The sequence below is a fragment of the Mucilaginibacter sp. P2_A4 genome, from assembly GCF_056405015.1.
Genome location: NZ_JBFUCX010000018.1, coordinates 57,672 through 115,342 on the forward strand (window position 1 = coordinate 57,672; position 57,671 = coordinate 115,342).

The window sequence follows — 57,671 nt, forward strand, 5'->3', positions numbered from 1 at the left end:
GCAGAACAGTTTGACCATAAGTAGTGAAATAGCTGTGCTCAATTAAAAAGTCGATATTAAGTAATTTCCAGTCTTTATCTGAAAGTGTTTTATGGAGATAAAACGCCCATTCGTCACGGAGCCTTTGTTCATATCTCTTATAATCGGGTTTGGCAAGGTGGAAAAGATCCGCATCACATATTATACATTCTGCCAGGTTTTGTGGATTTTGAGGTGCCCGGGTTGCAGCGATCAAAGCACATATCTGCACAATATATTCTTGGGGGCAATGTAGCGGTTGAAGAAAGTTTTCGGCAATAATAATGCTCTCAGCCTCATGATCGTGGTAGCTGATGGTATAACCGCTATCGTGAAACCACGCGGCTATCTGTAATAGTTTTATGTTTTCTTCGGCCAATCCTGACTGTTCTCCTATCAAGGTTACCGCTTTAACAACATCCAGGGTATGAGCTTTGTCATGAAAACAGAGTTCTTTAGGAAGCCTGGCACTAAAAAGTTCAGTTATATATTCCCCTGCTTTCTGTTCGATCAATGATAGCATAAAAATAAATTGCAAGTATTATACTGTTTAATTCTGTAGAAATGTTGGATATTTTACTTTAAAACCGATATAGTGTGACTCATTTTACACCGCCTGCACATAACTTCCTGATCCTATCTAAAAACGGGGTCTGATGATCCTTTGTGCTTTTGGGGGCAATTTGAAATCAAGACCAGTTGTTGATTTTATTAAGATAAATACGGTTAGTAGTTTAGGCCCATGGCAATTTGTATATTATTGGATTAACGTGATCCAGGCCGATATTCATCAGATTTAAGTCATATCTTGTTGATTAAGAAATTCTACAGAAAATATTCAGGATTACGGGGTAAAATTGGTATTCACCCACTGATATTGGTTACCATGTTTCTAAGAAAGATACTTTTTATTATCATTTTAACGGTTCCTACAGCTTTACTTGCGCAAGAATTGCCAGCCATCGACTCCCTGGTATCTGCACGCCCTAAAACCCTGGTAACCCGGTTTAACGAATCTTTTATTTCATATATCCCTCCGGTCGCCTTTATCACCTATGGTGTACTTTCTTTCCATGTTAATGGAATTAGGCAAATTGATTATGATATACATAATGACAGACAAGCTGATCATCCTGGATTTAAAACAAACCTGGATAATATCAGCCAGTTTTTACCCGCAGTTATGGTTTATGGTCTAAATATAGCAGGAGTAAAAGGGAAGCATAATTTTGCCGATAGGACTGCGCTGTACGTACTCTCAGAGGGAATTTTTGCAGGGTCCACATTTATTACTAAGAAAACGAGCAACCGTTTAAGACCAAACGCTGCCGACCGATATTCCTTTCCATCAGGACACACAGGCAACGCTTTTGCATCAGCAGAATTTCTTAACCAGGAGTACGGGGATATTTCGCCATGGTATAGCATTGCAGGTTATACCATTGCAGCTACAACGGGTGTTTTAAGAATATATAATAATGAACACTGGTTTAGCGATGTTGTAGCAGGAGCGGGGGTAGGTGTTTTATCTACCAAACTGGCTTATTTGATATATCCGGTTATCAAAAGGCAATTTACCCATGGCAAACAAAATCCAGCAGTGGGGACAATAATTATCCCTACGTACCAGGATCATGTTATTGGTTTAGCATTTGTTAAAACCCTGTAACACCTATCACTATATTTTATCATTGTTTTGTGGTTCATAATGTAGCAATCTGAATTTTCATTTATTGCCTGATTGAGCAATTAGCGCTTTCTCCAAATCATCTTTAAAGTTTCGCCCGATGGGGATTTGATGCCCATTTAAAACAATGCGGTTACTCTCCAGGCGTTTGATCTGATGAATGGATACAATGAAAGATTTGTGTACCCGCACAAAACGCTTTTTTGGGAAAATATCCAGCATCGCTTTAATTGAACCTTTCAATAAGATTTTTTCTGATTGCGTATAAATAATGGCATAATCTTTCAGTCCCTGGATGTGTGTAACCTCATTAAAGTGAAGTTTTATGCGCTGAACATCGCTTTTGACAAAAATAAAATCCATGTCTTCACCAGCAGGGATACCCTCTATATTGACATGCTGCGCTTTCAAAGCCTGGAATTCCCTTATTTTTGTGATGGCTTGTTCAAAACGTTTAAAGAATATAGGTTTTAATAAAAAATCAATCACACCCAATTCATAACCTTCAAAGGCGTAGTTACGATAGGCAGTGGTAAATACAGTTAGGGGTGGGTCTGAAAGTGCTTTCAGAAATTGAATACCTGTCATTTCCGGCATCTCAATGTCCAATAACAATACGTCGGTCTGGTGATTTTCCATATAATGCAAAGCTTCTCCCGCATGTCGAAACAGCGACACGGATTGTACATAGTCCATTCTTTTTAAGTAACCGTCTAATATTTCAAGCGCAAGCGGCTCATCGTCTACCACTACAAATTTCAACATCGTTTTCAAATTAAGTCCGTCTTTACAGTTCAATTACCAGTTTGGCAAAAAAGGTATTTTTTTTGTCTTCAAGCTCAAGAGAATGTCGGGCCGGATAGAGCAGATCCAGTCGCTTTTGTAAATTATCGATCCCAATTCCTCCCTTACTATTACGAACAAATAAAGGTGATTTTGCGTTTTCTATAGTTACCGTCAATATTGACTGATCCAACCCGATGTTTACCTTCAACCAGCCATTTTCAGTCTGTTTGCTCAATCCGTGTTTAAAAGCATTTTCTACCAGTGGCAATAAGAGCAGCGGAGCAATTTCCTGCCCATTCATTTCACCCGGGGTAGTTAGTTCAATAGCTGAGTCAGCACTAAACCTAAGCCGTTCTAATTCAATGTAATTGTGGAGGTAGGTGATCTCTTTTTCCAGTAACACCTTTTCAGCTGTACTATCATACAACATGTATTCCATCATTTCTGACAGTTTGAGCACTACATCCGGTGCGAGTTCTGATTTTTTAAGTGTTAGCGCGTACAGGTTGTTTAATATATTGAATAAAAAATGCGGGTTTACCTGGGCACGAAGAAAATTAACCTCAGCATTGAGTTTTTCGACCGTAATTTTCTGAATGATGAGTTGCTGCCCATACCAATCGATGCTTAATTTGAGTGCCAATATTAATCCAAGATACCATAAGGTGCTAAAAAAGTTATAGGATAATGCTTCCATTAAATGGCTGCTACGCATTGGGCCCACCACATAGCCATAGAGGTAAAAATCAAACAGGCTTTGAGCTGTTAAATACCCCATCACAGAAATGATAATTGCCGTAAAATAGGCAAGGTACCGCTTCTTTAACAGGTACCTGGGTAAAAAGTATTGCAGGTTAAGATAAGCGATCACGATGAGCAGCACAATCCGGCCGGTAACACAGGCTACAAAATAAGGCATGCTTGCTTTATAAATGAGATATTTTTTCTCATAAATGAAGAACCCGGTAATTAGCACCCAATAGGCGCCATGCATCAGGGCATGCTTTAATGTGATGCTGCGTTTTGAAAACGGCAACTTAAGCGATTTATCCAGAACATCCATTTTGATATGTCATTATCATTCATCATAAAAGAAACTAAAAGCGTTCGATCCACAAAATTATATCGACAAACGGCACAAATAGTAGAGGAATATAAGGATAAAAAGGCTGATGTCTATTATTCCAGTTGTTGGTCAGGAGCATGCCTTTCAATCTCTGCCTGTGGTATTGGCCGAAAATCACAGTTATCTTTATAAATGGTTTTGGCAGTCGGTAAACTATAGTAGCTTTATAAATAATTAACTTTTTTTTCAACCGATGAGTAGATTAAGTAAGGCATTTGAGCTTTTTGACGCTTACAATAAACAAGATCCCCGCAGTTTTACATGGGAAAGTGAAAACCAACTACAGGAATATTTTTTCGCTGTTAAATTATATGAATGGGTTTTAAAACTAAACCCCAATGCTACTGACGAATTACTATTAGCATCCAGAAGTCAGCATATCGGGAGATGGGAAATCCCGCGTGAAGATTATCCGGACGGACGTCAGCACTATCTTAAATGGCGCAAGAATCTTGCCCAGCTCCATGCTGCTATTGCCGGTCGTTTAATGAAAGAAGCCGGATATGAGGAAGAAACATTGGATCGGGTTAAACAAATCATCCTTAAGCAAAGAATTAAAGTTGATCCCGATGTTCAAACAATGGAGAATGCACTTTGCCTGGTGTTCCTGCAATTACAATATGAAGACTTTAGTAAAAAGTACGAGCATGAACCAGAGAAAATAATAAACATTCTCCGGAAATCATTATTAAAAATGGATGAGAATGGGCATCGGCTTGCACTGAAATTACCTTATTCAGAAAACGGACTTTACCTGATCAATAAAGCGTTAAGCAGTCTGTAGTTATTCTATGTAAGTAAAACCTGAATTTGCAATGCGGAATATTGGTCTATTATGGGCCGCGATCATATTTCCTTCATGTTGAAGGCAATTAATAATGGCATAAAACTGATCCCCAATGGTAGACTGATATAATTAAATTGAAATCATTAAAAGTTCGTTGGTTTTTATGTTTGCTGCTTGTGGTAGTGTCACCAAAATAGTTGTGCCCGTTTGGATAAAATCAGCGGAGACTTTTTGTCCATTCATCATCACCAAAATATGGTTTACTTTTTGTTCGTCCATTTTTTCCAGGCTAATTTTCTGTAATTGCAACGAACCGTATTTTACTTCAAAAAGATGCTCCTGTTTACCACCTGTCTTCGTTTGGGAGTAAGTGCCCCAGCTTTGAGCCGCAGTAAAGGGAGATTTGAAATTTTCCTTATCCCATTTTGGCGCAAAACGAATAAAACCTTTAGGGCCATGGTATTCAAAACCACAAGCAGTAATAAAAGTTCCGTAGCTGGCCATGGCCCGGCCATAATGGTCACTACATTCAATTTCATTAAAGGGATTGCGCTTAAAAGCATGGTATCGGTCATGAACCGCCCTTGTTAAAACCAGAGCTTCGTCTGTCATTCCTTCGGCCATCAGGTGACTTGAAACCTGATGTTCAAATCCGGTCATGCATTCATAAAAATAGCCCATTTGCCAGGTTGCTGATTCCCCATAGGGATGGGGTTCATCTTTGGGGTTCGTATTCATCACCATGCCACTTTCGCCGGGCAAAGCATAGGGGCGCCAACCCGAATGTTGTTTCTCAAACGGACCTACATCTTGCATAAAGTTATATTTCCAGAGTGCCTTTAAAGCGCTGAGCGTTTTTTCTCTATCGTTAATTCGGCCCAGCCCCACCTGCCATGCCCAACTTTGCCCCAGCACCTGATCGATATGGCAGGTATTGTACGACCCGATCCCTGCCCGTCCTTTCACCGCATCAGGTCTGTGAATGTAATACTCACCGTTAAATAAAAGATCATCCATATTTTTTATTCCCTTTGCTGCATATTCTTTGCATCGGGCAGCAAAAACCGCGTCGTTCATTTCTTCCGCCATCACGCCGCCTGCCTTTACAGCAGCAATGCACAACCCCACGATCCAGGCAATTTCGCCGTCCCAAATTGCATCCAGGGTATTTTCCATTGGGGTATCCGTCATGCCGTCACCATTCTTATCCGCGTTAATGATAAACTGCGTCGCCTTTTTAATATTTACCCAATTGTTTTTTAAAAATGTGCTGTCGGCACTCATCTGGTGTTCGCGCAGGCAGCCCAAAACCCTGCCGGCCTGCCCATCAATAGCGGGTCGCTTATTATATTCCCCCCTAAACCATATACCACCATCTTCCTGAAGGGAGATGCCCAGATCTACCAGCTGGCGGTTGTCCCGTTCAATGCCGGGAAATATCCTGCCGATGGCCTGTGCATATTGCCATACGTGCGTGCAATTACCCTCACAGGCCCCAACGCCTTCCCATGCCCATGAACGCCCGGTTTTGAACCGATGGGAGGTAGTAGTGGCTAATGCAGAGATATTCAAAAATGTTCGTTCCAGGAACCAATGTGGCAAACTTGAATTGTGCCAGGTATCATTCCATAGTTTTGTTTGAGATGTTAGATACGAGAAGCTATTAGCCACATAATCCGCAACGGCCAGGGCATCAGAAAACTTATTCAGGTAATAATGCCCTGTTCTTGCATCTGGAACATTTATACGGTTGCCTACATTAGGAAAATGCCAGCTAATGACAAACTCTTTTTTTATACTTTCCCCTGGTGATAGCTGTTGTGATGAAACTATACCTGCAATTAATTTTTCATCGGCATTAACAACCGCCTTATTTGTTGTTTTTGAGTTTAAAGATGCAGCAGAAAAAGGAAGTGAAAAAGAAGAAATACCCAGAGCATTTTTTCCGATGAATGATAAACACATCGAACCAGTATCGCCGGCATCACTATACTTTGCTTTATCCACGGGTTTGAAGGTAGAAAACACCGCCACCTGGTCTGTTTTGTTAATTACTGTATTTACCCTTTTCCCATCACCATTTGCAGTTGCTGAAAATTTATTGACTGCGTTTTCAAGCCAGCCTACTATTTCTATCTCAATAATTTCTGTTCCTGTATTTCTTATTTCAAAAGACTGAACAGTTACCGGAATATTAGAGTTGTCCTCATCCAGCGGAATAAATGGAGAAAACGCCGTCAGTTTAATATCTAACGGCAATTTATCATCTATGTAATGAACAACGGCCAGGGGGTAGGTGGCTTCAAATTTTATTTCATCCCAATCGCCCTGATGAATGCGTTTTGTTATCGTATTTCCCTGGTATTTAACTTTGATAGCAAAACCCTGCTCCAACGGGCGGATGTCCTTTGATGGCTGTATATAGCAGGCTCCATCACGTGACCGTACTTTTTCGCCCATCCCCTGAACATCATGATCCCATTTAACCACCTTAGGTTCAATACCTTCCTGGTTTTTATTGAAGATATCCCATAGCCACAACCGGCCGTCGCCGCCTAAATACAAGGTACCGCAGTTGATACCTCCTACAGGCATACCGATGTATTGCAGTTCGTTTTTAGTTTTCAGATAGGTTGTTGTCGTTCCTCTGTTATATAAGGATTTTACCCGTTCCTGATCCAGATTTTTATCTAATTGTAAGGGGCCATTTTTTGTTGCCCACCTTACCTTAGGACTTGCCATTACCGGTACACGAGCCACCAGCAAACCTGCAGTAATAATACCTGTATTCTTTAAAAAATCACGGCGCTTGATATTTTTCATTACCAGATTATATTTTTACTATACATAAAATCTCTTTTAGGCGCCAATATCCCCAGATCTGGAGATTTTGTCCAACCTTATTGCATTCCAAAAATCAGGTCAAAACCACGCAACAAAAATTGACCATTTCAATGTACCATCCGTCAGTAGGCAATGAAATTATCATTACATTTTTTTTAATCAAAAAAACACGCAATATGATGGTCTATTAACGCGGAATGCGCAAAAGCTAACATACTAAAATAATCAGTTGCGAATGAGAAAAATATATTTATTGAAATGGAGAATACTAATAGGTCCATTAATCCTCCTCAGCACTGGAGGCAAGACTTCAAGCAAAAAAATTCAGGATTAAAAATGACCATTTCGCGGTCAATTCGGTCCGGTTGAACTATTTGAAGATTGAATAATGCACAAAATGGGGATATTTTTGAATAATCAAATCAAACAACTAAATAAAAATATCATGTCAAATCCACTCAATTACAGCCGCCGGTTCTTTTTAAGCTTCACAGCTGTTATCATGGCCGCTGCATCGTTCGTACTGATCGGTTCAGCAAATGCACAACCCGCCAACCAAAAGCTTGCTGATGCGAAAAAAGCCGGGCAGGAAGCCAATGACCCATTTAATAATATAAAGCAGATTAATGCAGGAGTTTTAAATGTTGGGTACGCTGAAGTTGGCCCAAGCGATGGAAAGCCGGTAATTCTGTTACACGGCTGGCCCTATGATATTCATAGCTATGCCGAAGTTGCACCTTTATTGGCCGCAAAGGGCTACAGGGTAATTATCCCATATTTGCGCGGCTTCGGAACAACCCGTTTCCTTTCAGACAAAACCTTCCGGAACGGCCAACAATCAGTTATCGCCTTAGACATTATTGCTTTAATGGATGCGTTGAAGATAAAAAAGGCAATTATAGCAGGCTTTGATTGGGGAGCGCGTACTGCCGACATCATGGCCGCCCTTTGGCCTGAACGCTGCAAAGCCCTTGTTGCTGTAAGTGGTTATTTAATCGTTAATCGCCAAACAAACCTACAGCCTTTACCTCCAAAGGCAGAGCTGGGATGGTGGTACCAATATTATTTTGCTACAGAACGCGGTCGCACCGGCTACGATATCAACAGGCACGATTTTAATAAACTCATCTGGAAAATTGCCTCACCGAAATGGAACTTTGATGATGCCACCTTTGATCGTTCTGCAGCTTCCTTCAGCAATCCTGATCACGTTAGTATTGTGATTCATAATTATCGCTGGAGGCTAAGCCTGGCCAAAGGAGACCCTAAGTATGACTACCTGGAAAAAAGGCTTGCCACTGGCCCGGTCATCACCGTACCTACCATCACCATCAGCAGCGATTTTGACGGTGCGGCCGCGGACGGAGCAGCCTATGCTAAAAAATTCACAGGTAAATATGCCCATAAAATCCTTAATGGTATCGGCCACAATGTGCCCCAGGAAGCGCCACAGGCTTTTGCCGACGCGATAGTTGAAGCAGACGGCTATACTAATTAATATTGCTATGCTATATTTGTGAGGATTAAAATTAAAACGGTTATTTAAGCAAAATTTCAAACAGCGATATTTAGCTGTTTACACAATCGCCTACAACGATATATCGCTGTAGGCGATTGTGTGTTTGGAGTAACTATAATTAATGAAATCATAGTATAAACTTTCTGAATACAATAATGCGGGTTGTTTGAAAAAATCAGCTTGTTCTGCCTTTTTTCGTTTTAATGGCAGAGTTTATGATTTAATGCCACGAGATTTAAATATGAATTACATATTGTGACAACCTTTGAATTAAAAACAGAAAGATTTATCCAGCTTGAGCACCCGATCTTTATTAATAGTAAATTAGCAAGAGATGAACAGAAAAAATATTCTGATAGTTGAAGATGAATTCATCATAGCCGATGTTTTGCGTGAGATACTGCAGAATGGAGGTTATGATGTTTGCGGAATAGCCGACACTTTTGCTGAGGCCCTGGAGCTTGTAGAGCAACAAAAGCCAGGATTAGTGGTGCTTGATATTTATTTAAAGGGAAAAAAAACGGGAATAGACCTGGCTCATGTTTTGTCGGAAAAGAATATTCCATTTATATACATATCTGCCAACTCTAATCAAAAGGTATTAGAGGCAGCCAAAAAGACAAATCCATATGGATTTGTTGTAAAGCCATTTAGAGAGAAGGATGTACTGATAGCTTTGGATATCGCCTTATACCGTTATGAGAATAATCTGGAGAACGGTTTACGCCAAAATGCTGTATTTCAGAAAAGGATATCCCAAATACTGGAAATGGTATTGGGTTGGGAAGATAAAGTAATGTTGCTTGGCCAGGCCGTACAGCCATATATCCCTTTTGAATATATGTCGGTTGGGTTAACACCGGCCGGAATTCACGACTTTAATCAGCTTGGCTTTTTACGGGTGGGATTTGAAGAATATCAGGTGATTGGCCCCAGGGAATTAATGGTGATCACCCGGTTGAAGATGGGCGACCTGACTGCTATGCAAGCCAGGCAGGCACCTATAAAGATTGCTACCTGGTATAACGAACCCGAACTGAATGAGCTCCGCAGCGATGCCCCATTCATAAATTTCATTGCCAATACTTATGATTTAAAATCGTGTTTGGTATTACCGATTAGCATTAGGCATGACATTCAATTTGAGTTTCATTTTTTTAGCCGGCGCCCGGATGCTTATAATGCAGATCACTTGATGATGATTAATCGTTTTCAATCCTTATTGGGGAGTTTTATAAAGGCGATGATGGCTGATGGAAGCAATCCTTTTGGCACAAGTTTCATAGATAATACTGTGGTAAAGCCGGCTATACAGGCTCCCGGCCCCAATTTTTTTGAGGGGATTATAGGCAGCAGCCATTTGTTGCTAAATGTGTTTGATCAAATTATCCAGGTAGCGCCGCACAATTCATCGGTGCTGATATTGGGCGAAAGTGGCACGGGCAAGGAGAAGATAGCTGATCGTATCCATCAGCTTTCCCCACGTAAATTGAAGCCTTTTGTCAAAGTAAATTGTGCCGCCCTGCCAGCCAGCCTTATTGATTCTGAATTGTTTGGGCATGAAAAAGGATCATTTACCGGGGCCTATGAACGAAAAATAGGAAGATTTGAAATGGCCCACTCCGGAACTATTTTTTTAGATGAGATTGGCGAAATTCCGCTCGAACTCCAGGTAAAACTTCTCAGGGTATTACAGGAAAAAGAGATTGAGCGCATTGGCGGTAGGGTAACAATTAAAACTGATGTACGGGTAATTGCGGCCACTAATCGCAACCTAGAAAAGGAGGTGGCCGAAGGCCGTTTCAGGCTCGATCTGTATTACCGTTTGAATGTTATTTTGATAACTATGCCACCATTACGGGAACGAAAAGAAGATATCCTCGCGCTTGCCGCCCATTTTTTGGGTATATACAATAGGAAAGCAGGGAAGGCAATTAAAGGAATCTCAGACCTTGTAATGGAGAAGATGAAAAGCTACCACTGGCCAGGCAATATCAGGGAACTTGAAAATCTGATTGAACGGGAGGTACTACTCACCAGGGATGATACCATAAATACTATGGCTTTGCCTACTATGCCGGTTCAAACGGTTTTCCATGTTGCTGAAAACGGGGTTATCCAGACCATGAGCGAAAATGAAAGGGCCCATATTCTGTCGGCACTAAAAAAATGTAATGGTAAAATATGGGGTGAAGGCGGAGCTGCTGACCTGCTGAACCTACCGCCTACAACCCTCAACTCAAAAATGAAAAAACTGGGTATCAGAAAAGATTATACCGGATGATTATTTAAACAATATCGCCTTTGCCTGTCACCGCGCGGTAACAGTATTAAAATTTAAGCGTGATTGTACTCCCCAGCATTAAAATATCCTTACCCGGCCCAACTTCTTTTAAATAATCGCCTGCGCTAAACCAGGTTAGCTCCTCTCTAAAATACAGGAATTTGTTGGGCGTATATTCAAGGGCCGTGCCTAACTGGCGGCCTACCTTTTTTGAGGTTGTATTTTTACCCGAATAAAGTAACTTGCCATTTACGGCATACAAGCCATCATTCCTGCTCATTCGCCAAAAAAGGTCATAATCCTGTGCAATCACCAGTTTTTTTGATATCGATACCTGGAAATAGGGGTGTGCATCAAATAAATTCGATGGGCCAATAAGCGCAGCCAATCCAAAATAAGATCCCCTTGGGAAAAGCGGGTTAAAAGTATTTAGTTTACCATCCCTGTAATTTCTGTCACCGCTGATTGCTTCCGTTTTTAATCCTAACTGAGGCTTTAACCCCGCCTTGTTAAATGTATAGGAGATGTTGGACGACAAGGTCCAGGCGTTAATGTTACTGGTGCTCAATTTTCCAAACTGGTAAACGCCTTCAAAATCATATTGCCAGGTTGGCGAGTTCATAAATATTCTTGTTCCTACAGAGTGCCTGGTTTCCTGGCCGGCAATATCATCAAATACAGATGATTTCTTCCATAATCCAAGGTAATAAATATCTACATTTTGTATAAACGGCACATTGCTTATTGTTGCATATCCACCCCAAAATTTTGTATTGTGATTAAAGCCATCATCAAAAATACCTGGCTTTGCCTGCACATAGTGGGCATAAAACGCATCCAGTTTAAGTTGCCCGTAGGTATACATCATTTTTGCGGCATCAAATGATTGGCGGTTATTTGGTGCTTCTCTGACGGCTACCAATCTTTGCGATCCGTAGGACAATTCTTGTCGACCGAGCCGTAAAGTTAGTTTTTGATGTTTACCAAATGGGGTAGAAACGTCAATAAAAGCCTGGTGCAGATCAAGTGGGTTATTGTCAACCGGCGACGGGGTTTCCAATTGCCCGTTAGCTAAACTGCTTTGTAACTGCACAAATGTGCGAAAGTGTTTACCTGCATGAAAATCTACGTGGCCTAAATACCGGGTAAGTACAAAGCCGTCTTTATCATAAGGAACCGCGCCCCAATCTTCATTTTTAAAATAAAAATATTGGTAGCGCACCTCGCCGCCGAGGCTAAAATACGTGGTTTTATTGCTATTGATTGGAGTAAATTTCATTTCATGATACCAGTTTGTGCTGGTGTCCTTTGCCAGGTAGGTATAGTTTTCATCGTACCTAAGTGATTTAAATGAAGCATCCTGCGCAAAGCAAATACAGGATGAAAAAATGATGAATAGGCTTAGTATATTTCTTTTCATGATAAATAGATTTCTAAATAATAACATGATAGTAAATAGCCAAATGAAGTGCCTTTTATTTAAATTATTGATTATTAGTATTTTAATTTATTTGATTGCGAAATATTTACTTCATGTCGTGATTTGATGGCTGTACAACGAAATAAAGAAAATAGTAAAACGGGTGTATTCGAAGCTCACTTTCCCTTATAGCATTACAGACAATATCATTGACCGGATAGGCAGATTGGGCATCAATCAGCTTTTCTTCTCCATAATGATCAAGTTCATTTTCTAAACTATCTATAACCTTTACTTTATTTCGCTGCTTTTGAGCGTGTGATTACGACATGAAGTAAGTTTTCTTTTAAGAATAATCATATCTATTTAATATACAACACATTATATTATTGGTATTGCGGTTGTGTTCAGTGGTCAGGTCAAATAATGATTAACGAACACATTCATCTCATGAAAACCACATCCAAAACCATTGTTTTTATCACCGGGGCCTTTGTAGGTGCATCCTGCTGGGATCAGTGGAGCATATTTTTCGAAGCCAAGGGCTATAAAACATATGCTCCTGCATGGCCTCATAAGGATGCGCCGGCATGTACCCTTCGGCAAAGGCACCCCGATACTGCGATCGCGAGGCAGCGGCTGGCCGATTTAACAAATTATTACGACGGGATTGTTCGGCAACTGCTGGAAAAACCAATTCTTATTGGTCATTCTATGGGCGGACTAATTACCCAGCTTTTGGTGCAGCGCGGACTCGCTGAAGCGGGAATTGCCATTCATTCTCTGCAGCCCCAGGGTGTCATGACCTTTAAATTTTCCTTTTACAAAGCAGGCTGGGGGCCGTTAGGCTTTTTTACATCTACTGAAAAATCATACCTGATGTCATTTACCGAATGGCAGTATGCTTTTACCAATGGTATGAACTACGAGGATCAGAAAACGGCTTATTATGACCTGCTGACGCCTGAATCAAAATTGGTTGTGCGGGACGCCATCACCAATGCCGCCAAGGTAAATTTTACCACTCCTCATGCACCGCTACTATTCCTGGCCGGCGGTAAGGACAACTTCATCCCGGCCTCTCTCAATTTTTCAAATTTTAAGAAATACCAGGACGCAGGTTCTGTTGCCGATTACAAAGAATTTGAAAATGCCAACCATTTTGTATTGGGCCAGCCCGGGTGGGAGGAAAAAGCCGATTACATTTTAAACTGGATAAAAGCTTAAAACCACAAAAATTATGGAAAATAGTTATAACTCAAAAAAAGGTGCATGGCGGTTTTCGGTCATGCTGGCGGTGCTATGGACATTAGCAGCCCATCTATCACATGCACAGCAAAAAGCCGACCTCATCATTTATAACGCTAAAGTGGCCACCATGAGCCAGCCCGGAGAATTTAAACAGGCTATAGCGGTAAAAAATGGGATCATCCTGGCAACTGGCACCACCAGTCAATTAATGGCCGGCTACAAGTCGTCATCTACAAAATTGATTAATGCAGATGGCAAAACGGTGATCCCCGGATTAAATGACAGCCACATGCATGCCATAAGGGAGGGCCTTAATTTTAATATGGAACTACGTTGGGATGGCGTTAAAACGCTTAAACGGGCGATGGAAATGCTCAAAGAACAGGCTGCCAGGACACCACAAGGTGCATGGGTAAAAGTTGTAGGCGGCTGGAACGAGTTTCAATTTGAAGAAAAAAGACAACCTACCATTGATGAAATTAATGCGGCAGTGCCGGATAAGCCGGTGTTTATTACCTACCTGTACGGCAAAGCGTTTTTGAATAAAAAGGGAATACAAGTGTTGGGGTACGATAAAAATACAAGTTATCCGGGTAGTGTTGTTGAACTGGACAAAAACGGAAACCCTACCGGTTTGCTTTATGCTAAAGAAACCCCCATGGCCATTTACAAAACCCTGGCGCTTACCGGTACGCTTACCCCGGAAGAACGCATTAACAGCTCAGCGAATTTTTATCGGGAACTAAACAGTTTCGGTTTAACCAGCGTGGTTGATGCCGCCGGTGGCTCCCAAAATTATGACGCTGATTACCAGGCGTCGCTGGCATTGGCCAAAGCGGGAAAACTTACCGTGCGTACCGCTTATTATCTATTCGCGCAAAAAAAAGGAAAGGAATTTACGGACTATGAAAAATGGATTGCCCAGACCTATCCCAACAAAAATGATCATATTCTGATGGCTAACGGTTATGCAATGGAAGGCGCCGGAGAGAATTTAATCGCTTCGGGAGCGGATTTTGAAAATTTCCTGGAGCCAAGAATCGTCTTGTCAGACAGTATGGAAACCGATCTGGAGCCCATTATCCGCTTGCTGGTAAAAAACAGGTGGCCATTCCGCCTGCACGCAACTTACGGCGAATCGATCAATCGAATGCTGAATGTATTTGAAAAAGTGAACAAGGATATGCCATTTAACGGTTTAAGATGGTTTTTTGACCACGCCGAAACAATAACAGACCCTGAACTGGCACGTGTTAAAGCTTTGGGCGGTGGCGTGGCTGTACAATTTCGCATGTATTTCCAGGGTGAACTGTACACCAAAATGTATGGCCAGCCAGCAACGCAGCTGCCCCCTATAAAAAAGATGCTTAGCATGGGGATTCCTGTTGGCATGGGTACAGATGCACCCAGGATCTCTACTTATAACCCCTGGATGGCATTGCATTGGCTGCTAACCGGGAAAACTATTGGAGGGATGCAGTTTTGGCCAAAAGACCAGGTACTGGATAAATTCACGGCTTTAAAGCTATATACATCCGGCAGCGCCTGGTTCTCCGGTGAACAAAAATTGAAGGGAAAACTGGTAAAAGGCATGTATGCAGATATGGTGATCTTATCCGATGACTATTTCACAGCCAGTACTGAAAAAGTGAAGGCAATCAACGCTTTGGTAACCGTGGTAAATGGCAAAATAGTTTATGCTTCAGGTAAATATTCAGCTCAAAATCCATCCATCCCAGAAGTAATCCCGGCCTGGTCGCCGGTTAGATATTTCGGTGGCTATCAAAAGTAATTTATCAGTATCATCAATTAACAAAATCATGAAAAATCAAAATATAATCATTGTAGCAACTTTTATAATGCAATTAGTGGCGGCGTCTGTATCTGCCCAAATGGCGCTACCGCCCCAGGTGCCTATTTGGGACGCCAATAAAGTAGAACTAAAGCTGCAAAAGCTTAGCGACGACATTTACGCCATAATTCCTGCAACAGCCGAAAAAGAAACCTCAATGGGCGTTCCACAGGCAACAACCGGAGGCTTTATTATTGGTGCTAAGGGCGTATTGCTTATAGAAGTAATGCTAAGCAAACGGCTTTATAACCAGGAAGTAGCACTGATTAGATCTGTTACAGACAAGCCCATCATCTATGCGGTTAATACCAGTGATCATGGTGATCATTGCTTTAGCAATTACCTGTTGCCGGCTTCAACAACTATCATCCAGAACGAGTTTGCCAAAGAAAATCTTGCTAAAAATTACGATAATATCAAACAGTTTATGACTGCACTATTTGGGGCCAACCGAGGTATCGAAAACTCGGTTTACCGGCCTGCGGATATCGTGATACCTAAAAATAGTAACTTAAAACTCGATTTAGGTAACGGTAAGATAGTTGAACTTTTAAATGTAGGTACGGCGCAATCACCGGCAGATCTTTTTGTGTGGATGCCCGCACAAAAAATATTCTGGGCCGGCAATCCCTTTATCGCCGAAAGTCCGGCTATTCCCTGGTTGTTTGATGGCTATTTTCTGGAACCGGCCAACAACCTCAAAAAAGTGTATGATTTTTTACCTGAGGATGCAATAATCATTCCTGGCCACGGCAGGGTGACCAATAAAGCAGGCATCAAATATACTATTGATTATGTGGAAGCACTAAAGCAACAGGTAGAAGTGGCCGTTGACAAAGGCCTTACGCTGGAACAAACCAAAGAGACTGTAAAAATGAACGAATTTAACAAAGGCTATGCGCTGTTTAACTGGTTGCATTTCAACTTCAATTTGCCTAATGCCTATAAAGATATCAGCGACAACAAGAAACAATAATAAAAATTTAACCCCAACACAAATAAAACGATCATGAAAGTAACAAAACAAATTACATGTATGGCATTCGCTTGTTTGCTAACCATTTTTGCAACCGTAACATTTGCCGTAGGCGTAAAACCAGCTTTGCCACCTGCAGGTTTCAAAAATGAATACGCCACCGTTAACGGCGTAAAACTTCATTACGTTATTGGCGGCAAAGGCCAGCCATTGTTATTGGTGCACGGTTTTGGCCAAAACTGGTATATGTGGAACCGATTGCTACCCGAACTTTCCAAACACTTTACCGTGATTGCCCCGGATTTGCGCGGTGTTGGCGAATCTGGCAAACCGGCAGGTGGTTATGATAAGAAAAACATGGCCGTAGATATGCACGAGCTGATGAAAAAGCTTGGCTATCAGCATATCAATTTGGCCGGGCATGATATTGGCTTAATGGTAGCCTATGCTTATGCAGCACAATTCCCTGCCGAAGTTAAAAAGATAGCCCTGATGGATGCATTGTTGCCAGGTATTGAGCCAGTTTGGAGCCAGGTTAAGGCACAGGCCTGGTGGTTTGGCTTCTTTGGGCAACCACATTCGGGCGAAATTGTATCGGGCAAAGTTGGTTTGTTCTTTACAGATTTTTGGCCTGTAGTTGGTTTTCAAAAAAATGCTTTTACCCAGGCCGAAAAAAATGAATTTATCCGAGCTTATTCAGTGCCGGGGGCTACAACCGGGGCCTTTCATTGGTTTGGCCAATTTTCGCAGGACGCCAAAGATAATGTAGAATTTGCCAGGAAGAAACTACCGATGCCATTACTGGCCATGGGATCTGATCATTTTGCAGGTTCGTTTTTAGCAGCGCATTGTAAATTGGTTGCAACTGATGTACATGAGGCAATCATTAAAGATTCTGGCCACTGGGTGGTTCAGGAACAAACTGCACAGGTGCAAAAAGATCTTTTGGATTTCTTTTTAAACTAATAAGCAACCCTACTGGAGATGCCGGTTTAATTTAAAACTGGCATCTCATTTTAACGAATGCCCCAACCTACATTTTAAAAGCATAAATATTTTACGCAGAGCTTTTATTGTATCTTAAAGCGGCGGTAGGAAAAATTGAGATTACAATTGTTTTTTCAGCAGCAAGCTGCGATCTGGCAACATACTTTGGGCCATATTTGATTATCGCTTATTTTATTATTAACTATTTTTACAAAAGGTATATCTCCCGGCGCAAATGTATAAAGCTATATTTTTATTATTGATACTATACCTTTTCGCGATTCCGTGCCGGGGGCAGATCCTCAATGAGCATGACCTTCGAAACAATATCCGCTTAGCGAAAAAAAGTGTGGCGGATACTAATCAGTTAAAAAAACTCGGTGAAATTGGATTCTACTTTTTTAACCAGGCAGGAAACAATAAAAAAAAGATGGATACTGCATTGACTTATTTTAAGAACGCGCTTAATTTAAGCCAGCAGTTACATAAAACTGACGGCAAATACAGTATTGATAAAACTACTACCTATCTGGGCATGGTCTATATCGCCTTAAAAAACAGGGATAGGGGAAAGCAGCTTTATATGAAAGCGATTAGTAATTTTCATATGAAGCGACAAGTGGCATTCGAAGCGCGGACCTGGTATAAGCTGGGTTTATCTGCCATACAATACAGAATCGGTTATGATTCGTCTGCGCGTAATAGTTTAGCACTTGGCATTGCGAGTTATAAAAATGCCATAAAAATATACCATAAACTAAACGAAACCTCCGCCGAAATTAATGTTCGATACTCCCTTGCCGACGCATATTTTTTGTCTGATCATTCCGATTCATCTGAAAATGAATGTCTCGATATAATAAAAAACTACCAGTTTTCTGGCCGGAAAGAAATTTCGGGTGCCTTTATGTTGTTATCAACCCGAAACAGATATGAAGGTAACTACAATATAGCTCTACCTTATATTTTAAAGGGTATTGAATATTTGAAAAAAACGAATGACACCCTGAGCCGGGAAAGTTTTTACGGCGAATTAGCCTTAGTTTACCAGGAGCTTGGTCAAACCGAAAATAGTATCATTTGGTATCGTAAAACCATACAATTGAGGGAAAGAGTTCCAGGTTATTCCCAAACTTCCATCTTCCGGACTGTAGGATTCGTGGTACAGGGGCTTATAAAACAAAAAAAAATAAATGAAGCTTTAAATGAAATTCTTGCCGCAGAAAAACGACACCCACCCGAAAGTGATTTTATAAAAGGCACCATTGCCGAAATTAAAGGGTATTGTTACGAAGCGCAAAAAAACTTTCCCCTTGCCGAAAAGAACTATCTGGATATGATCAGGTTAATTACACCGGGACAAGACGAAAGTGTTTTTCTTTATATAGCCAGACTGGATATCGCTAAGTTTTATGTTCAGCAAAAAAAATATAAAAAGGCAAATCTTTACCTGGATGGACTGGCAGGTAAACGTTTTTTTGCATCCTACGAAAGAGATCTTCAATTCCTTTGGTATAAAATAGATTCGGCCAAAGGAGACTATCTTTCTTCTTTAAATCATCTTAGAAATTACAAAGCTACAAGCGACTCACTTTTTAGCATCATAAAAAACAAGCAAATAGCCGAAATTCAGATCAAGTACGAAACAGACCAAAAGGAGAGGGACATTAAGCTGTTAAAAAAAGATGGTTTATTGCAGCGCGAAAAGGTAATAAGGTCTGAAAATATGCGGAACATTACTCTTGGGGGACTTGTGTTGCTGATATTATTTATTGGGTTATTATATAACGGTTACAGGCTTAAACAGCGCAATAATGTATCGCTTAACCAACTGCTAAATGAAAAAGACAGGTTATTGCGAGATAAGGAATGGCTCATTAAAGAGATCCATCACCGGGTGAAAAATAATCTACAGATTGTTATGGGGCTGCTGCAGCGCCAGTCGGCTTATATCAATAATAATGAAGCATTAGAGGTTATCAAAAACAGTGAGAACCGTATGCATTCCATAGCATTGATCCATCAAAAGCTCTATCAGTCTGAAAGCTTGGACCTTATCAGCATGCCTGAGTACATTGACGAGTTGATCAGCTATTTGAAAGATAGTTATGATCTAGGCAATCGGATACATTTTGAAAAGCAAATTGATGTAATTAAACTCGATGTAGCGCAGGCAGTGCCTCTGGGGTTGATTTTGAACGAAGCAATTACAAATGCCATTAAATATGCCTATGCAAGCGATGAAACGGGAATAGTAAAAATTGCTTTAAAACGGATGAGCGATGGTTTTAATTATCTAACGATAATTGATCATGGCAAGGGCTTACCGGCGGGTTTGGATTCAGAAAATATTGGCACCCTCGGACTAAACTTGATGAAAGGCTTAAGCAAGCAATTAGGTGGCAAACTTAAAATTGAAAATTTCAACGGTGTGATAGTGAAAGTTTCCTTTAAAACGGAAAGCGCCGCCAGCTACAATATGTGATATAAATTTACAAGTGCATAACTTACAATGATTTATATAACATTATGGGCTTGGAGAATTTGCTACGGTTAATTGTAACTTTTGTTCCTTTAAAAAATAATGCTTCATAATGGGCCCTGAGATAATCATGGTAACTACCGTCATCACAACCAGGCCCTCAAACACAGGTTCGCTTATTATTTTTGCCTGCAGGGCCAATAAACCCAGCACAATTTCCTGCGATCCCCTTGCATTCATACCAAATGCTACTGCTATGGATTCATTTTTGCTCATGCCGCTCATCGCGCTGCCAATACCTGCACCTATGAGTTTGGCCAGGCAGGCAATAACCAGGATAATAAGTACTACTTCCAGGTTAAAATTGGCTATAAAATTTAATCTTAATCCTACGGAGGCGAAAAAGAGCGGAGCCAATACGTTAATGGTAAATTGATGTAGCACATGTTTATGTTTTTCCGTAAAATATTCAGAATCGTTGATGCCAACACCAACCAGGAAGGCGCCAAATATACCACGCACTCCAAGTCCTTCGGTAATGCATGCGCTGATGAGGCAAAGACAAACGGCCATAGTAAGTACCCGGCCTGGCTTTTCGCCCTTGCCGGCAATTGCCAATAGTTTATGTATAAGCCAACGGCCGCCTGTTAACATGAAAATTGCATAAAGTATAACTATGCTTACCGACCAAAATGAGGCTTCGCCTTTGCCAACGTTCATGAGTTGGATAATAATGGAGAATAGTATCCAGCCCAGAAAATCATCAACCATAGCAGCAGTTAATACAATGTTGCCTATGCGCGTGTTAAGAATATCCAGGTCGAGCAGTATTTTAGTAATCACCGAAAGCGCAGTAATGGAAAGCGCTGTTCCGAAAAATAACGAGGTGACTAATTGGTTATTAAAGCCATTGGCAAAATGACTTTGGTACAGGAACCATACTGCTGCAAAACCAATAGCAAAAGGGAATATAATACCCGTAAGACTTATGCTGATAGCTTGTTTGCCGTTCTGCCTTATCTGTTTCAGATCTACTTCAAAGCCGGCAATAAACATGAGCAAAATAATGCCAATATTGGCAATACCATCAAACGCTTCAAAAGCATGAGGGGTAGACAGGAAGATATCTTTAAAAACAGATGGGAATAATAATCCCAGCAAGGTGGGGCCAACAATGATACCCGCGAAAATTTCGCCAATAATAGCTGGTAGCTTATACCTGCGGCATAACTCGCCTAACAACCTCGCCGGGATCAGTATAATCAAAAGAATGAGCAGGAAATGAATTATCTCCGATGAGTTAAGTTTCGAAACCATGTTTAAAGAAATTATTGCAGGTTTTCTTTTACCTCAATTCGTAATTGATGAGTATTAAAAACATGCGAAAAGGGCTGTACGCTTTTTGTTAAAAACACACTGCCTCCAATTACACTGTGGTGGCCAATTACCGTACGGCCACCTAAAATGGTACTGCGGGCGTAAATAACTACATTATCCTCAACAGTAGGGTGCCGTTTGGTTTCGGATAATTCCTTACTCACCTGCGCGGCACCTAAGGTTACACCCTGGTATATGGTTACATGCTTGCCAATAATGCTGGTTGCGCCAATAACAATTCCGGTACCGTGGTCAATACAAAAAGGTACGTCGATTGTAGCTTTTGGATGAATATCTACCCCGGTTTTGCCATGCGCGTGCTCCGATAATATCCGGGGTAAAATAGGTATAGCCAACCGGGTAAGCTGGTGTGCTATACGATAAACCGCTATGGCGTAAAAGCCCGGATAAGATACAATTACCTCATGTACGCTGGTGGCGGCAGGGTCTTTTTCATATATCATGGAAGCATCCTGCCGCAGATCCTGGTAAATTTCATTCAATGAATCATAAAATAAAATAACCGCTTCCTCAATATCAATATCATTGGGATCGAGATAACTTAACAATATATTTTCAAGATCTATCTGGTTCTTTTTAAGATGACCGCCATAGATTGATAGTTTATTGGCATGGTTATTTGGAAACAGGAATTCAAAAAGATCAGATAACCAACCAACACATTGCCTGATCTTCGGTGTCGCTTCCCATTCAGCTTTATGGGTTTGATATAGCGATTGTATAAAGCTGTCAAATTTATCGTCTTTCATACCGGTATATTATCGTTTAAGGCTATGAAGGGTGTTCACCAGCAAATCAATTTCGGCACAGGTATTATAAAATGCCAGCGAAGGCCTAACTGTGCTTTCAACGCCAAACCTCCTAAGAATAGGCTGTGCACAGTGATGACCAGACCGTACGGCTATACCCTGTTGGTTTAAAGCTGCGCCTATCTCTTCGGTTTTGTAGCCATCTAATACAAATGATAAAACACTAGCTTTATCCGGGGCAGTACCTATCAGGCGTATTCCCTTTACTTCTCTTAACAATTGGGTTGCATAAACCAGTAAATAATGTTCGTATTGCGCTATAAGCGGCATCCCTAAACGACTTACATAATCAATTGCCGCACCCAGGCCAACTGCATCAGCAATATTACCGGTGCCAGCCTCAAAGCGGCCGGGGGCATCATGGTATTGGGTATGCTCAAAAGTTACATCTTTGATCATGTTGCCACCTCCCTGCCAGGGTTGGGTTTCATTTAATAAATCTTCTTTACCATAAAGTACGCCGATACCCGTAGGCCCAAAAACCTTATGGCCCGAGAATACAAACCAATCGGCATTTAAGGCCTGTACATCAACAGGCATGTGCGATACGGATTGAGCGCCATCTACCAGTACTTTAGCCCCGGCCAGGTGAGCAAGGTGCACAATTTGCGCGGCCGGCGTTACTGTGCCCAAAGCGTTTGATACCTGGGTAAATGACACCAATTTGGTTTTGGGCCCGAGGAGTTTTACATATTCATCTATCAATACCTGCCCGTCGTCATCCACAGGAATTACTTTTATTTTTAGGCCCTTTTTAGCAGCTAACTGCTGCCATGGAACAATATTGGCATGATGTTCCAGGTGGCTCACAATAATCTCATCGCCCGCATGCAGGTTTTGCTCGCCCCAGCTTTTGGCCACCAGGTTAATGGCTTCGGTTGCGCCACGAACAAATATGATCTCGTTTATGGAACCGGCATTTAAAAAAGTTTGTACCTTTTTGCGTGCGCCTTCATAAGCATCGGTAGCCCTTGCTGCCAGTTCATGTGCAGCACGGTGGATGTTGGAGTTTTCGTGTTTATAAAAGTAGCTGATGCGGTCAATTACCTGCTTAGGTTTTTGAGTAGTTGCCGCATTGTCAAGCCATATCAGCTGTTTTCCGTTCACCTGTTCCTGTAATATGGGAAAATCGCGCCTAACCAGGTTTACATCAAACGGCGGACTGATGATATTGCTGACGCCTGCCTGTTTAACTTTTCCCTGGTCTGATTTTACCGCAGGTAAGCCATGTTTATCAGATAAAAAGTAAAACGGTATTTCGGTAGCAGCAGGTGCACCGGTAAATGGCAAAGCGTTTGAAGGCCCCGATGTATTAATGTTGCTCAATATTTTCTTTAGCTCGATATCAAAGGCCTGGTCCTGCTGGTAAGGTAGCTGAAACAAGCCGTCGGGGGCAAAAGAAAGTTGCTCAACCGGGAACCTTTGCTTTAAGAGAAAATCTGGTATAAGATCTGTTTTTACCAAATAAGAGTCATAACTAAAACCAGGTCGCACCGGCAATTGATCGCCAAAAGCGGTGGGGGTACTACCAGAAACAGGTGCCGACGAATTAGGATGATTACTTAAATTAGGATCTGCAAAACTGGTTTGCGGATCCTTTAGGTTAACAGCATTATTCTGGTTAATGGCAGATGGCGCAATACCACCACCTCCAATTGTACTTGAAGGAATGGAGTGTATAGGCGTATTTACCTGTTGGGGCGGACTAAACAAGCCTTCATCACCTATATTGCCGGGTAATAAAAAAGGCTCAGGAGCTTGTTGCACAGGTAATTGGTTTACTAAGCCACCAAGTCCTGATTTAAAAAACTGATTAGCCAGTTGCTCCAGTTCCTGCAGGTTAAGTAAGTTATCCGGATTAATATTTGTACTCATGGTAATTGCTTAAATCAACATCTTCTAAAACGGCAATAGCATCATCAACCAAAACGGCTAAAGAGCAATAAAGCGAAACCAGGTATGAGGCAATCGCTTTGTTATTGATACCCATAAAACGGACAGATAAACCTGGTGACTGCTCGCCCGGAAGACCAGGTTGAAACAAGCCTACAACGCCCTGGCGGCTTTCGCCTGTCCTTAACAGGATGATCTTTGATTTATTATTTACGATAGGCAGTTTATCTGAAGGAATAAGCGGGATTCCTCTCCAGGTAATAAATTGCGATCCGAATAGTGAAACCGTTGGCGGTGGTACACCCCGGCGGGTACATTCACGGCCAAAGGCGGCAATAGCTAATGGGTGCAAAAGGAAAAAGCCGGGCTCTTTCCACACTTTGGTTATCAGTTCGTCCAGATCATCGGGGGTGGGAGGGCCCAGCCTGGTTTTAATTTTTTGTGATGGCGAAATACTGCTCAGTAGCCCGTATTCGGGGTTATTGATAAGTTCGCTTTCCTGCCTTTCTTTAACTATCTCAATAGTAAGGCGCAATTGCTCGCTGATCTGGTTATAAGGCTTACTATACAGGTCAGATACACGGGTGTGTACATCCAGTACCGTATTTACAGCACTCAGGTTGTATTCCCTGGGATTTTCCTCATAATCCACAAAGGTTGATGGCAGTTCACGTTCATCGCGCGAAGAGCAATCCACTTCTACATTGTTTGCATGTACCACCTTATTTAACCGATAAACGCCCGATTCAACCGGGATCCAATTGAGTAAATGGGTTAACCACCGTGGCGTAATAGTTGATAATTGTGGAACGGTACGGGTTGCTACCGCTAACTGCCTGGCGGCTACATCACCAAGGGCCGTTTGTTTTGCTTTTTGCTCTGCCATTTTTTAGATAATAGGAGTGTGCTTTAAATAATGATTTTAATGTGCCGTAAAAACAGAATTACATGACATACAATTATAGTATATAAATTCTATAGATTTTATATACTATTGAATTTTATTACAAAAAATAATTTTTAAAGGAGTGCTGATACTATAGTTCAGCTATTTTAAGGTTGAAGAGATAGGGGACACAGCGTTAACTTCATGGTAATTAAATGGGGCTATTTAATTGTTAATGGATTTGGTAATCCGGTATTATTGCCTAAAAATGAATGCTTCAACACCTGCAATTTATTTGAAAAATAACAAAATGAAATAAATTATATAAAGTCTATAGGAATTATAGTTTTTAATATATATTTGCAACATCACGTTCTTTTATACTTATCCAGAAAAGACAGAGGGAAAGGCCCCATGACGTCTTGGCAACCTGTACCATGAATCTCAGATTTAGTAAAAGGTGCTAATTCCTGCTCCCGTTGGGAGGAAGATAAGTTGGTATAGAATTCTACAGGTATTCTCTCCGGCTCTCTTTTAGATAAGTGTAAAGAACATAAATAAACAACTAAATACATGAATACTTTTTCCCAATTACCTGCCAATATTTACAGATCGCTTCGTAATGATGTAACAATGTGTTGTTGATTTAATGTTCCTTTAAAGAACCGGCCTCAATTGCAAACTACCCACTATACATCACATTATTACAAATAGAATTTACCAAATGAATAAAGTAATACTTACCGCTTTAACAATTGTTATCAGCACCACTGCTTTTTCACAGATCCTTACACCGGTAAAATGGTCATATGCAGCCAAAAAGATTGATAATGAACAAGCCGTAGTATTTATAAAAGCTACCATTGATAAAGGCTGGCACATTTATTCGCAGCATCTTGCCGATGGCGGACCTATAAAGACTTCACTAAAGTTTGAAAAAAACGACAACTACATTTTAGTGGGTAATACAACCGAGCCCAAGCCAGTAAGCAAGTATGAAAAATCGTTTAGCATGAACGTGCAGTATTTTGAACAGGCAGTTATATTTCAGCAAAAAGTAAAACTTAAATCGGGCCAGGCATCGGTTAGCGGCACGGTAAATTTTATGGCATGTAACGACAAGCAATGTTTACCGCCAGATGATGTGGAGTTTAATATACCCGTAAAATAGTATCGTATATAATCAAAATACTTAATTAGTAAGCAGTGCAATAGCCACCAATTGATCTGCAGAATTACAAACTAATACCATGAAACCAAGATCAAATTTATTCACTAAAGCCCGCAAACAGAATGGTGGCACCCTTTTCTGTTGTTATTGCCATTGTTAAAAACGTAGTTACGTTTCCGGTTTTTAAATCTTAATCAAGATATACATCCTGGCTGTACTAAGTGCGTTGCTTTGCTATGGTGGTAAATCAGGCGTGTGCTGTGCAGTCCAGGATGTATATCATTTTACAAGATAAATAATTACTAAAAACATAAAGAATTAAAAAATATTCTATTAAGTCTATAGATTTTATTGTATTTATCATATTTATTGCTACCTTTACACCATTCTAATTAACCCCACCATTAATTAGTTGATTTATAAAGAATAAGGGAGAGGAAGTCTCGATGATCTTATAGCAACTTTTCAGAAACCTGAAATAAGTGCTAAACTTTTTTCGGTAGCAATTATGCGCCGGAATATAAATTAACTAAAAGTCATGAACACATTTAACAGTCATTACCCACAGCCACAACCCGCAGCCATCAAACGATGTTGTTGTATGGTTCAGTATGTTTTCTGGTTTTAAAAACCAGGCACCTTAAAAATTTATAGCGTTTTTTCAAAGGCTTGTTAAGCCCAATGGAATACTTATGTCCAAATTTTCAGGCATCGCATCAATCAACAATAATTAAAACTTATACAAATGAACACTACAAACTACTTAACCAAAACAAGGCTGCTATCGGCCGCTTTACTGCTTAGTGGGGTTACGATATTATCGGCCCATGAAACCCCAAAGCCTAAGTTTATAAAAGAAGGTAAATGGCGCGGTGAATTCACCGTAAGCGAATCAAAAGTACCTTTTAATTTCGAGCTGAAAGGCAAGGATGCCGAGCACGCTGTGTTTACGCTTATTAATGGTTCACGGAGGGATAATTTCCACGTAAAATCTGTAGGTACCGATTCAGTTTATATTAAAATGAACACCTATGATGCTGCGCTGGTAGCCAAAATTGAAGACGATGGTTCGCTAAGCGGCGAATACCGTAGCCTGGTACCGGGTTTCAGGGGCAATTCTTTACCATTTACTGCAGAATATGGTAAAACCTACCGCTTTGTAGAACCCGGCAAAGATGTAGCCCCTAAAGCGGATTTGACCGGTAAATGGGAAATCAAAACCTACAGTAAAGAGGCTGTTCCTGCATCTATAGCCTTATTGAAACAAAAAGGAAACAAGCTTACCGGCGTAGTGATGACTGTAGTTGGTGATACCCGCGAACTGGAAGGTACTGTTCAGGGCGATGAATTTGCACTGAGTGGTTTTACCGGCCCAAGTCCGTTCATCATAAAAGGCAAGATCAACGCCGACGGCTCTATCAGCGGTGAAGAAGGCTTCGGCATCTATAAAAATCTGAAGTTCGATGCTGCTAAAAAAACAGAGGTGGAATTGCCTGATCCTTATAAGCTTACATTTTTGAAAGAAGGCTATAAAAAACTTGATTTTTCTTTCCCGGGGATAGATGGTAAACAGGTGTCTCTCAGCGATAACAAATACAAAGGTAAAGTAGTGATCGTAGAGATTATTGGTACCTGGTGCCCTAACTGTACCGATCAAACCGTGTTCCTATCTCCATGGTTCAATAAAAACCATCAACGTGGTGTAGAAGCCATTGCATTGGGTTTTGAGCAGAAAGACAGCCTGGAATATGCCAAATACACATTAGGTAAGCTGAAAGAAAAATACGAGATCAATTATGATATCGCTTTTGGCGGCCTGGCCGATAAAAAGCTGGTATCGCAGAAGCTACCTGCATTGAATAAATTTATCGCTTTCCCAACCACCATCATCATTGATAGAAAAGGTGATGTAAGGGAGATCTACACCGGCTATACAGGTACGGTAACGGGTAAATACCACGAAGATTACGAAAAGAAATTTAATAAACTGTTGGACGAACTTATCGCTGAACCGGCCCCGGAAACAGCGGCTATTGCAGATCCATCAACCCATCCAGGAAACTAACATTAACTGATCCTATAATTTATCAAATGAAAACTATCAATTTAATTACCTCATTCAAATGCCTGTCTGTAGGTTTATTGTTTAGCGGTGCAGCAGCATTAGCCGCGGATAAAAATCCGCCTGTGAAATTTATTAAGCAAGGTGTATGGCGCGGTGTATTTACCGTTGCCGAAACCAAGGTTCCTTTCAACTTTGAATTAAAGGGTAAAGACGCGGAGCACGCGGTATTTACGCTGATTAATGGCAGCCGCCGGGACAACTTTCATGTAAAGCAGATTGGCAGGGACTCTGTGTTTATCAAAATGAATACCTATGACGCCGCCCTGGTTGCTAAAGTGGAAGATGACGGAACGTTAAGCGGTGAATACCGCAGCCTGGTACCGGGCTTCCGTGGTAATTCTCTGCCTTTCACTGCTGAATATGGAAAAACTTACCGTTTTGTTGAACCCGGAAAGGATATTGCCCCGACGGCGAACCTAACCGGAAAATGGGAACTGAAAGTTTATTCAAAAGACCAGGTGCCTAACAAAATAGCTGTTTTGAAACAAACAGGCAATAAACTTACCGGCGTAATTATGCAGGTAACCGGCGATAGCCGCGAATTGGAGGGTACCGTTCAGGGGAATGAGTTCGAATTATCCGGCTTTACAGGTCCGAGTCCAAAGATATACAAGGGCAAGATCAATGCTGACGGTACATTAAGCGGCGAAATTGGTTCCGGTATTTATGATAACACAAAGTTTGATGCTGTGAAGGACGATAAAGCAGAATTGCCAGATCCGTATAAACTAACCTACCTTAAAGAAGGTTACAAAAAGCTGGACTTTACTTTTCCCGACCTAAATGGAAAACCAGTATCGCTTAGCGATGATAAGTATAAAGGCAAAGTAACCATTATTGAAATTGTAGGTACCTGGTGCCCCAACTGTACAGATCAAACGGTATTCCTTTCGCCATGGTTTAATAAAAACCACAGCCGTGGGGTAGAAGCCATTGCTATTGGTTTTGAGCAGAAAGATAGCCTGGACTATGCCAAATATACTTTAGGCAAGCTGAGAGATAAATACAATATCCAGTATGATATCGTTTTCGGCGGCTTAGCTGATAAAAAGCTAGTATCGCAAAAACTGCCTGCACTAAACAAATTTGTGGCATTCCCTACCACCATCATTATTGACAGGAAGGGCGATGTGCGTGAAATATACACAGGCTACACAGGCACTGTTACCGGTAAATATTACCAGGATTACGAAAAGAAATTCAACAAATTGTTGGATGAATTGATTGCCGAACCGGCACCTGCCAGCGCAGGTAATGTTACAGGTACCGATCAAAAAGAACTCAAAGGAAAATAAACTAAATTAAATCCCGGTAAGGGGTAACAGCTTTACCGGGTTCACTAAAACAAGTAAACAAACCACCATGACTAAATTATCAGGCGCTGTATTATTTACAGCATTCGTATCGCTAACCGCGTTTACACCATCAACTATTAAAAGTGTTAAATTAACTAAAGGCAGGGCTGCCACCATCAAAACCGTTACATCAAATAGAAAATTAAAGATATCAACCTTTAAAGTCGATAATGAAAGCAGCAAACTTACCTGGGCCGCAAAAAAAGCTACAGGCGATCATAACGGCGAAGTAAAAGTAAGCAACGGCAACTTTGCCATTGAAAATAATGCGCTTAAAGGTGGCAGCTTCGATATCGACCTTAATACCATCACCGATGCTGACCTTACCGACCAGGCATCAAACGATAAATTGGTTAGTACTTTAAAAAGTGAAACTTTTTTCAATACAGAAAAATTCCCTAAGGCCAATTTTGTGATCTCATCAGCCACAAAAACTACAGGAAACCAATACGAAGTAAAAGGTAAGCTTACTATAAAAGGGATCACCAATGATGTGAGCTTCCCGGCAACGGTAACAGTTAGCGGCAAGAAGCTGGCTGCTACTGCAAAGATCACTATCGATCGTACCAAGTACGATATCAAATTCCGCTCAAAAAACTTTTTTGAAAACCTGGGTGATAAGGTGATCTACGATAATTTTGATTTAAACGTAAACCTTAACGCCAGCGCGCAATAAGCTTTTACTGAGCTAACAAATTTTAAAGATCTGATAAAATTATAGTCACCATTTTAGGTGGATGGCCATTGTTTTGACTAAAAATAGCATTTAAAAACTCGCGTAAAGTTTAGAAACGGATCAGCAGCCGGGGTGCATTGGGTACCCCGGCAAAGATCCGGACAGACTTATCGGCAGCAATATGAATGCATAAGGATATGAAAAAAGGAAATATACTTCTGGTTATTATAGCTATCAGTACATTGATAAGCTTTATGAGTTTTGTGGGCACTAAAGATGATGTGCAAACCAAAGAGCAATTGGGCGAAAAATTATTTTTTGACCCGATACTATCTGGTGATAATACCATCAGCTGCTCCTCATGCCATAAACCGGAGTTTGCATTTGCCGATACCGCTACGTTTAGCATTGGCATAAAAGGTAACCTTACTTCAAGAAACTCACCCGGATTAACTAATCTTTCGGGCCGGCCACACCTTTTTTGGGATGGACGCGCTTCTTCGCTGGAAGAACAGGCTCTAGGGCCTATCACATCGGCTACAGAAATGGGGCTTCCAATTGAAGATGCCGTAAAGAAATTAAATGAAAACAAATACTACGCTGATGCATTTCAAAAGATATTTAAATCAACACCCACCAAAGATAATCTGTTGAAGGCCATCGCCTCCTTTGAGCGGACGCTTGAAACCTCAAACAGCCCATATGATCGTTATATTAATGGCGATGATAACGCCTTAACTGCATCTGCAGCCCGTGGTCGACTCTTGTTTATTGGTAAGGCCAATTGTAACAACTGCCACTCGGGCGAAGATTTTACGGCCGATAGGTTCAAAAGCATAGGGCTATACAATGGTAAAGATCTGAATGATCCGGGCCGTTCAAAGATCACTAACAACAAAACGGAAGATGGCGAATTTAAGATACCGAGCCTGCGCAATGTTGCAGTTACCGCTCCTTATATGCACAACGGAAAGTTTAAAACGTTAAAAAGTGTGGTTGAATATTATAACAATCCATCTCTTGTTGTTAAGGATGGCATCAACCGCGACCTGTCGTTAGATAAGCCTTTGAATTTGAATGACGGAGAAATAAACGATATAGTTGAATTTTTGAAAGCACTTACCGACGATCGTTTTAATCAGAAACTCGCCTCAAACTGAAATAATTCCCCCTTTAAATAATTAATTAATCACGGACATCGATTGTGTATGCAGGGCAGAAAAAATACCTGCTGTAGCCACTGCTTTGTCTAAAACTATTGTAAAATGAAGAAAATTGTACTCCTGCTTATATTTTTCAGCCTGGCTTACGGGCAAAATATATTCGCACAAAAACGAACGGTTAGCGGAATAGTCACCGCTGCCGATGATAAAGCCCCTTTACCGGGTGTATCTATACGCATCAAAGGATTAAATGAAGGCGCGGTTACCAAAGCCGACGGTACTTTTAGTATCGTAGTACGCAATGGCAAGTACCTGGTGTTTTCATTTTTAGGATATGAAAGCCAGGAAGTAGAGATTGACGGACTAAAAGAGTTTAAAATAGTGCTTAAGCCTGCAGGTAATGATCTTAACGAGGTGCAGATCATCGGCTCGCGTAATGCCAACCGCACCAACCTTAATTCGGCTTCGGCTGTCGATATTATCGATATCAAGCCTTTGCTGGAATCTGCCCCGCAGGTGAGCGTAACGCAGCTGCTGCAATATATTTCGCCGTCGTTCCACTCCGTTAACGGAAGTAATGCCGGTGATGCCGGGTCGGCACTTAGTTTAGCCCAGCTTCGCGGTCTGGGGCCCGACCAGGTATTGGTTTTAGTAAATGGCAAGCGCAGGCATAAAAGCGCAAACGTTAATTATGGCGGCCTGGGCAATGGATCAACCGGGTACGATTTAAATTCTATACCATCAGGTTCTATTGATAGGATCGAGATCCTGCGCGACGGCGCAGCTGCTCAATATGGATCTGATGCGATTGCCGGCGTGATCAATATCGTACTTAAGAAAAAAACGGATGACCTGGCGGTTAATACCTCAGGAAGCACCCGCAGGCGTGGTGACGGCGCAACAACGCGTACCAGCGTAAATTATGGTGTTGGCTTAGGCAGTACAGGAGGTTATATTAATGCCACTGCTGAATACGCAACGCAGGCCATCGCGTTGCCAGCAGGAAGAGCCAATGCCGGATTATATAACGGGCCCATTTATGGCGGCGGTGCAAATACGCGCGCTTATGATGCTATTTATACTAAGGAAATTGATGATGCCATTTTAAAAAGCCGCGGTATTGACCGTCATTTTTTTGATCAGCGTGGCGGCGGGTCCAATGCAGGCCAGGACGCATTGTTGTTTTTCAACGCTGGCTTTCCATTAAATAAAACCACAGATATATACGCATTCGGTGGTATCAGCAGTCGTAACTCTCAGTTTACCGCCGTTTACCGTTTACCCGGATGGACATCGCGGAACAATAACTTTATTTACCCGGATGGTTTTTTACCGGCCATGGAAAATAACATTGTTGACGGTTCGATAGCTGTGGGTATAAAAGGCAAGGTTGGCGATTGGAATGTAGATCTATCTAACGTATTTGGAAAAAATAGTTTCACCAACCGGGTGGATAATTCATTAAACGCCAGCCTTGGATTGAAAAGCCCGACCAGCTTTGATGCGGGCAGATATAACGCAGGCCAAAACACCACAGGGCTCGACTTTAGCCGCTACTTTGAAAAGGTTTTAAAAGGGTTAAACGTAGCCTTTGGCGCGCAGCATCGGATAGAAAGCTTCCAGATCATAGCAGGCGAGGAAGGCTCTTATTCCAAGGCAGACCAGCGCACTATTGTGGATGTTGATACTACCGTTGGTGGCATTCCTTACTTATCAAATGCTGGCGTAACTTCGCTGAACGGCCTCGCCGCCGGTTCACAGATCCACCTGGGCTTCCGGCCCGAGAATGCGGTGAACGTCAGCCGTTCTGTAACCGCCGGCTACGCTGATGTGGAACTGAATGTAACCAAAGCATGGCTGATATCAGGTGCTGGCCGTGCAGAATATTTTTCCGATTTCGGCAATGTGTTTACCTGGAAAGCTGCCACCCGTTACAGTTTTGCCAGGTGGTTGAATATCCGTGGATCGGCCAATACAGGCTTCCGGGCACCAGACCTGGCACAATCTTATTACACCTCAGTTTCTACTACGTTTCAGCAGGGCAGGGGAGTTGATATTTTAACAGCATCTAATCAAAGCGCGGCGGCAAGGGCATTGGGTATCCCTAAATTAACGCCCGAAAAATCAAAAGGATACGCGCTGGGCCTTACCTCGGCACCCGGCAGTAATGTAGAACTAACCGTGGATGCCTACCTGATCAAGATTGATAACAGGGTAGGTAATACCGGCAACTTTACCTCCACTGATGCCAATCTCCCGGCAGATGTTAAAACTCTTTTCCAACAGACAGGCGCGGCGCAGGCAAATTTCTTTTATAATGAATTCAGCACCCGTACCAGGGGTATTGAATTTACTGGCAGCTACAAGGTATTGTTAGATAAAGGCAATATCAACTTCCTTTTCGGCGGCAATTTTTCCAAAAACGAGGTGACGAAAGTAAATACTCCAAAGGGATTAGAAGCGTATAAGAATGTTATACTAAGCCCGGGAGAAAGGGCAAGGGTTACCACTAATATCCCAGCACAAAAGATCAATCTTCAGGGCATTTATAGTTTGGATAAATTCACCTTCTTACTGCGCACCGTTTACTTTGGTAAGGTAACTACCGCATCGCTGCTGAGCGCTGCCGATCCGCTTAACCCTGTTTACTTTTACCAGAACCTGAAACCAATCTGGGTGACAGATCTATCCATAGGCTATAAATTCACAGCCAAACTACAGGCTACCGCCGGTGTAAACAACGTGTTCAATATCGTTGGAGATTATACCGATCCATCCATAGCTGGTTTACGCAATCCTACCGTTGTTGGTATCCAAAACGGCAGCGCGGGCATCCAGCCATTTATTAAACTATCTGCTCATTTATAAGCTGCAAATCATGAATAACAATTATAATAAAATATACAGGTTGGCGCTAAGGCCGACACCATACAAGTTAACTTTACTGTTTGCGGGCATATTATTATTGGCCTCTTCCTGCAAAAAAACAGATTACCTGAACATCAACGATGCCAATAGACCCGCGCTTGCTGCTCATATCAGCTTTGTAAATGCAAGGCCGGTAAATGCAGGTATCCAGTTTTGGACTTATACCACACAGGTAACCAAAGCCGCTGTAGCCGTAAATGCCAAAACAGATTACCTTGATACCCAATTTGGCGATGTGCAGATCAATTTTACGGAGGGTACCAACACCTCATACAAAGCATCGCGCCAGTTTGGCAACAGTGCCGCTTTTACAACAACAGGCGGCCCTAACGGGCCTATAGCCGCTTACTATCATACTGTATTCGCAGTGAAAAACACCAAGGCTACTGCCGATTCGCTCATCCTGTTTTATGACGACCTGAGTGCGCCGGCTGCCGGCAAAGCCAAAGTAAGATTTGTGCATCTGGCACCCGGCAATGCCGCCGTTGATTTTGGAATAGCCGGGCAAACCGCCTTGTTTACCAATACAGTATATGGTCGCGCCGGTGGATCAGTTCTTTCCGGAACAGGATATAACGCATGGTCGCTTGGGCCCTTTGTGAGTGTTGACGCTGGCACGGTTAATTTTTCTGTCAGTAAATCTGCAGATCATTCAGTCGTGAACATACTAAATGATAAGTTAAGTAATGTTGCTTTAGCATCCGGTAAAATATATACCATTTATATCAACGGAACACCCGGCAGCACAGCTATTGGCGCTACTATCATTACCCATAATTAACAAAAATACAGCACAAATAGCAGTGATTTAATAGATGTGCCGATGAGGCCGTCCCGGTTTTGGCCGGGCGGCTTTATTTTTTAATCAATCAATTTATAATTCAACATCATCATAATGAAAAATAGTAGTCGTAGAGAATTTATAGAAAATACCTTAAAGGCAACCGTTGCCATAGCCGTGACCGGTCCACTGATTTTAAATAGCGAAAACGCGTTAGCATCTCCCAAAAGCGCAGCAACCATACCTGGCGATGTGCTGAAGTTTGCACAGGTTCCGCTGGGCTTTGACTATAAAGCATTGGAGCCACATATAGATGCGCTCACAAACGAAATACATTATACTAAGCACCATGCCGCTTACATCAAAAATGTAAATGAGGCCATTGGTGCCGAAAAGCTAACCTTTACTACCGAAAAGGAATTTTTTGATCACGCTTCGCAGCTGTCGCCCAAAGCACGTAATAACGGCGGAGGTGCCTGGAATCACAATTTTTTTTGGCAAAGCCTTAAGCCAAACCCAACCGGGCCTGATGGCAGGATTAAAGATGCTTTGAATGCCGCATTTGGATCTGTTGAACAGTTCAAAGAACAATTTACAAAAGCCGCGCTAACCCGCTTTGGATCGGGCTGGGTATGGTTGGTAAATGTGAACGGTAAATTAACTATTGCATCTACCGGCAACCAGGATAACCCCTTATTTGATAATGCTGCGGTAAAGGGAGTGCCTTTACTGGCACTGGATGTTTGGGAGCATGCTTATTACCTAAAGTACCAGAACAGGCGTAATGAGTACATCGCCGGTTGGTGGAATGTAATTAACTGGAACGAGGTTAATAAACGATTGGGTTAATGAGAAATACAAATAATTTTGCCCACCTAGCCTGGAAATGGCACAATCGGGTTCTCTTAAGAACATTTATCGTTTATGGCGCTGTAACTATTATACCGCTTGTTCCTTCCTTTTACAGCCAGGACTTTGATGCAGGTTTTTCAGTGGCAAACTATCCCTGGAGATGGCTGGATGTGATTAGCCAAAATAATCCCTGGTTCTTCAGCAGCCAGGGAGGTAAAAACTATATTGGCTGGTTTATCACTTTGTTAATTTGTTTGGTTGCCGGTACCGTTTGGTTATTGGTTGAAAAGCAAATCAATAAGGATAAAAATGTAGCAGATCTCAATACCGGTGATGGAGGCCTTTATAACTGGTTCTTTATTTTAGTGAGATACCAGATTGTTTTAAGAATGTCGTGGTTTGCTATCGCCAAAGTATTCCCTGTTCAAATGCCTTTTCCAACCATCAGCCAGTTGAACACCAGTCTTGGCGATTTTACACCAGGAAAACTATATTGGCTTACAACCGGGGTATCTCCGTTTTTTGAGGTTTTCGCGGGCGTCTTTGAACTCACGGCCACTATTCTTATTCTTTTCAGGCGCACTACAACATTGGGGGCCCTAATGATGATCGCTATACTGCTTCCTATCTGGTTTGTAAATATTGGTTATGATGCCGGGGTGGAGCTTGCGAGCCTGCACCTGCTATTATTATCCCTATTGCTGCTTGCAAAGGATTCAACCAAATTCTGGCAGCTTCTTATCGAGCACAAAGAGGCGGCGATTAGCTATATCCGGCCGCCTATTTTTCCGCAGCAATGGAAGAGGGTGGGGCGCATTGCACTTAAAATTGGTTTTATTTTTATTTTTCTCGTTTACCGGGGTTATCATTACGGAAAGCTCTACGCAGCGGGTAAAACATTTAAACTGCCGTTGGATAATGGGGTAGAAAGCTTTACAGGGTTTTATAATGTGGATGAGTTTAGGATAAATAACCGATTTATCCCATATTCTCCTAACGATAGCCTGCGCTGGCAAAATGTAGTTTTTGAAAAATTCAATACCATCAGCATTAAAGTAGCCAGGCCTTTTAAACTTAACACACAAAATAAGATCCGTACTACCGAGTATTACGGTAACATAGGCAGGCTGTTTTATGGTTATGACGTCGATACCGTTAAACACGTATTCACATTGAAAAACCGCGCAGATACCAGTGAAAAGACCGTGTTGAATTATACGATCCCAAAGCCTGGCAGATTTATTTTAAAGGGATTAGATGGGCATAAAGATTCGGTTTATATTGAGCTCAATCGCGTTGATCGGCAATATCCGCTTGCTGTAAAAAGAAATACAAAGGTCGCAGGCGACTGATAAGCACTGGACTGGTATTAAAGGTTGTTCGATATAAGCGCCCTGCAAGGCTGAAAATTAGCAGCAGGTCTGCAGAGAATTAACAGGATGTTAGCCGGATATTGCCATTAAATAATCCATGTTTTGCCGGCCGCTGTAGGATTTTCCCGCTAAGCGGACTTGCTGCCCCTGGCTAATCCCTTGCAGTTTTACGGTTTCATGCCGGACTATGGCCTTGTCATCAGATAATAACTGGTAGGCGTATTCGGAAATGATCAGGTCGTTATCCAGCTCTTTGGTTTTGGCCTGGAGCCTGGAAGCGATATTGACGGGTAGCCCCATGACCGATAACTGGGGGCCGTTATCTAAGCCGAACTCGCCGACGAAAACTTTCCCGGCGTGTAAGCCTACGCCGATCTCAAGCGGGCCGCCGTAAAAGGGCTCGGTGTAAGCTTCATTGAAAAGGCTAACGGTTTGGAACATAACTTTAGCGGCCTGGTAGGCATGATCAACTGATTCTTTCAACCCGGTTTGTAAACCAAACACCACGTACAGGCTGTCCCCGGCAACTTCTACTACCCGGCCCCCGAAATTCTTCACTACCTGGTTGAACGTAGTGAATAAACGGCGAACAACCTGTATAACGGTTTGGCCTGGCTGTGCTTCCATCAGGGGGGTAAAGTTCCGGATATCCAGGAATAAGATCGCCAGTTCCCGTTCCTGGTCGGGTACAGTTGGCGCTGGGTTCTGGATTAAATAGTTCTGCTCCATGGTAGTATAGACGATTAAGCTTTTAAAACATTTTATGCGGTTACTCATAAGATCAGCTTGATGACAGGACGAAATTAACTGCAGGATGGGAGGGTTACCAGCATAATCTGGTTAACCGTTCCGGGAAACCGGTAAAAACCGGGATTGAATCGGTAAACGATTGAGCAAGCCACCTTATTTATAGTTTTGCTGGCCATTTCATCAAAGTGCTTACCAGGCAGGTATCTCGAAACTAATAGCCCTTCATTTCCTTTTTACTTCTCCGGATCTTTAAGGGGATCAATTTTTCTCCTTTCAGTACCTAAAAGCGTTCGGAACAGTGGAGTTTTGCACCTCATCTTGTACACCGATTACCAGGATTTGACTCATGTAACCGGCAAATTTGCCTTGCCGAATAGGCGGCATAACTAATCATGATACCATTTAAGACCACCCTTAGGCTACGATTATAAGTCAGCCCCGTCAGTGTCCGTTTCGCCCATCACTTTGCCTACTTCAGCTATGTTATCCTTATCGTTCCATCCATACGATACTAACTTTGCCTTAGAAAGCAGAACAGAAACAGTTAATAATTGAAATACAACAATAAATGAAGATGTTAAATAATATTGCCCGAATGGTAGCTACCGGAGTATTGATGATCCAAGTTGCTACCGCTGCCGCACAGGGCAATTCAAAAACTGACGAGAGTATACGGCCATTTAAGGTAAATATTTCCGATAGCGATGTCAGAGACCTTCGCCAGCGTATTACAGCTACCAAATGGCCAGGAAAAGAACTTGTAGAAGATGCCTCACAGGGCGCTAAGCTTGCCAAGCTGCAGGAGCTTGCCAGGTATTGGGGAACAGCCTATGATTGGAGAAAGGCGGAAGCTAAATTAAATGCTTATCCACAGTTTAAAACCAAAATTGATGGTGTCGATATCCATTTTATCCACGTCAAATCAAAACATAAAAATGCGATGCCGCTTATTTTAAGCCATGGCTGGCCCGGATCAGTTTTTGAATTTATAAATGTTATTGAACCGCTGACCAACCCGACCGCCTATGGAGGAAAAGCAGAAGATGCTTTTGATGTTATTATACCTTCATTGCCCGGATTTGGCTTTTCTGGCAAACCGGCCACGGAAGGATGGAATACTGACCGTATCGCGAAGGCCTGGATTGTGCTGATGGAACGGCTGGGATACAAGCGTTATGTCGCTCAGGGTGGAGACTGGGGCGCGGGTATTGTCCAAGCCATGGCACTGCAGGCGCCAAATGGCTTATTGGGTATTCACAGTAATTTACCGGCAACGTTACCTATTGAGGCAGCAATGGCTTTGGGAGGCAATACTATACCTGCCGGCTTTTCTGAAATGGAAAGTGCAGCTTTCCAACACCTTAACAATGCAATTAAGACCGGTGGGTTTATCTATAAAACAACAATGGAGCGAAGACCACAGGGAGTGAGCTATGGTTTAACAGATTCACCGATAGGGCTTGCTTCGTGGATTTTCTTACATCCCGGCTTCGATGACTGGTCTTATGGCAATGATCCCAAACAGCTGCCAACCAAAGATCAGGTGCTTGATGATATTTCGCTTTACTGGTTAACCAATACGGCTTCTTCTTCCGCCCAAATTTATTGGGAAAACCGAAACAATAGTATTATCAGTGCAAGTGTAATGAAATCTGACCAGATTACTATCCCGGTAGCGGTTACCACATTTCCGAACGACGTTTATGCTTCTCCGGAAAGCTGGGCACGCCGTGCTTATAAAAACCTCATCTATTACAATGAAGTTGACCGGGGCGGACATTTTGCCGCATGGGGAGAACCCCAACTGTTTGTTCAGGAGATGCGCGCAGCATTCAAATCCATTCGTTAATCCTAGTGGGAGCGGCGATGTCATTGGCTTACCCTCATTAGTTTTATTAATATATCTAATCCCTTTTAGTAAGCCCCATGAATTGTGTCGCCATTGCCTTTCAGGTAAATTCATTCTGTCATTTAACCACCTTAAATGTTGCTCATATCAAATGGCAGTTTCCTTATCCGTTTACCCGTCAGATCAAAAATGGCAGCCGTCAGTGCCGGTGCAAATGGTGGTAGCCCCGGTTCACCAACACCGCCGGCATTTGCATCATTCTCCATAATGTGTACCTCCACCAATGGCATATCATTGATTCTTGGCATTGGATAATTATAAAAATTTCGTTGTTCTACCAAACCATCTTTGAAGGTGATCTGATGAGTAGTAGCAGCACCAAGGGCCATCAATACCGAACCTTCTACCTGGGCATGGATGATATCGGGGTTTACGTACCAACCACAGTCTACCACCGCCCATACCTGATCAATTCTAATTTTCCCGTCGGCTTTTCGTGAAACTTTAACGATCTGGCCAACGGTGGTTGAAAAACATTCGGTAATCGCTACCCCGAATCCGTCGCCATTCTTTTTAGATTTCCAACCAGAAACTTCCTCTAATTTATCGATCAGTTTCTGTTCCCGCTCTTCCTTTAAATATGCCCTTCTGAAATCAAGAGGGTCTTTTTTTACGAGATGGGCCATTTCGTTAAGCAGGCTTTCAAAAGCAAAACCATTGGTAGAAGCATAAACCGACCGCCACCATACATTCGGGATGGGCGTTTCAAAAGGTATATCCGAGAAACTTATATGCTGGATGCTTTTATAATAAGGAGCAAGAAATCCTTCAGTAGTACTACGGTTGGGCTTATCTTTCGGTGCACCCTGCCAGTGCCCGATATTCTGCCCGGCCATTCTGAATTTGAGTGCACTGATTTGACCGTCCTGAATCGCACCCTGGCACCGGTAAGTTATCCCGGCCCTATAGGGGCCCTGTGTCATGTCGTCCTCTCTTGTCCATACTACCTGCACAGGCGTTCCGGTTTCTTTAGAAATTAAGCAAGCCTCATGCGGATAATCCATGAATGCTTTTCTTCCAAAACCTCCGCCTAAAAAGGTCATATTAACAATTACTTTTTCTTTCGGTAACTTGAACTGTGCGCAAATGTAATCCTGTACCCATTCTGGCGCCTGTATCGGTCCCCAAATCTCCAACTTGTCCGGTTGATAAAAAGCAACACAATTCAGTGGCTCCATTGCGCTATGTGATTGGTAAGGCGTTTCATAAACAACATCCAGCTTTTGAGTAGCAGCGCTTAATATCGAATCAGGATCACCCTGTTTTCTTGCGGATAAGCCTTCTTCATTATTGATAAGCTCGTTTTGCTTTTTATAAATGTCGGCGGTGTTCATGTGGTCAAATCCGCTGTCATCCCATTCAATCGTTAATGCTTTTCGACCCTGTATCGCAGCCCAGGTGCTATCAGCCACCACAGCAACACCATCCCTGAAAGTTTGAAATACTCCGGTTTGTATCTTAAACACTTTTTTTACGCCGGGAACTTTCAGTGCCGCACTGGCATCAAATGATTTGAGCTTTCCGCGCAACCGCGGGTTTCGCTCAACGACAGCGTACAACATGCCCGGGATTTTAAAATCCAGCCCGAATACAGCGACGCCATTCGTTTTCAAGGGGGTATCTTGTCTTGCCAGTGGTTTCCCGATCAATTTATAATCCGATCTGTTTTTCAACACGATATCTTTAGGAGCTTCCAGTTTTGATGCGGCTTCTACCAACTCACCGTAATGGAATTTTTTGCCTGAAGGACGATGTAGCACATGTCCTGACTGTGCATAACATTCTGATATTGGTACACTCCACTTTGCGGCAGCCGCCGAAATGAGCATTACACGCGCTGATGCTCCTAATTTAAGTAAATTTTTATAGGACCCACGAATGGTCGAACTGCCACCCGTTACCTGATTACCGTATTTCTCCCGGTTGCCCTGCGCAAAGCGGATATTGATGTCCTTCAAATTGACTTCCAGCTCTTCTGCCACGATTTGCGGGACGGATTGGTAAGCACCCTGGCCCATCTCAGCGCGGTGGCTGAATATGGTAACCTTGCCATTTGTGTCAATATGTATCCAGGCATTCATCTCTATATCCGAAGCCATCGCAGAATCGGCGGTAGCAAGTTTAGCTTCTTCAGCGTTTGAAGAGAAGTAAAGACCGACAAAAAGAGCTGTTCCGGTAAGGCCGGCGGCCCTTAAAAAGTTTCTTCTTGATATGTTACTTGTACTCATAAGGTATTGAGTTAAGTGTAAATAAATCGTTCTTATTTCCCTTTGGGTGCATACGCACCTGTTGTAAGCCAGGTGATCCACGCTTTTTTAAATGCCGCGTGGCTCATAGGTGGCAATTTGCGTCCTTCGCCAGGGTTCCAACCCGAAAGTACCAGGCCATCGTCTGCGTGTTCAATCAGCTTTTTCAAGTCTTTGTGGCCGTTCAGTTTTGGATCTATCAATTGCTTAGCCAATTGGCGCGGTGTGCGGCCCTGGAAAACCATCTTCATATTTGCCGGTGGCAGGTGCCAGTTGGGATTACCGGGAGGGGTATGTAAGCCGGGGATATTGGCAGGCTGGTGACAATTGGAACATTTCATTGCGTATACACCCTTACCATCAATTCCTCTTTGGGGAGACATGGTATGCAGATGACTGTCGTCTCCCTGCAAAGGAATGTTGCCAGACGGGTGGCAGTTCATACATCGGGCACTCGTCAGCACCGTATATACTTGTTTAAACGCCTTAACGGATGCTATACTATCTTTTTTGGCAACTGGCAGCATTGACACAGGTACCTTGCTTTTTCTGTCATCGCTATGGAGCGCAAACGCCATGATGCCGACCATCATTAGCAGAACGCTGATCACGGCGAATACTTTCACCGGAATTTTTATTTGATGTTTCATTTGCTTGCAGCTTCCTTTCTCTGCAACTCAGCAGCTAAATGTATGGCCTTACGAATACGCTGGTAGGTTCCGCAACGACAGATATTACCTGCCATGGCGCTATCAATATCAGCATCGCTGGGATTGGAGTTTTCTTTTAACAAAACCGCAGCCGACATAATTTGCCCTGAGTGGCAATAACCACATTGCGGTACATTTTCTTCGTTCCATGCCACCTGCGCAGGGTGGTTATTATTTTCTGACAGGCCTTCAATCGTAATTACTTGCTGGCCTGCCGCACGGCTTAATTTTGTAACGCAGGAACGTACAGCGTCACCATTCAAATGTACAACGCAGGCCCCGCATTGCGCTACACCGCAACCATATTTGGTGCCGGTTAGGCCGATGACATCCCTGATTACCCATAGTAACGGCATGTTAGGATCGGCATCGACCTGGTGCTGTTTCCCGTTTACTGTAATTGTGATCATAAAATCTATTTAATTCAGTTATCTATCGTTAAAAAAAAACGCGCTGGCTCTCAAACCGGAACGCCGTTACCATAATAAGGTAATCAACTAAATCACCAGTCTCATGTTGGTGATGCCTCCCGGGCTATGATGGAATACGCCATAATTTTTAATTCATTTTGCGATACTCATGCGGGGTTTGCCCAACCCGTTTCTTAAACAATCTTGTAAAATGCTGAGGATATTTAAACCCCAGTTCAAGAGCAACCTGGTTAACAGTCTTATTGCCATCAAAGATCTTTTCTTTGGCCATGTTTATAAGTTTAAACTGTATATATTCCTGCGCAGTTTTGCCCGTTTCTTTTTTTACCAAATCGCCAAAATAATTTGCTGACAAATTCAATTCATCAGCGCAATAAGCAACTGAAGGCAGACCGTTGGTTTCAGGTTTATCCGACGCGAAATAATTGTTTAATAGGTTTTCAAAACTTTCCAACACCCCATGGAGCACATGGCCGCGGGTGATGAACTGCCTTTCATAGAAACGAACACAATAGTCTAAAAAAAGTTCAATATTGGATACGATCAGGCGTTTGCTATGCTTATCTACACCACGCTCCAGTTCGTAATCTATCTTCGAAAAACAATCCAAAACGATATTTCTTTCCCGTTCAGATAAGTGCAATGCTTCGTTTGACTGGTAACCAAAAAACGAATATTCCTGGATTCGCCGGCCCAACGTTGTACCATGTATCAAATCAGGGTGAAATACAAGCGCATATCCTTTGGGTTGGTAGTATTCGCCATTACTATTGACCCCTGCCACCTGACCCGGTGCCATCAATACCAATGTCCCTTCCTGGTAATCGTAAGTATTTCTGCCATATACGAGGTCGCCACATTTTACATCTTTTAAAAACACAATGTAAAAGCCAAAGTACATTTGTGAACCCTGCCTGCGGGCAGCCTTTGACAGGTCGACGACGCTAATTAATGGGTGCTTAGTTTCGTTATTATTGAATGTATTATATTCACTTATGGTGTTAAAACGTCGCATGCTGTCCATAACCGCTTTCTTTTAATTCGAATTTACATTATTAATCAATGCATTGGCAGCAACTTTACCTAAATCAGTAATAATGGTAGAAATACCCGTAATCTATATCCTATCGGGGTCGATAAAACGCATGACCTTTGTATAAGTTAGCTCAAAGAGAACATGCAAAAGGTAAAATTAAATAACGGCGTCGAAATGCCAATCTTAGGATTTGGCGTGTTCCAGGTGACCGACCTGGCAGAATGTGAAAGAAGTGTGGTGGATGCGATTGAAACTGGCTATCGGTTGATCGATACTGCTCAATCTTATATGAATGAAGAAGCAGTGGGCAAAGCAATCAGGCGTAGCGGTGTGACCAGGGAAGATCTGTTTATTACAACCAAGCTTTGGATACAGTCTGACGGCTACGAAGGGACTAAAAAAACTTTTGAAAATTCATTAAAGAAGCTTCAGCTGGATTACCTCGACCTCTACCTGATCCATCAGCCTTACGGCGATGTATATGGTGAATGGCGCGCGATGGAAGCGCTTTATAAAGAAGGTAAAGTAAGAGCTATTGGCGTTAGCAATTTTCAACCGGACCGATTGATTGATCTGATCATTCACAATGAGATCGTTCCTGCTATTAACCAGGTAGAAACCCACCCGTTCCACCAGCAATATGATACGCAACTGTTCATGAAAGAGAATAATGTCCAGATCGAATCCTGGGGGCCGTTCGCCGAAGGCAAGAATGATATTTTTAAGAATGAATTGCTGAAAACTATTGGCGAGAAGCATAACAAATCAATTGCCCAGGTGATCCTACGCTGGCTGACCCAACGAGGCGTTGTTGCCATTCCAAAATCAGTACGCAAAGAGCGGATGGCGGAAAACTTCAATAGCCTCGACTTTGAATTAAGCGCGGATGAGATGGACAAAATCAAAACGCTGAATACTAATGCCAGCAGTTTCTTTGATCACCGCGATCCGGTGATGGTGAAATGGCTGGGCGAAAGAAAACTGGAAAACTAAAACAACGGAATAAAAACATGAAAAAAATACTGTTGATTACCATTTCCTTATCTACCGGGATTACGTTCGGTGCGGCGGCTCAAAACACTCCAATATTTCCAAATGGCGAAATTGTAACTGTAAATAATCATACCGGAACAGTTTGGCTTACTGAACTCAACAAACCAGACAGTACCATTGATATCGCTATAGCAAATGCAACATTTGCACCGGGAGCAAAACTCGACTGGCATATCCATCCCACCGGACAGATCCTGATGATCACAGAAGGAACATGTTATTACCAGGAAAAAGGCAAACCCATCGAGGTGGTTCACAAAGGAGATATCATTAAATGTCTTCCCGGCATCGCACACTGGCACGGCGCATCATACAAAAGTGCCTTTACCTATCTGGCAGTAAGTACAAACAGTGCAAAGAACAAAACGGTATGGCTGCAACGGGTAACTGATGCGGAATACAATAGCGCTAAAAATTAACCAACATATAAAACTTAAAACCTAAGATTATGAAAAAAGCTATTATCGGAATGTTCCTATGTGTCGCCATTGTCCAGCTATCATATGGGCAGGCTAAATTGCCAAATTCACCAGGCACAAGCACGACGAAAGAAGATCAGGAAATACTCGAGCTTTCTAAAACAAAATGGACATGGATGGCAGACAAAAATGTAGAGTCTTTAAACGGACTGTTTGCTGAGAATTGTGTATTTGTTCATATGGGAGGGAGCTGGGGAAAGACCCAGGAACTAAATACCATTAAAGGGGGGATGATTTGGTATAAGAAAGCTGAGGTTTATGGCGCCTCTGTAAACATTTTCGGTAATACCGCCATTCTTTTAAATGATATCGATTTGCTGGCAGTAGTAGGTGGAAACGAAGTAACCCATGCGTTTATGGTGACTGAGGTATACCTTAAAGAAAACGGCAAATGGAAGATGGGTTCGCTCACTTTTTCAACGCTGCTTAGGCCTGTTAAAATGAAATTGCAATAAATAATATTAACCGGTATTGACACGTTTATGTGTAGAAATATTATCTTTTTCTTGCTTTTGATTGCTTTAGCAGGTACAACTGCCTGCTCAAAAGCGCAATCCATCTCCGCCAAAAAGATACTTATCATATACTTGTCCCGGACAAATAATACTAAAGTCGTCGCTCAGATCATTCAGAAGCACGTAGGGGGAGATTTGGTCGCTTTAGAACTTGTTAATCCTTATCCCGAAAACTACCAGGCCATTGTTGCCCAGGTAGTTCGGGAAAATGAATCCGGGTTTCTACCTCCGCTTAAAACGAAGATTGACAACATGTCATCCTATGATTTGGTATTTGTTGGCTTTCCGACCTGGGGCATGCAACTGCCACCACCGATGAAAAGCTTTTTGAAGCAATATGACCAGAGCGGCAAAACTGTCATCCCCTTTAATACTAATGCCGGTTATGGCATTGGCAGCACCTTCCAAACCGTAAAAGAATTCTGTCCTAACAGTACGGTGCTGGATGGTTTTACCATCAAGGGGGGAATAGAAAGGGACGGCATATCAATCGTGATGGAAGGGGAGAAAGGAAAACAGGCAGAGACAGAAATTCAAACATGGTTAAAAAAATTAAAGCTCATTAAGCAATAAGAGGCACCTTCAAATTAACCATTTCTGTATGCGTGGCATTGGCCATAAGCCTAAGTTCAGATGTCCATTGGCCAAAATTAGCTCCTATGATAATATATCATCTAAATGGTAAATATTATGCAATACCACATTCTTATTTTAAATAAGGTGTAAATAATTTTAACATAATATATATGTACATACAATATAAATGGTTTAACATTTACTCAAAATAATTATAGTAATAGCCGGTCAAATGTAAAGCATCGAAATAATGCCCTAAAGGATTATTGGATGGCAGGCCCTGAGCGAAGCGTTGTCCCATGATCTTCACGAAGCCAGTCGGCAGAAAAGACGCTGCCAGCGCTATGCGGCAAAAATAGCCAACCGAATAAAGTACTTGTCCGCTTTTGCCTCATAATAGACCGCTTCAAGTCTGTTCATCACTGCAGGTTTACTATTGTTTACGCGCTTTGAATTTACCCGCGAGGTAATAAATGATCAGGGCAAGGATTGTCCAGTAGACAGCAAAACCGATCAGGAAAAATGGCGGCGGCGTATCCGATTCTTGCCGCAAAAAATCAATAAATGGTATCAGCGGCCCGATCAGTATCAATTTGACAGGTAATAAGATCATGGATACGATGCTTTTCCAGCCTGTTGCCGATCCCATCCCCAGGAAGGACGTGCTATTGCCGGCAGGAAAAAGCCGGGTCTCCAGTCCCAGAATGGAGGTAGTGATAAATTGAAAAGCAAATGCTGAAACAAGGAAGAGCATAACGAATTTTATTCTGGAGGTCTTCATAATCTCGTGTTTTAATTATTAAAAGTACTTTGTTATACAAAGTTAAATAACATTACCCTTCATTCCAAGTATTTAGCAAAATTTACTTACGTTCATTGATGCACATTTCGAGCGCCTTGAAGATAAACATCTACCCTTCGTGCCGTAGATAGTATATATCGCCGGTAAGTTAGGCATCAGTTCTAAAAGGTAGAATCAGATACTGAAAAGAAAAGCCAGATAAAACCCGGATGCAATTGGTCTATCACCCGATTATATTGGAAGCCGGAAGGCTGATTATACACGATCCTTAAATGAAAGAGCCAGCATCCCGAACCGGGTGCTGGTCTCTGATCAATGTTTATGCTTTAGCATCGTTTATTTGTTTAATGGCTTCATTGGCGATTTTTGAAGAGTCATCGTCATTGCTTTTCTTACGCTGCTTACTGATTTCCTCCAATGAAGCGATCAGTCTTGATGCGATGCCGTATTTTTTGTAAGCGATGGCCAGGTCACGGATACTGTTGATACCTTCGGTTACGTAGGCACGGTTAGTCATCCTGCCAATAATTTGAGGTAACGATTGAATAGCATTATCAACTTTTACCTGCACAGAAGCTCTTTTAAACGCCGCTATTACATAAGGCCACTCGGGATCTGCTCCGCTGGTGGCATAAACAGCCACTATAGCCTGCGCAAAAGGTCCCTCTGCCTGTGGCTGTAATTCCTTAGCTGTTTTAAAGGCCTGATCAGGTGCGATGGAATTAAGGGCGGTTAAAGCTGCGCCGCGTACACCGTACGATGGGCTTGATAAAGATACTACATAAAGATCCTTGTAAACCAGCGAGTTTGTTTTGCCCAGCAGTTTTAACGCCGCTGCGCGTACCGGGTAGTTCGGGTCGTTTTTAGCCAGATCGGCCACTGTAGGTAATACAGCTGTCACGAGCGCCTGGTTATCTGCTTTAATGGCTCTGATAGCCTTAATACGTAAACCGTGGTATTTGTCTTTTAAAGCTGCCGTCAATATATATTTACCTTCCGCCGTTGATTGCTGGTCCGCGGCTGCAACAAAAGCCTCCAGGCGATCCATATAAAGCGGGGCATGCTGATATTGAAATGCCAGTTCGGCCAGGCTTTTATGATCTGTCTTGTTTGTTAGCAATATCTTTTCGGCGTCAACATTTACCAGGTCGGGGCGGGCGGCCGTCTTGAAGCTAAGTGTATCCTTTACATGGCTTAACCAAACCTGGTGCCGCTCAGTTTTCCCACCAACGTACACATCAACAGCAATGGGCAATTGAAAAATTTGGCCTTGCTGATTTTGAGCGACAAAAACCTTTTCTGTTTTAGTGGCCTCATCCCAATTATAGGTAATGTCCAGAATTGGGTGACCGGCACCATAATACCATTGGTTGAAATACCAGTTAAGGTCCCTGCCAGATACTTCTTCGAAGGCCAGGCGCAGGTCCTGTACTTCGGCACTTTTAAACGAACGGGCTTTAAGATAAACACCTAAGCCCTTAAAGAAGGCTTCGTCGCCGAGGTAATTGCGCAACATGTTTAGGATCAGGCCGCCCTTGTCATAAATATTGGAACCGTTGATGCCTTCGCTTTCCGTATAATAAAAGGGAACCAGGTTTTGATTAGCGGCGGTCTTATTATTCAGGTAGGCCAGTAACTCGTCATAACGTTTGGCGTCGCCATCGTCCTTGCCATATTTTTTTTCGTTCCAGTATTTTTCACCAAATACAGCGAATGATTCATTCAGCGTTTCGTTACTCCAGCTTTCGCAAGTTGCCAGGTCGCCAAACCATTGGTGGAAAAGCTCATGCGCTATAGTAGTTCCACCCGTGCCGTTCGGATCGTCTACCAATTCCCACGGACTCTTCTGTACATAATCGCCCAGTAGGGTAGCCGAAGAATTTTCCATAGCACCAAGAGGGTAATCCCTAACAACTACCTGCGAATACTTCTCCCAGGGAAAATCGACGCCCAGTGCTTTTGAAAAAAACTCCATCATCTCTGGCGTTTGGCCAAATACCGCCTTTGCATAAGGAAAATATTTAGGCTCCAGATAATAATTAACCTCCTTATTCCGCCATTTATCCTTATATACCTTAAAATCGCCGATGGCCATCATGAAAAGGTATGGCGAATGTGGCAGTTTTTGCTTCCAGGTATCCGTACGGGTACCGTCAGTATTCGATTTCTGGCTGATCAGCAAGCCATTGGATAGGGTAGTGTATTTTGCCGGTACCGTCATGCTTAGTTGTTGCGTGGTCTTTTGCCCCGGGTTGTCAATGGTAGGGAACCAGCACGACGAACTTACCGCCTCGCCCTGTGTCCAGATCTGGATAGGCTTATCAACTTCTGTACCTTTGGGGTTTACAAAGTATAAACCTTTGCCATCTAATTTGTGGCCTGGTTTATCGTGCAACAAGTTTGGCTTTGAGGTATAATCTATAAACACTACGTATTGCTCACCACCCTTATATTTTTTATCAAGCTTAATGTCAAGGTAAAGGCTATCTGAATAGTTGTATTGAAGAGGTTGCAGCTTGCCGCCTTTGACAATGGCAATCTGATGAATATCCATTCCTTTGGCATCAAGCCTCAGTGAATCTGTCGCATAAAAATGAGGCTTTAAGGTCACCCATTCTTTACCGTACAGGTATGACTTCTGGTAATCAAACTTTACATCGAGCCGGGTATCTATAAGATCATTTATTTTTTCAGGTGCTTCACGATACCCCCCGCCGTCCCTGGGGACACTTTGGTGTTGTGCCGAAGCGGTAGAGAAAATGATTGATGAAAGCAGGGGCAGGAGAAAGCGTAAGTACTGTTGTTTCATTATGAAATTGATATTTATTACCACGCAAGATGCATAATGTTTATTGGGAATAAGGTTAAAAGAGGGTCATTTTCGCAAAGAAACAATATTGTTACCGTTTTGTACACCCTACGTCACCGGCGTGTAAACGGTAGCTTCAGCCAGGTCGGGTTAATATAAAAAGGAGCTTTTCTGATTTCGATATAAAGTATCCGGATTTCACCATCGTTACTTATCTAACTACATATTTCATAAATAATAAATTTCTTATTTAATATAAATAATTGTTATTTATATTAGTGTTTTACTAGCGAACTCGTTTAAGATCACCTACGTTGAAAATTTGAACAACCTGAACACATTACGGAGAACTTATTCGCATACCAATGTGTGGTGGGGTTATTTCTTTCGTACTGTGCACTTTTGGTTGGTTGTGGTGATGAGGCTCCACGCTTATTTTGTATTACCGCCAGATAGGGGCTAATGGCTAAATTAATGAAGCTATGCACAACGAATTAAAGCATATTGATAATGTACAAAGTAAATTTGAGGCAGAGTCTACGTTTAACCTACTTCAAATACTTAAACATTCGCAAGAATGGTATAATACTCATTCCCTTATCATAATCAAATACATCCTTTTAAAGAGAGGAGTTCCTGAGATAGATATAGAAAATGCAGACAAGGCGTATAAAATTAAAAACAAACCTGAAGAAAGTATTTTTACTAAAATCCTGGAAGATTCCGCGGGGAGAAAATTTGTTTGGCTAATGGTAGCAATGATAATTATTTTTATCATTCTATTGGCATCAAGAAATTATGCTGCATCAAACTTTGTAGATATGCCATCACGTGACTGATAACTTTCTAATGTCGCCCAACGTGCAGATGCAGCTTAAGGCAACTCTCACGTGCAACGGCTCGGGGCAGATCTATATAGATGCATGACGGGTGATGGATCAAGACCCAAAACATAACAGGAATTAAGATCGGTTTGTATCAGGATATCTCAGTTTTATTATACGAAAGCTGATCTTCCCGTATGATTTTATCAACGCGTTTAAAAGTAAACTTTAGCCCTGTCCCAAAATATCGCTCTAAACTAAATTCACCCTGCAACTGATCGCACAAGCCCCTCATCAGGTTCATACCTAAAGAGTTTGTGGAGTTTAAATCGAAATCAGCAGGTAAGCCCACACCATTGTCGCTTATGTTTAACAGGAAATGATCATCATGGGTTTGCTTTAACAGAATAGTAATTACACCATTCATCTCGTTAGGGAAAGCATATTTAATGGCATTTGTTACAGCTTCATTAATGATGAGGCCCAGGGGAATTGCCTGCACAATGTCAAGATCAACAGTTGCTACATTTAGTTCATAAGTAATTTTATTACGGTCGCTATAGCTTCCTTTAATTTTACTGCTATAGCTGTCTTTTAAATAATATACAAGCTCATAAATATAATCCTTAATATTTATGTGGGTCATTTCATCTGATTGATACAATTTTTGGTGGATTAATGACATGGCGTACATACGTCGCTGGCTATTCCGCATAGCCTCCAGTGCCGATTCATTATTTATATAGGCTGATTGCATTTTTAGTAGGCTCATAGTGGTTTGGAGATTGTTTTTTACCCGGTGATGTATCTCGCGCAACAACCATTCTTTTTCTGTCAGCAGCATTTTCTGATTCTGATTCATTACCTGTAACTCATGGTTTTGCTGATCAATTTCCTCTTTCTGTGCTTGTAGCTTATCATTGCTTTTCTTATTATAATAATAGCGGTTGTAAATCATGATAATTACAAATAGCAACGCGATAAAACCCGCGATAGAAAATTTCCGGGTTGTATTTTCTCTTTGCAAATTCAACTGATTTTGAGCCCGCAGCAATTGAAGATCCTTTTCTCTTTGCTGGGTTTTATATGTGATATCCAAAATTGCAATTTGCTTACTTTGGTTTTTTGAGAATATGGTATCATTTAGCAACGAGTATTTATTGAAGTATGTAAGGGAAGATTGGTAACTCCCCATAACGGAATCTATAATATGAAGTTTAAAGTAAACATTCATGATAATTTCTTTAGGGGTGATCCGCTTGTAAGGATCAGTAAGGAGTTTAGAAAAATAGGTTTTACTTAATTTATAATTTTTTGTTTTCAGGTAGAAGTTACCCAGCGAATGTGCCAATCTAAAGTTCGCCATGCCGCCATTAAGTAGCGGTGTCTTTTTTTCAATATTTTCAGCATCAACATAATATTTCTTCGCCTTTTCCAATTCGTTCATATTTTCGTAACAATGCGCCAAAGTCATATAAACAAATTGCTTATCGGTGGCGTTATTCGGGGGAGATTCCCGTAGTGCATTCTCTGTTAACTTTATAATTCGACGGCTTTCGGAGACGTTTTTTGTTGAAAGCGCGATGTCCCTTAAGCAGGAGTAAATTTCCGAATCCCCACTATGTTGTTCAAATGCTGCCAATGATTTTCTTTTCCATAAAATGCTTTCGCTGGGATCCTGGAGGTAATCATAGGATGAAGCTATCCTTCCGTAAAAATGACCGAGTGCCAGACTATCCTTGTTCGCGGCGATGTTTTTCACAGCATTAAAGGCAAGCTCTAACTCTTTTGGATAATCCGATTTTATTTCCGCCAGATATGCCAGCAAATCAATCGTAAATTGGTTGTATTTAAAATGACTTGCCTTTTGTAAAAAAAGCGACCTCAAAGCTGCATTTTCTGAGCTTTTAAGGTCCTGATTGGCAACACTCATGTAGGCGATATTCATGAGCGTGTTGATCTGGTTGCTGGTATCCTTTAAGCTTTCGAAACCGGTTAACGCTTTATGAAGGCAATCTAATCTAAAAGTTGTGGTGTTTGCCAGAAAAGGACAATACATCCCGGCATAATTCCAGGCTTTTGCAATGATTTTTGTATCTGGGTTTTGCCCTGTATTATCTGTTATTGTTTTGAACCATTTTGTACCGGTGGATATATCATTCCGCTTAAAATAACACTTACCCAACAGGCAGGCGCATTGTAATGACCAATTAGTAAGATGCAATTGATCGCATTCTTTTTTAGCCTGTGTTAAGTAAAAGATGCCACTGTCAATATATTTTGTTTGAAAAGCCGGATGGAAGGCATAATAAGCCCCAATTAATAATGATAACCGCGCATGATTGGCCCCAGTTAATAATGGTAATTTTTTTCTAACACTGTCGCTGTTGTTTTTATCCATCCAACGGCAATTTTCAGCAGTATAGTTACCATCTATTCCTTCGGTTATAACGGGTACGCGGCTCAATTTATGCCACTTGCTGGTTATAAATAAACTGCTATCTAAATCAACTGTCGCGTTTTTTTCTACCGTGTAAAATCCAGAGCTTACCTGTAATAGTGTTTTACTATAGTCTGCCTTAGATAGGGCGGATTGCGCGTAGGTGAAGAATGATGAAAGTGATAAAATCATCCATATCAAACTGGTTAGTGAGTTAAGTACGGATTTCCTTTTCATATAAAATTTATCCGTTAATTCCATTTATGGTAAATATACCTCATATCGGAAAATAAATTGATGTTAATGTACTCGGTTACTAATAGTTGTTTATGGTATTGTAATATACACTTTATATGTTGGGCCATAACACTGCTTCCCTGTAATAACTGCGCCACCTGTTTTGCATGTAATTTCTTCCCCGGGAGTTAGCTACTGTGTGTACACATCTTTTTTAATAAAGAAAAATGTCATTTCGAACGAGCATGCGCAGGGGAAAGCGGGAGGTGCGAGGAGAAATCTTCGACGTCTTGCATGCTCGAATGTCCGCTTTTACAAGATTTCTCCTCACCTCCGGCGCGCAATCCCTCACTGGTTCGTTCGAAATGACAACGTTTTTTAATTATGTGTCAAAAGCAAAAGATGTGTATACACAGTAGGTGAGTTGGAGGCGCTATGGTAAATAGCAATTCAAGTAAAATGCAGGGATGGGTACAGATTTAAAAACCAGAGGTAAACACCCAACTGATATTCTTTTTTTTATGCTAACTGTATCTTTTTGTGTGCCTTGTTAAACCTGAACTTTGGCTTATTATTCATTTAAAAACGCAAGTAAATAACCATACTGATACGGCAGTAAATAGCACGGATCTGTTTAACGCTTGTTCAATTAGCGATGTGCTGTCCTCACAAAAAAAATAAAAAAATGGAACACAAACAAAAACCTTCGGGTTTACAAGATAATTTAAAACTTTTTTCTCCAATTAAACTGGGGAGAATGAATTTAACACACCGGGTTGTTCACCCACCTCTTACGCGCTTGCGCGCTAACCCGGATGATAGTGTAAGTGATATGATGATCCAATATTACACACAGCGGGCTTCAAGTGGCGGCTTTATGATTACGGAATCTGTTCATCCCTCTGTAGAAAGCAGGGGTTACATTGGTGCGCCTGGCATTTATGAAGATCATCATATTGCAGGTTGGAAAAAATTGGTTGATGCTGTTCATGCAAAAGGCGCTTATATATTTATGCAGATATCTCATGACGGCAGGCAATCACATGTTGATTTGAGCAATGGTAAAACACCTGTAGCACCATCTGTTGTGCCTTTTGAAGGTCTGTCATTTACAGTGAACGGCTGGGTTCCGGTTTCGCCGCACCGGGCTCTTGATATCAATGAGATTCCTTCACTTGTTGAACAATACCGGCAGGCAGCAATACGCGGGCTCGCTGCCGGTTTTGACGGTGTTGAACTCCATAACGCTAATGGTTACCTGGCCGATACTTTTTTGCAGGATGGCACCAATAAAAGAACCGACGCCTATGGAGGTTCTAAGGAAAACAGGGTGAAGTTTCCGCTGGAGCTGGTAGATGCACTGGTATCTGTTTTGGGGGCCGATCGGGTAGGCGTCAGGATATCTCCGAGCGGCAAATGGGGGGCGATATCTGATTCGGACCCCGAAGCTACATTTGGCTATTATGCTCAACAGCTAAATAAATACGGTTTAGCTTACCTGCACGTTATTGAGCCGCGCGTAATGGGAACGGAAACACTTGACGAAGGCCGTGCGCCTGTTGCTTCCTCTTTTTTGCGCCCGCTGTTTAAGGGCCCCATTATCGCCGCAGGCGGGTTTGACCGCAATGATGCGGAAGCCATATTGCAGAAAGGCGATGCCGACCTGGTTGCTTTCGGTCGCTTTTTTACCTCTAATCCGGATCTTCCGGAAAGGTTAAGGGGAAATCTGCCGCTACATGATTACCATCGCGAAGCATTTTGGGGTGGTGATGAACAATATTATACGGATTTCCCTGTGTACAGTGAAGATGCAGTTGCTGCAGATCGTACCTAATTCAAATTAATAACGGGAAAGAATAAGGCCAGCCGGCATTGCTATTTTAAGCGCAATGGCGGCTGGCCTTTATTTTTTAAGAAAAGGTAGATTAATTCCCGTCTGATAGGGCGTGAACCAATTTTCCCAGCATTTTTAATGCATCTGCAATTTTATTGCTCCACAAAGGGCAGCAGTTAATGCGCATGCAATTTTTATATCTATCTGAAGCAGAAAATATTTGACCGGGGCAAAACCCGATACCATATTTCAGGGCTTCGCGCTGTAGTACCAGCGCGTTTAAGTTTTGGGGTAGCTCTATCCATAAACTGTAGCCACCCTTGGGGCAGCTTATTTTTACAGTATCCGGAAAATACTCCTGTATCGTATTCCTGTATTTTATAATTTGAATTTGTGCAAACTCGCGCAGTTTTTTAATATGAGCGTGGTAGTTGCCACTCTCTAAAAATCGGCCAATGGTGTCCTGCAATAGCCCATTGGTTGAAATATTGGCTGAGAACTTGAGCTTTTCGATCTCAGCATGAAATCTGGCTCCGGCTACCCATCCAATTCTGAAACCGGGAACCAGTGATTTAGAAAACGAAGAACACAAGAGCACGTTGTTATAACTGTCATAAGCTTTGGCAGGCAAGGGTCTTGATTTGGCAAAGTTGAGCTCGCCTAAAGTATCATCCTCAATCATGGGGATGCCTTTTTCACCCAGCATGTTTACCAGCTTTATCTTACTTTCTTCGGACATGGAGCAGCCATACGGGTTTTGGCAAACCGGCATAAACAAGCAAGCGGCAACTTTATTTGTAGCCAATGCTGTTTCCAATTCATCAAGATTTAGGCCGGTAATGGGATCCATGCTAATGGCTAAAGCTTTTAAGCCCTTACTTTCCAGACATTGCAGGAGGCCGGCATATGTTGGCGATTCAACGGCAACGATGTCACCAGGTTTGGTCAATACATCAAGGCAAAGCCCAATGGCCTCTGTTGATCCGTTGGTTATCAATATCTCTTCCTGTTTGATGCTCTTTTTCCATTCAAATGACTGTAATGCTATTTGTTTTTGCAAGCGGGGATGGCCTTCTAAAAAGGAGTATTGAAAAATATTTTTTTCCTCCTTTGCCGAAGCCTGCATGGCTTTGTTGAGTTTGATAATAGGAAGGTACTCATTAATAGGGGCAAGTGATGAAAAATTAATCACGCTATGTTTAACCGTGTTTTTTATCATAGCCGCGGCCATGCTGCTTACCTCAACAATTTCGGGCAGCGGAACTAAATTTTTAGCCGCCGACCTCGCCAGTGGGTTTTTGTTAAAAGAGTTGATGTAATAGCCCGAACCCGGCCTTGAAATAACGGCTCCCTTTGCTTCAAGGATAGCATAGGCCTGGTTTACCGTGGTTAAACTAACCTTCAGTTCATCCTTCACCCTGCGTACCGAGGGGAGTTTATCACCCGGTTGCAGCCCGAGTCCGATAATCGTTTCTTCTAATTTATGAACTACCTGTTCATAGCGGAAAGCTTTGTGACTCATTAGATACCTCCATAAATATCTAACAAAAATACGCCTAATAAACGGGGACAGACCCGGTAACAAGGGAAT

At 42.0% G+C, this 57,671-nt stretch carries 43 protein-coding genes and 2 riboswitches (1 of these 45 only partly in view); of the genes, 25 read left to right on the plus strand and 18 right to left on the minus strand.

All coding sequences use genetic code 11. The features are described 5' to 3' along the window. Nucleotides 1-541, minus strand: partial view of an HD domain-containing protein gene (locus tag AC1DYB_RS26035; protein ID WP_477439307.1) — the 5' portion only. Its footprint begins 32 nt before the window's first position; the window shows 541 of its 573 coding nt (coding positions 1-541); it begins with the start codon at nt 539-541; its stop codon lies off the left edge, out of view. A gap of 288 nt (nt 542-829) precedes the next feature. Here AC1DYB_RS26035 and AC1DYB_RS26040 point away from each other — a divergent pair, with 288 nt between their 5' ends. After that, nucleotides 830-1,687 (plus strand): phosphatase PAP2 family protein, encoded by an 858-nt coding sequence (locus AC1DYB_RS26040; RefSeq protein ID WP_477439309.1) that lies wholly within the window; start codon nt 830-832, stop codon nt 1,685-1,687. A gap of 57 nt (nt 1,688-1,744) precedes the next feature. Here AC1DYB_RS26040 and AC1DYB_RS26045 read toward each other — a convergent pair whose 3' ends face one another. Further along, on the minus strand, nt 1,745-2,470 hold the full coding sequence (locus tag AC1DYB_RS26045) for a LytR/AlgR family response regulator transcription factor (RefSeq protein WP_477439311.1): 726 nt from the start codon (nt 2,468-2,470) through the stop codon (nt 1,745-1,747). A 22-nt stretch (nt 2,471-2,492) separates the two neighbouring features. Then, nucleotides 2,493-3,554 carry a sensor histidine kinase gene (locus AC1DYB_RS26050; protein ID WP_477439313.1) on the minus strand — a complete coding sequence of 354 codons (1,062 nt, stop codon included), beginning with the start codon at nt 3,552-3,554 and terminating at the stop codon, nt 2,493-2,495. Between the two features lie 256 nt (nt 3,555-3,810). Between AC1DYB_RS26050 and AC1DYB_RS26055 the strand changes: the two genes are divergently transcribed. Next, nucleotides 3,811-4,401 (plus strand): DUF4202 domain-containing protein, encoded by a 591-nt coding sequence (locus AC1DYB_RS26055; protein ID WP_477439315.1) that lies wholly within the window; start codon nt 3,811-3,813, stop codon nt 4,399-4,401. Between the two features lie 132 nt (nt 4,402-4,533). Here the strand turns inward: AC1DYB_RS26055 and AC1DYB_RS26060 are convergent, their stop codons facing one another. After that, nucleotides 4,534-7,227, minus strand: a complete 2,694-nt coding sequence (locus AC1DYB_RS26060; RefSeq protein ID WP_477439317.1) for a GH116 family glycosyl-hydrolase — start codon at nt 7,225-7,227, stop codon at nt 4,534-4,536. Between the two features lie 466 nt (nt 7,228-7,693). On the opposite strand from AC1DYB_RS26060, the gene AC1DYB_RS26065 reads away from it, so the two are divergent. Beyond that, nucleotides 7,694-8,746: an alpha/beta fold hydrolase gene (locus AC1DYB_RS26065; RefSeq protein WP_477439319.1), complete on the plus strand. Its 1,053-nt coding sequence runs from the start codon at nt 7,694-7,696 to the stop codon at nt 8,744-8,746. 355 nt (nt 8,747-9,101) lie between these two features. Then, entirely contained in the window at nt 9,102-11,051 is a 1,950-nt protein-coding gene (locus AC1DYB_RS26070; RefSeq protein ID WP_477439321.1) for a sigma 54-interacting transcriptional regulator, read from the plus strand. 46 nt (nt 11,052-11,097) lie between these two features. On the opposite strand, the gene AC1DYB_RS26075 is transcribed toward AC1DYB_RS26070, so the two are convergent. Further along, complete coding sequence (locus AC1DYB_RS26075; RefSeq protein ID WP_477439323.1) at nt 11,098-12,471, minus strand: alginate export family protein; 1,374 nt, start codon at nt 12,469-12,471, stop codon at nt 11,098-11,100. 450 nt (nt 12,472-12,921) lie between these two features. Here AC1DYB_RS26075 and AC1DYB_RS26080 point away from each other — a divergent pair, with 450 nt between their 5' ends. From AC1DYB_RS26080 to AC1DYB_RS26100, 5 genes are all read left to right on the plus strand, one after another. After that, complete coding sequence (locus AC1DYB_RS26080) at nt 12,922-13,698, plus strand: alpha/beta hydrolase (RefSeq protein ID WP_477439325.1); 777 nt, start codon at nt 12,922-12,924, stop codon at nt 13,696-13,698. 13 nt (nt 13,699-13,711) lie between these two features. Next, the gene (locus AC1DYB_RS26085; RefSeq protein ID WP_477439327.1) at nt 13,712-15,514 is read left to right on the plus strand and encodes an amidohydrolase; all 1,803 of its coding nucleotides are present in this window, start codon (nt 13,712-13,714) and stop codon (nt 15,512-15,514) included. A 28-nt stretch (nt 15,515-15,542) separates the two neighbouring features. Next, nucleotides 15,543-16,550: an MBL fold metallo-hydrolase gene (locus AC1DYB_RS26090; protein WP_477439329.1), complete on the plus strand. Its 1,008-nt coding sequence runs from the start codon at nt 15,543-15,545 to the stop codon at nt 16,548-16,550. 33 nt (nt 16,551-16,583) lie between these two features. Then, nucleotides 16,584-17,516 carry an alpha/beta fold hydrolase gene (locus AC1DYB_RS26095; RefSeq protein WP_477439331.1) on the plus strand — a complete coding sequence of 311 codons (933 nt, stop codon included), beginning with the start codon at nt 16,584-16,586 and terminating at the stop codon, nt 17,514-17,516. Nucleotides 17,517-17,967: 451 nt separating this feature from the next. Beyond that, nucleotides 17,968-20,022: a histidine kinase dimerization/phosphoacceptor domain -containing protein gene (locus AC1DYB_RS26100; protein WP_477439333.1), complete on the plus strand. Its 2,055-nt coding sequence runs from the start codon at nt 17,968-17,970 to the stop codon at nt 20,020-20,022. 42 nt (nt 20,023-20,064) lie between these two features. Here the strand turns inward: AC1DYB_RS26100 and AC1DYB_RS26105 are convergent, their stop codons facing one another. The 4 genes from AC1DYB_RS26105 to AC1DYB_RS26120 are packed head-to-tail and all read right to left on the minus strand — an operon-like array spanning nt 20,065 to nt 25,005. Then, nucleotides 20,065-21,336, minus strand: coding sequence for a cation:proton antiporter (locus AC1DYB_RS26105; RefSeq protein WP_477439335.1), 1,272 nt, complete (start codon nt 21,334-21,336; stop codon nt 20,065-20,067). 11 nt (nt 21,337-21,347) lie between these two features. Beyond that, nucleotides 21,348-22,166, minus strand: coding sequence for a serine acetyltransferase (locus AC1DYB_RS26110; RefSeq protein WP_477439337.1), 819 nt, complete (start codon nt 22,164-22,166; stop codon nt 21,348-21,350). 9 nt (nt 22,167-22,175) lie between these two features. After that, on the minus strand, nt 22,176-24,101 hold the full coding sequence (locus tag AC1DYB_RS26115) for a family 2A encapsulin nanocompartment cargo protein cysteine desulfurase (protein ID WP_477439339.1): 1,926 nt from the start codon (nt 24,099-24,101) through the stop codon (nt 22,176-22,178). Further along, entirely contained in the window at nt 24,085-25,005 is a 921-nt protein-coding gene (locus AC1DYB_RS26120; RefSeq protein ID WP_295718984.1) for a family 2A encapsulin nanocompartment shell protein, read from the minus strand. Before AC1DYB_RS26120 ends, AC1DYB_RS26115 begins: the two co-directional genes overlap by 17 nt. 381 nt (nt 25,006-25,386) lie before the next feature. Continuing rightward, a riboswitch (SAM riboswitch) is annotated at nt 25,387-25,502 on the plus strand. A gap of 227 nt (nt 25,503-25,729) precedes the next feature. Between AC1DYB_RS26120 and AC1DYB_RS26125 the strand changes: the two genes are divergently transcribed. The 9 genes from AC1DYB_RS26125 (at nt 25,730) to AC1DYB_RS26165 (ending at nt 37,408) form a co-directional block, all read left to right on the plus strand. Then, a complete protein-coding gene (locus AC1DYB_RS26125; RefSeq protein WP_295718982.1) occupies nt 25,730-26,176 on the plus strand; it encodes a protein-disulfide reductase DsbD domain-containing protein in 447 nt (148 codons plus the stop codon). A gap of 414 nt (nt 26,177-26,590) precedes the next feature. Then, nucleotides 26,591-26,703, plus strand: a riboswitch (SAM riboswitch). 218 nt (nt 26,704-26,921) lie between these two features. Further along, complete coding sequence (locus AC1DYB_RS26130) at nt 26,922-28,241, plus strand: peroxiredoxin family protein (protein ID WP_477439341.1); 1,320 nt, start codon at nt 26,922-26,924, stop codon at nt 28,239-28,241. 26 nt (nt 28,242-28,267) lie between these two features. Beyond that, nucleotides 28,268-29,596 carry a peroxiredoxin family protein gene (locus AC1DYB_RS26135; protein WP_477439343.1) on the plus strand — a complete coding sequence of 443 codons (1,329 nt, stop codon included), beginning with the start codon at nt 28,268-28,270 and terminating at the stop codon, nt 29,594-29,596. A 67-nt stretch (nt 29,597-29,663) separates the two neighbouring features. Continuing rightward, nucleotides 29,664-30,332, plus strand: a complete 669-nt coding sequence (locus AC1DYB_RS26140) for a YceI family protein (protein ID WP_477439345.1) — start codon at nt 29,664-29,666, stop codon at nt 30,330-30,332. Nucleotides 30,333-30,529: 197 nt separating this feature from the next. Then, the gene (locus tag AC1DYB_RS26145) at nt 30,530-31,492 is read left to right on the plus strand and encodes a cytochrome-c peroxidase (RefSeq protein WP_477439347.1); all 963 of its coding nucleotides are present in this window, start codon (nt 30,530-30,532) and stop codon (nt 31,490-31,492) included. Nucleotides 31,493-31,597: 105 nt separating this feature from the next. After that, nucleotides 31,598-34,363, plus strand: coding sequence for a TonB-dependent receptor (locus tag AC1DYB_RS26150; RefSeq protein WP_477439349.1), 2,766 nt, complete (start codon nt 31,598-31,600; stop codon nt 34,361-34,363). 10 nt (nt 34,364-34,373) lie between these two features. Beyond that, a complete protein-coding gene (locus AC1DYB_RS26155) occupies nt 34,374-35,204 on the plus strand; it encodes a DUF4397 domain-containing protein (protein ID WP_295718973.1) in 831 nt (276 codons plus the stop codon). Nucleotides 35,205-35,318: 114 nt separating this feature from the next. Continuing rightward, complete coding sequence (locus tag AC1DYB_RS26160; protein WP_477439351.1) at nt 35,319-36,053, plus strand: superoxide dismutase; 735 nt, start codon at nt 35,319-35,321, stop codon at nt 36,051-36,053. Further along, nucleotides 36,053-37,408 (plus strand): hypothetical protein, encoded by a 1,356-nt coding sequence (locus AC1DYB_RS26165; RefSeq protein ID WP_477439353.1) that lies wholly within the window; start codon nt 36,053-36,055, stop codon nt 37,406-37,408. Before AC1DYB_RS26160 ends, AC1DYB_RS26165 begins: the two co-directional genes overlap by 1 nt. A gap of 90 nt (nt 37,409-37,498) precedes the next feature. Here AC1DYB_RS26165 and AC1DYB_RS26170 read toward each other — a convergent pair whose 3' ends face one another. Next, nucleotides 37,499-38,158, minus strand: coding sequence for an adenylate/guanylate cyclase domain-containing protein (locus tag AC1DYB_RS26170; RefSeq protein ID WP_477439355.1), 660 nt, complete (start codon nt 38,156-38,158; stop codon nt 37,499-37,501). Between the two features lie 589 nt (nt 38,159-38,747). On the opposite strand from AC1DYB_RS26170, the gene AC1DYB_RS26175 reads away from it, so the two are divergent. Next, nucleotides 38,748-40,028: an epoxide hydrolase family protein gene (locus AC1DYB_RS26175; RefSeq protein ID WP_477439357.1), complete on the plus strand. Its 1,281-nt coding sequence runs from the start codon at nt 38,748-38,750 to the stop codon at nt 40,026-40,028. Nucleotides 40,029-40,159: 131 nt separating this feature from the next. Here the strand turns inward: AC1DYB_RS26175 and AC1DYB_RS26180 are convergent, their stop codons facing one another. From AC1DYB_RS26180 to AC1DYB_RS26195, 4 genes are all read right to left on the minus strand, one after another. Then, a complete protein-coding gene (locus AC1DYB_RS26180) occupies nt 40,160-42,316 on the minus strand; it encodes a molybdopterin cofactor-binding domain-containing protein (protein ID WP_477439359.1) in 2,157 nt (718 codons plus the stop codon). Between the two features lie 32 nt (nt 42,317-42,348). Next, complete coding sequence (locus AC1DYB_RS26185) at nt 42,349-42,984, minus strand: hypothetical protein (RefSeq protein ID WP_477439361.1); 636 nt, start codon at nt 42,982-42,984, stop codon at nt 42,349-42,351. Then, a complete protein-coding gene (locus AC1DYB_RS26190; RefSeq protein WP_295718963.1) occupies nt 42,981-43,454 on the minus strand; it encodes a (2Fe-2S)-binding protein in 474 nt (157 codons plus the stop codon). The genes AC1DYB_RS26185 and AC1DYB_RS26190 overlap by 4 nt, the downstream gene beginning before the upstream one ends. Nucleotides 43,455-43,602: 148 nt before the next feature. Further along, complete coding sequence (locus AC1DYB_RS26195) at nt 43,603-44,499, minus strand: helix-turn-helix domain-containing protein (protein ID WP_477439363.1); 897 nt, start codon at nt 44,497-44,499, stop codon at nt 43,603-43,605. A gap of 153 nt (nt 44,500-44,652) precedes the next feature. Here AC1DYB_RS26195 and AC1DYB_RS26200 point away from each other — a divergent pair, with 153 nt between their 5' ends. From AC1DYB_RS26200 to AC1DYB_RS26215, 4 genes are read left to right on the plus strand one after another with little or no spacing between them, the layout of a single operon-like run. Further along, on the plus strand, nt 44,653-45,504 hold the full coding sequence (locus tag AC1DYB_RS26200; protein WP_477439365.1) for an aldo/keto reductase: 852 nt from the start codon (nt 44,653-44,655) through the stop codon (nt 45,502-45,504). Nucleotides 45,505-45,521: 17 nt separating this feature from the next. Further along, a complete protein-coding gene (locus AC1DYB_RS26205) occupies nt 45,522-45,983 on the plus strand; it encodes a cupin domain-containing protein (protein ID WP_477439367.1) in 462 nt (153 codons plus the stop codon). A 29-nt stretch (nt 45,984-46,012) separates the two neighbouring features. Further along, nucleotides 46,013-46,498, plus strand: coding sequence for a nuclear transport factor 2 family protein (locus AC1DYB_RS26210; protein ID WP_477439369.1), 486 nt, complete (start codon nt 46,013-46,015; stop codon nt 46,496-46,498). A gap of 27 nt (nt 46,499-46,525) precedes the next feature. Next, nucleotides 46,526-47,131 (plus strand): flavodoxin, encoded by a 606-nt coding sequence (locus AC1DYB_RS26215; RefSeq protein ID WP_477439371.1) that lies wholly within the window; start codon nt 46,526-46,528, stop codon nt 47,129-47,131. Between the two features lie 436 nt (nt 47,132-47,567). On the opposite strand, the gene AC1DYB_RS26220 is transcribed toward AC1DYB_RS26215, so the two are convergent. Next, the gene (locus AC1DYB_RS26220; protein WP_477439373.1) at nt 47,568-47,915 is read right to left on the minus strand and encodes a hypothetical protein; all 348 of its coding nucleotides are present in this window, start codon (nt 47,913-47,915) and stop codon (nt 47,568-47,570) included. A 340-nt stretch (nt 47,916-48,255) separates the two neighbouring features. Then, nucleotides 48,256-50,745 carry a M1 family aminopeptidase gene (locus AC1DYB_RS26225; RefSeq protein ID WP_477439375.1) on the minus strand — a complete coding sequence of 830 codons (2,490 nt, stop codon included), beginning with the start codon at nt 50,743-50,745 and terminating at the stop codon, nt 48,256-48,258. A 482-nt stretch (nt 50,746-51,227) separates the two neighbouring features. On the opposite strand from AC1DYB_RS26225, the gene AC1DYB_RS26230 reads away from it, so the two are divergent. Continuing rightward, a complete protein-coding gene (locus AC1DYB_RS26230) occupies nt 51,228-51,584 on the plus strand; it encodes a hypothetical protein (protein WP_477439377.1) in 357 nt (118 codons plus the stop codon). Between the two features lie 139 nt (nt 51,585-51,723). Here the strand turns inward: AC1DYB_RS26230 and AC1DYB_RS26235 are convergent, their stop codons facing one another. Next, a complete protein-coding gene (locus AC1DYB_RS26235; protein WP_477439379.1) occupies nt 51,724-54,246 on the minus strand; it encodes a histidine kinase dimerization/phosphoacceptor domain -containing protein in 2,523 nt (840 codons plus the stop codon). A gap of 685 nt (nt 54,247-54,931) precedes the next feature. Between AC1DYB_RS26235 and AC1DYB_RS26240 the strand changes: the two genes are divergently transcribed. Beyond that, on the plus strand, nt 54,932-56,080 hold the full coding sequence (locus AC1DYB_RS26240) for an alkene reductase (protein WP_477439381.1): 1,149 nt from the start codon (nt 54,932-54,934) through the stop codon (nt 56,078-56,080). Nucleotides 56,081-56,171: 91 nt separating this feature from the next. Here the strand turns inward: AC1DYB_RS26240 and AC1DYB_RS26245 are convergent, their stop codons facing one another. Beyond that, complete coding sequence (locus tag AC1DYB_RS26245; protein ID WP_477439383.1) at nt 56,172-57,602, minus strand: aminotransferase-like domain-containing protein; 1,431 nt, start codon at nt 57,600-57,602, stop codon at nt 56,172-56,174. Nucleotides 57,603-57,671: the final 69 nt, after the last annotated feature.

What these genes read in the sequence shown, in the direction of transcription:
- AC1DYB_RS26205 (WP_477439367.1), top strand. Translation starts at nt 45,522, where the DNA reads ATGAAAAAAATACTGTTGATTACCATTTCCTTATCTACCGGGATTACG.
- AC1DYB_RS26105 (WP_477439335.1), bottom strand. Translation starts at nt 21,336, where the DNA reads ATGGTTTCGAAACTTAACTCATCGGAGATAATTCATTTCCTGCTCATT.
- AC1DYB_RS26055 (WP_477439315.1), top strand. Translation starts at nt 3,811, where the DNA reads ATGAGTAGATTAAGTAAGGCATTTGAGCTTTTTGACGCTTACAATAAA.
- AC1DYB_RS26065 (WP_477439319.1), top strand. Translation starts at nt 7,694, where the DNA reads ATGTCAAATCCACTCAATTACAGCCGCCGGTTCTTTTTAAGCTTCACA.
- AC1DYB_RS26140 (WP_477439345.1), top strand. Translation starts at nt 29,664, where the DNA reads ATGACTAAATTATCAGGCGCTGTATTATTTACAGCATTCGTATCGCTA.
- AC1DYB_RS26115 (WP_477439339.1), bottom strand. Translation starts at nt 24,101, where the DNA reads ATGAGTACAAATATTAATCCGGATAACTTACTTAACCTGCAGGAACTG.
- AC1DYB_RS26100 (WP_477439333.1), top strand. Translation starts at nt 17,968, where the DNA reads ATGGATACTGCATTGACTTATTTTAAGAACGCGCTTAATTTAAGCCAG.
- AC1DYB_RS26130 (WP_477439341.1), top strand. Translation starts at nt 26,922, where the DNA reads ATGAACACTACAAACTACTTAACCAAAACAAGGCTGCTATCGGCCGCT.
- AC1DYB_RS26215 (WP_477439371.1), top strand. Translation starts at nt 46,526, where the DNA reads ATGTGTAGAAATATTATCTTTTTCTTGCTTTTGATTGCTTTAGCAGGT.
- AC1DYB_RS26150 (WP_477439349.1), top strand. Translation starts at nt 31,598, where the DNA reads ATGAAGAAAATTGTACTCCTGCTTATATTTTTCAGCCTGGCTTACGGG.
- AC1DYB_RS26240 (WP_477439381.1), top strand. Translation starts at nt 54,932, where the DNA reads ATGGAACACAAACAAAAACCTTCGGGTTTACAAGATAATTTAAAACTT.
- AC1DYB_RS26180 (WP_477439359.1), bottom strand. Translation starts at nt 42,316, where the DNA reads ATGAGTACAAGTAACATATCAAGAAGAAACTTTTTAAGGGCCGCCGGC.
- AC1DYB_RS26225 (WP_477439375.1), bottom strand. Translation starts at nt 50,745, where the DNA reads ATGAAACAACAGTACTTACGCTTTCTCCTGCCCCTGCTTTCATCAATC.
- AC1DYB_RS26135 (WP_477439343.1), top strand. Translation starts at nt 28,268, where the DNA reads ATGAAAACTATCAATTTAATTACCTCATTCAAATGCCTGTCTGTAGGT.
- AC1DYB_RS26120 (WP_295718984.1), bottom strand. Translation starts at nt 25,005, where the DNA reads ATGGCAGAGCAAAAAGCAAAACAAACGGCCCTTGGTGATGTAGCCGCC.
- AC1DYB_RS26095 (WP_477439331.1), top strand. Translation starts at nt 16,584, where the DNA reads ATGAAAGTAACAAAACAAATTACATGTATGGCATTCGCTTGTTTGCTA.
- AC1DYB_RS26190 (WP_295718963.1), bottom strand. Translation starts at nt 43,454, where the DNA reads ATGATCACAATTACAGTAAACGGGAAACAGCACCAGGTCGATGCCGAT.
- AC1DYB_RS26060 (WP_477439317.1), bottom strand. Translation starts at nt 7,227, where the DNA reads ATGAAAAATATCAAGCGCCGTGATTTTTTAAAGAATACAGGTATTATT.
- AC1DYB_RS26220 (WP_477439373.1), bottom strand. Translation starts at nt 47,915, where the DNA reads ATGAAGACCTCCAGAATAAAATTCGTTATGCTCTTCCTTGTTTCAGCA.
- AC1DYB_RS26045 (WP_477439311.1), bottom strand. Translation starts at nt 2,470, where the DNA reads ATGTTGAAATTTGTAGTGGTAGACGATGAGCCGCTTGCGCTTGAAATA.
- AC1DYB_RS26145 (WP_477439347.1), top strand. Translation starts at nt 30,530, where the DNA reads ATGAAAAAAGGAAATATACTTCTGGTTATTATAGCTATCAGTACATTG.
- AC1DYB_RS26165 (WP_477439353.1), top strand. Translation starts at nt 36,053, where the DNA reads ATGAGAAATACAAATAATTTTGCCCACCTAGCCTGGAAATGGCACAAT.
- AC1DYB_RS26170 (WP_477439355.1), bottom strand. Translation starts at nt 38,158, where the DNA reads ATGGAGCAGAACTATTTAATCCAGAACCCAGCGCCAACTGTACCCGAC.
- AC1DYB_RS26230 (WP_477439377.1), top strand. Translation starts at nt 51,228, where the DNA reads ATGCACAACGAATTAAAGCATATTGATAATGTACAAAGTAAATTTGAG.
- AC1DYB_RS26080 (WP_477439325.1), top strand. Translation starts at nt 12,922, where the DNA reads ATGAAAACCACATCCAAAACCATTGTTTTTATCACCGGGGCCTTTGTA.
- AC1DYB_RS26245 (WP_477439383.1), bottom strand. Translation starts at nt 57,602, where the DNA reads ATGAGTCACAAAGCTTTCCGCTATGAACAGGTAGTTCATAAATTAGAA.
- AC1DYB_RS26210 (WP_477439369.1), top strand. Translation starts at nt 46,013, where the DNA reads ATGAAAAAAGCTATTATCGGAATGTTCCTATGTGTCGCCATTGTCCAG.
- AC1DYB_RS26175 (WP_477439357.1), top strand. Translation starts at nt 38,748, where the DNA reads ATGAAGATGTTAAATAATATTGCCCGAATGGTAGCTACCGGAGTATTG.
- AC1DYB_RS26085 (WP_477439327.1), top strand. Translation starts at nt 13,712, where the DNA reads ATGGAAAATAGTTATAACTCAAAAAAAGGTGCATGGCGGTTTTCGGTC.
- AC1DYB_RS26110 (WP_477439337.1), bottom strand. Translation starts at nt 22,166, where the DNA reads ATGAAAGACGATAAATTTGACAGCTTTATACAATCGCTATATCAAACC.
- AC1DYB_RS26070 (WP_477439321.1), top strand. Translation starts at nt 9,102, where the DNA reads ATGAACAGAAAAAATATTCTGATAGTTGAAGATGAATTCATCATAGCC.
- AC1DYB_RS26185 (WP_477439361.1), bottom strand. Translation starts at nt 42,984, where the DNA reads ATGAAACATCAAATAAAAATTCCGGTGAAAGTATTCGCCGTGATCAGC.
- AC1DYB_RS26155 (WP_295718973.1), top strand. Translation starts at nt 34,374, where the DNA reads ATGAATAACAATTATAATAAAATATACAGGTTGGCGCTAAGGCCGACA.
- AC1DYB_RS26125 (WP_295718982.1), top strand. Translation starts at nt 25,730, where the DNA reads ATGAATAAAGTAATACTTACCGCTTTAACAATTGTTATCAGCACCACT.
- AC1DYB_RS26235 (WP_477439379.1), bottom strand. Translation starts at nt 54,246, where the DNA reads ATGAAAAGGAAATCCGTACTTAACTCACTAACCAGTTTGATATGGATG.
- AC1DYB_RS26050 (WP_477439313.1), bottom strand. Translation starts at nt 3,554, where the DNA reads ATGGATGTTCTGGATAAATCGCTTAAGTTGCCGTTTTCAAAACGCAGC.
- AC1DYB_RS26090 (WP_477439329.1), top strand. Translation starts at nt 15,543, where the DNA reads ATGAAAAATCAAAATATAATCATTGTAGCAACTTTTATAATGCAATTA.
- AC1DYB_RS26075 (WP_477439323.1), bottom strand. Translation starts at nt 12,471, where the DNA reads ATGAAAAGAAATATACTAAGCCTATTCATCATTTTTTCATCCTGTATT.
- AC1DYB_RS26160 (WP_477439351.1), top strand. Translation starts at nt 35,319, where the DNA reads ATGAAAAATAGTAGTCGTAGAGAATTTATAGAAAATACCTTAAAGGCA.
- AC1DYB_RS26200 (WP_477439365.1), top strand. Translation starts at nt 44,653, where the DNA reads ATGCAAAAGGTAAAATTAAATAACGGCGTCGAAATGCCAATCTTAGGA.
- AC1DYB_RS26195 (WP_477439363.1), bottom strand. Translation starts at nt 44,499, where the DNA reads ATGGACAGCATGCGACGTTTTAACACCATAAGTGAATATAATACATTC.